At 65.1% G+C, this 49,001-nt stretch carries 48 protein-coding genes and 1 tRNA gene; 21 read left to right on the top strand and 28 right to left on the bottom strand.

Translation table 11 applies throughout. From position 1 onward, the window contains the following. Window positions 1-90: 90 nt before the first annotated feature. The 8 genes from IF803_RS34040 to rpmH all read right to left on the bottom strand — a co-directional run bounded on the left by IF803_RS34040 (window position 91) and on the right by rpmH (window position 6,882). Complete coding sequence (locus tag IF803_RS34040) at window positions 91-783, bottom strand: pyrimidine 5'-nucleotidase (protein ID WP_461195150.1); 693 nt, start codon at window positions 781-783, stop codon at window positions 91-93. A gap of 186 nt (window positions 784-969) precedes the next feature. After that, on the bottom strand, window positions 970-1,956 hold the full coding sequence (locus IF803_RS34045; RefSeq protein ID WP_461195192.1) for a DUF1036 domain-containing protein: 987 nt from the start codon (window positions 1,954-1,956) through the stop codon (window positions 970-972). A 59-nt stretch (window positions 1,957-2,015) separates the two neighbouring features. Further along, window positions 2,016-2,909, bottom strand: a complete 894-nt coding sequence (gene argB, locus IF803_RS34050) for an acetylglutamate kinase (protein WP_016848093.1) — start codon at window positions 2,907-2,909, stop codon at window positions 2,016-2,018. A 224-nt stretch (window positions 2,910-3,133) separates the two neighbouring features. Beyond that, window positions 3,134-3,502: a DUF423 domain-containing protein gene (locus tag IF803_RS34055; protein ID WP_461195152.1), complete on the bottom strand. Its 369-nt coding sequence runs from the start codon at window positions 3,500-3,502 to the stop codon at window positions 3,134-3,136. Further along, a complete protein-coding gene (gene yihA, locus IF803_RS34060) occupies window positions 3,502-4,152 on the bottom strand; it encodes a ribosome biogenesis GTP-binding protein YihA/YsxC (protein WP_028340402.1) in 651 nt (216 codons plus the stop codon). The genes IF803_RS34055 and yihA overlap by 1 nt, the downstream gene beginning before the upstream one ends. Before the next feature lie 253 nt (window positions 4,153-4,405). Continuing rightward, window positions 4,406-6,301, bottom strand: coding sequence for a membrane protein insertase YidC (yidC, locus tag IF803_RS34065; RefSeq protein WP_461195153.1), 1,896 nt, complete (start codon window positions 6,299-6,301; stop codon window positions 4,406-4,408). Window positions 6,302-6,304: 3 nt separating this feature from the next. Further along, window positions 6,305-6,715 carry a ribonuclease P protein component gene (rnpA, locus tag IF803_RS34070; protein WP_168857313.1) on the bottom strand — a complete coding sequence of 137 codons (411 nt, stop codon included), beginning with the start codon at window positions 6,713-6,715 and terminating at the stop codon, window positions 6,305-6,307. 32 nt (window positions 6,716-6,747) lie between these two features. Further along, the gene (rpmH, locus tag IF803_RS34075; RefSeq protein WP_008542748.1) at window positions 6,748-6,882 is read right to left on the bottom strand and encodes a 50S ribosomal protein L34; all 135 of its coding nucleotides are present in this window, start codon (window positions 6,880-6,882) and stop codon (window positions 6,748-6,750) included. A 365-nt stretch (window positions 6,883-7,247) separates the two neighbouring features. Here rpmH and IF803_RS34080 point away from each other — a divergent pair, with 365 nt between their 5' ends. Both IF803_RS34080 and IF803_RS34085 read left to right on the top strand, forming a co-directional pair. Further along, entirely contained in the window at window positions 7,248-8,726 is a 1,479-nt protein-coding gene (locus tag IF803_RS34080) for a sensor histidine kinase (protein ID WP_461195155.1), read from the top strand. Window positions 8,727-8,879: 153 nt separating this feature from the next. Next, window positions 8,880-8,956 (top strand) — tRNA-Arg (locus IF803_RS34085). Between the two features lie 161 nt (window positions 8,957-9,117). Here the strand turns inward: IF803_RS34085 and IF803_RS34090 are convergent. After that, on the bottom strand, window positions 9,118-10,899 hold the full coding sequence (locus IF803_RS34090; protein ID WP_461195156.1) for an adenylate/guanylate cyclase domain-containing protein: 1,782 nt from the start codon (window positions 10,897-10,899) through the stop codon (window positions 9,118-9,120). Between the two features lie 303 nt (window positions 10,900-11,202). On the opposite strand from IF803_RS34090, the gene IF803_RS34095 reads away from it, so the two are divergent. The 3 genes from IF803_RS34095 to IF803_RS34105 are packed head-to-tail and all read left to right on the top strand — an operon-like array spanning window position 11,203 to window position 12,711. Beyond that, complete coding sequence (locus IF803_RS34095; RefSeq protein ID WP_016848119.1) at window positions 11,203-12,012, top strand: sterol desaturase family protein; 810 nt, start codon at window positions 11,203-11,205, stop codon at window positions 12,010-12,012. Continuing rightward, window positions 11,999-12,286 (top strand): DUF5658 family protein, encoded by a 288-nt coding sequence (locus tag IF803_RS34100; RefSeq protein ID WP_244435841.1) that lies wholly within the window; start codon window positions 11,999-12,001, stop codon window positions 12,284-12,286. Before IF803_RS34095 ends, IF803_RS34100 begins: the two co-directional genes overlap by 14 nt. A gap of 50 nt (window positions 12,287-12,336) precedes the next feature. After that, window positions 12,337-12,711, top strand: coding sequence for a hypothetical protein (locus IF803_RS34105; RefSeq protein WP_461195158.1), 375 nt, complete (start codon window positions 12,337-12,339; stop codon window positions 12,709-12,711). Between the two features lie 116 nt (window positions 12,712-12,827). Here IF803_RS34105 and IF803_RS34110 read toward each other — a convergent pair whose 3' ends face one another. From IF803_RS34110 to IF803_RS34135, 6 genes are all read right to left on the bottom strand, one after another. Continuing rightward, a complete protein-coding gene (locus tag IF803_RS34110; RefSeq protein ID WP_461195160.1) occupies window positions 12,828-14,324 on the bottom strand; it encodes a sugar ABC transporter ATP-binding protein in 1,497 nt (498 codons plus the stop codon). Continuing rightward, window positions 14,321-15,418: an SMP-30/gluconolactonase/LRE family protein gene (locus IF803_RS34115; RefSeq protein WP_461195161.1), complete on the bottom strand. Its 1,098-nt coding sequence runs from the start codon at window positions 15,416-15,418 to the stop codon at window positions 14,321-14,323. Before IF803_RS34115 ends, IF803_RS34110 begins: the two co-directional genes overlap by 4 nt. Next, the gene (locus tag IF803_RS34120; protein WP_461195162.1) at window positions 15,415-17,538 is read right to left on the bottom strand and encodes an ABC transporter permease; all 2,124 of its coding nucleotides are present in this window, start codon (window positions 17,536-17,538) and stop codon (window positions 15,415-15,417) included. Before IF803_RS34120 ends, IF803_RS34115 begins: the two co-directional genes overlap by 4 nt. Window positions 17,539-17,613: 75 nt before the next feature. Continuing rightward, window positions 17,614-18,630, bottom strand: coding sequence for a sugar ABC transporter substrate-binding protein (locus tag IF803_RS34125; protein WP_028340412.1), 1,017 nt, complete (start codon window positions 18,628-18,630; stop codon window positions 17,614-17,616). A 42-nt stretch (window positions 18,631-18,672) separates the two neighbouring features. Further along, the gene (locus tag IF803_RS34130; protein ID WP_461195163.1) at window positions 18,673-19,644 is read right to left on the bottom strand and encodes an ABC transporter permease; all 972 of its coding nucleotides are present in this window, start codon (window positions 19,642-19,644) and stop codon (window positions 18,673-18,675) included. Between the two features lie 19 nt (window positions 19,645-19,663). Next, window positions 19,664-20,371, bottom strand: a complete 708-nt coding sequence (locus tag IF803_RS34135) for a TetR/AcrR family transcriptional regulator (protein WP_028340413.1) — start codon at window positions 20,369-20,371, stop codon at window positions 19,664-19,666. A 392-nt stretch (window positions 20,372-20,763) separates the two neighbouring features. On the opposite strand from IF803_RS34135, the gene IF803_RS34140 reads away from it, so the two are divergent. Next, a complete protein-coding gene (locus IF803_RS34140) occupies window positions 20,764-20,940 on the top strand; it encodes an MJ0042-type zinc finger domain-containing protein (protein ID WP_311986722.1) in 177 nt (58 codons plus the stop codon). A 68-nt stretch (window positions 20,941-21,008) separates the two neighbouring features. On the opposite strand, the gene IF803_RS34145 is transcribed toward IF803_RS34140, so the two are convergent. The 5 genes from IF803_RS34145 to IF803_RS34165 all read right to left on the bottom strand — a co-directional run bounded on the left by IF803_RS34145 (window position 21,009) and on the right by IF803_RS34165 (window position 24,229). Beyond that, window positions 21,009-22,271, bottom strand: coding sequence for an MFS transporter (locus IF803_RS34145; protein ID WP_461195164.1), 1,263 nt, complete (start codon window positions 22,269-22,271; stop codon window positions 21,009-21,011). Then, window positions 22,268-22,597, bottom strand: a complete 330-nt coding sequence (locus IF803_RS34150; protein WP_016848133.1) for a hypothetical protein — start codon at window positions 22,595-22,597, stop codon at window positions 22,268-22,270. Before IF803_RS34150 ends, IF803_RS34145 begins: the two co-directional genes overlap by 4 nt. After that, window positions 22,584-23,198, bottom strand: a complete 615-nt coding sequence (locus IF803_RS34155; RefSeq protein WP_461195165.1) for an isochorismatase family protein — start codon at window positions 23,196-23,198, stop codon at window positions 22,584-22,586. Before IF803_RS34155 ends, IF803_RS34150 begins: the two co-directional genes overlap by 14 nt. 41 nt (window positions 23,199-23,239) lie before the next feature. Then, on the bottom strand, window positions 23,240-23,692 hold the full coding sequence (locus tag IF803_RS34160) for a MarR family winged helix-turn-helix transcriptional regulator (RefSeq protein ID WP_461195166.1): 453 nt from the start codon (window positions 23,690-23,692) through the stop codon (window positions 23,240-23,242). Between the two features lie 222 nt (window positions 23,693-23,914). Beyond that, window positions 23,915-24,229, bottom strand: a complete 315-nt coding sequence (locus IF803_RS34165) for a hypothetical protein (RefSeq protein WP_461195167.1) — start codon at window positions 24,227-24,229, stop codon at window positions 23,915-23,917. Between the two features lie 248 nt (window positions 24,230-24,477). Here IF803_RS34165 and IF803_RS34170 point away from each other — a divergent pair, with 248 nt between their 5' ends. The 9 genes from IF803_RS34170 to IF803_RS34210 all read left to right on the top strand — a co-directional run bounded on the left by IF803_RS34170 (window position 24,478) and on the right by IF803_RS34210 (window position 31,016). Continuing rightward, complete coding sequence (locus IF803_RS34170) at window positions 24,478-25,548, top strand: sensor histidine kinase (protein ID WP_461195168.1); 1,071 nt, start codon at window positions 24,478-24,480, stop codon at window positions 25,546-25,548. 49 nt (window positions 25,549-25,597) lie between these two features. After that, window positions 25,598-26,254, top strand: a complete 657-nt coding sequence (locus IF803_RS34175; RefSeq protein WP_411781017.1) for a response regulator transcription factor — start codon at window positions 25,598-25,600, stop codon at window positions 26,252-26,254. 160 nt (window positions 26,255-26,414) lie between these two features. Continuing rightward, window positions 26,415-26,780, top strand: a complete 366-nt coding sequence (locus tag IF803_RS34180) for a hypothetical protein (RefSeq protein ID WP_461195169.1) — start codon at window positions 26,415-26,417, stop codon at window positions 26,778-26,780. 1 nt (window position 26,781) lies between these two features. Beyond that, the gene (locus tag IF803_RS34185) at window positions 26,782-28,533 is read left to right on the top strand and encodes an OmpA family protein (protein WP_461195170.1); all 1,752 of its coding nucleotides are present in this window, start codon (window positions 26,782-26,784) and stop codon (window positions 28,531-28,533) included. Next, the gene (locus IF803_RS34190; RefSeq protein WP_028340422.1) at window positions 28,533-29,033 is read left to right on the top strand and encodes a Rab family GTPase; all 501 of its coding nucleotides are present in this window, start codon (window positions 28,533-28,535) and stop codon (window positions 29,031-29,033) included. The genes IF803_RS34185 and IF803_RS34190 overlap by 1 nt, the downstream gene beginning before the upstream one ends. A 500-nt stretch (window positions 29,034-29,533) precedes the next feature. Further along, complete coding sequence (locus tag IF803_RS34195) at window positions 29,534-29,938, top strand: DUF3597 domain-containing protein (protein ID WP_212054220.1); 405 nt, start codon at window positions 29,534-29,536, stop codon at window positions 29,936-29,938. Between the two features lie 77 nt (window positions 29,939-30,015). Then, window positions 30,016-30,300, top strand: a complete 285-nt coding sequence (locus IF803_RS34200; protein ID WP_461195171.1) for a hypothetical protein — start codon at window positions 30,016-30,018, stop codon at window positions 30,298-30,300. Between the two features lie 78 nt (window positions 30,301-30,378). Beyond that, entirely contained in the window at window positions 30,379-30,798 is a 420-nt protein-coding gene (gene mscL / locus IF803_RS34205; protein ID WP_461195172.1) for a large conductance mechanosensitive channel protein MscL, read from the top strand. Window positions 30,799-30,848: 50 nt separating this feature from the next. Beyond that, the gene (locus tag IF803_RS34210) at window positions 30,849-31,016 is read left to right on the top strand and encodes a hypothetical protein (protein WP_411781011.1); all 168 of its coding nucleotides are present in this window, start codon (window positions 30,849-30,851) and stop codon (window positions 31,014-31,016) included. Between the two features lie 45 nt (window positions 31,017-31,061). Here IF803_RS34210 and IF803_RS34215 read toward each other — a convergent pair whose 3' ends face one another. Together IF803_RS34215 and IF803_RS34220 are read right to left on the bottom strand one after the other, a co-directional pair. After that, the gene (locus IF803_RS34215) at window positions 31,062-31,880 is read right to left on the bottom strand and encodes a class I SAM-dependent methyltransferase (RefSeq protein ID WP_461195173.1); all 819 of its coding nucleotides are present in this window, start codon (window positions 31,878-31,880) and stop codon (window positions 31,062-31,064) included. Then, window positions 31,867-32,331, bottom strand: a complete 465-nt coding sequence (locus IF803_RS34220) for an Rrf2 family transcriptional regulator (protein ID WP_461195174.1) — start codon at window positions 32,329-32,331, stop codon at window positions 31,867-31,869. Before IF803_RS34220 ends, IF803_RS34215 begins: the two co-directional genes overlap by 14 nt. A 340-nt stretch (window positions 32,332-32,671) precedes the next feature. Here IF803_RS34220 and IF803_RS34225 point away from each other — a divergent pair, with 340 nt between their 5' ends. Next, window positions 32,672-34,759 (top strand): tetratricopeptide repeat protein, encoded by a 2,088-nt coding sequence (locus IF803_RS34225; protein WP_461195194.1) that lies wholly within the window; start codon window positions 32,672-32,674, stop codon window positions 34,757-34,759. A 7-nt stretch (window positions 34,760-34,766) separates the two neighbouring features. On the opposite strand, the gene IF803_RS34230 is transcribed toward IF803_RS34225, so the two are convergent. Further along, window positions 34,767-36,497 carry an ATP-dependent Clp protease adaptor ClpS gene (locus IF803_RS34230; protein ID WP_461195175.1) on the bottom strand — a complete coding sequence of 577 codons (1,731 nt, stop codon included), beginning with the start codon at window positions 36,495-36,497 and terminating at the stop codon, window positions 34,767-34,769. A gap of 326 nt (window positions 36,498-36,823) precedes the next feature. On the opposite strand from IF803_RS34230, the gene IF803_RS34235 reads away from it, so the two are divergent. The 3 genes from IF803_RS34235 (at window position 36,824) to IF803_RS34245 (ending at window position 41,277) form a co-directional block, all read left to right on the top strand. Beyond that, window positions 36,824-39,166 carry a mechanosensitive ion channel family protein gene (locus IF803_RS34235; RefSeq protein WP_461195176.1) on the top strand — a complete coding sequence of 781 codons (2,343 nt, stop codon included), beginning with the start codon at window positions 36,824-36,826 and terminating at the stop codon, window positions 39,164-39,166. Between the two features lie 320 nt (window positions 39,167-39,486). Next, window positions 39,487-40,587 (top strand): LLM class flavin-dependent oxidoreductase, encoded by a 1,101-nt coding sequence (locus tag IF803_RS34240; RefSeq protein WP_018269514.1) that lies wholly within the window; start codon window positions 39,487-39,489, stop codon window positions 40,585-40,587. Between the two features lie 135 nt (window positions 40,588-40,722). Continuing rightward, complete coding sequence (locus IF803_RS34245; RefSeq protein ID WP_461195177.1) at window positions 40,723-41,277, top strand: flavin reductase family protein; 555 nt, start codon at window positions 40,723-40,725, stop codon at window positions 41,275-41,277. A 104-nt stretch (window positions 41,278-41,381) separates the two neighbouring features. On the opposite strand, the gene IF803_RS34250 is transcribed toward IF803_RS34245, so the two are convergent. Further along, window positions 41,382-42,269 (bottom strand): LysR family transcriptional regulator, encoded by an 888-nt coding sequence (locus IF803_RS34250; RefSeq protein WP_461195179.1) that lies wholly within the window; start codon window positions 42,267-42,269, stop codon window positions 41,382-41,384. A gap of 73 nt (window positions 42,270-42,342) precedes the next feature. On the opposite strand from IF803_RS34250, the gene IF803_RS34255 reads away from it, so the two are divergent. Continuing rightward, a complete protein-coding gene (locus IF803_RS34255; RefSeq protein ID WP_461195181.1) occupies window positions 42,343-43,116 on the top strand; it encodes an MBL fold metallo-hydrolase in 774 nt (257 codons plus the stop codon). 144 nt (window positions 43,117-43,260) lie between these two features. On the opposite strand, the gene IF803_RS34260 is transcribed toward IF803_RS34255, so the two are convergent. Further along, a complete protein-coding gene (locus tag IF803_RS34260; RefSeq protein ID WP_461195182.1) occupies window positions 43,261-43,737 on the bottom strand; it encodes a hypothetical protein in 477 nt (158 codons plus the stop codon). A 462-nt stretch (window positions 43,738-44,199) separates the two neighbouring features. Between IF803_RS34260 and IF803_RS34265 the strand changes: the two genes are divergently transcribed. After that, a complete protein-coding gene (locus tag IF803_RS34265) occupies window positions 44,200-44,955 on the top strand; it encodes an SDR family oxidoreductase (RefSeq protein WP_461195184.1) in 756 nt (251 codons plus the stop codon). A 9-nt stretch (window positions 44,956-44,964) separates the two neighbouring features. Here IF803_RS34265 and IF803_RS34270 read toward each other — a convergent pair whose 3' ends face one another. From IF803_RS34270 to IF803_RS34280, 3 genes are all read right to left on the bottom strand, one after another. Continuing rightward, entirely contained in the window at window positions 44,965-45,369 is a 405-nt protein-coding gene (locus IF803_RS34270; RefSeq protein WP_461195186.1) for a hypothetical protein, read from the bottom strand. Continuing rightward, window positions 45,369-46,802, bottom strand: coding sequence for a hypothetical protein (locus IF803_RS34275; protein WP_461195188.1), 1,434 nt, complete (start codon window positions 46,800-46,802; stop codon window positions 45,369-45,371). The genes IF803_RS34270 and IF803_RS34275 overlap by 1 nt, the downstream gene beginning before the upstream one ends. A gap of 233 nt (window positions 46,803-47,035) precedes the next feature. Next, entirely contained in the window at window positions 47,036-48,901 is a 1,866-nt protein-coding gene (locus IF803_RS34280) for a sigma-54-dependent Fis family transcriptional regulator (protein ID WP_461195190.1), read from the bottom strand. Between the last annotated feature and the right edge of the window lie 100 nt (window positions 48,902-49,001).

Genomic DNA, 49,001 nt, shown 5'->3' on the forward strand with positions numbered 1-49,001 from the left:
AATGCCATGATGCGAGACCGAAAGCCGTACCTGCAGACCAAACCAACATAACAGTTGCCGGCTTTCGCCGGGACGACATCTGTCGAGAGGCTACGGCTTCAGCCGCTGCAAGAAGCCGGTGAGATCATCCGTGACATGGTCGACATGGGCGGCGTCGCGGCCTTCGAGCTCCCAGGTCTCGCGCACCACCTCTTGGCTGCCGTCGGGCACGACCAGCACGGTGGTCATGCCGAGCTCATGCGGCACCACCAAATTGCGCGCGAGGTCCTCGAACATCGCAGCCCTCGCCGGATCGACGTCGTGCAGCCTGAGGAACTTCTGGTAGGTCTGCGGGGCAGGCTTCGGCTCGAGATCGGCGGCGATGATGTCGAACACGCCGTCGAAATGGTTGCTGATGCCGAGCCGGCCCAGCACCGCGTCGACATGGTCGACCGAGCCGTTGGTCAGGATCAGCTTGCGCCCCGGCAGCTTGGCGATCGCGGCTCCCATCGCCGGATTGGGTTGCAGCGGCGAGTGGTCGATCTTGTGCACATAAGCGAGATAGTCGTCGGCCTGCACGCCGTGCTCGGTCATCATGCCGCGCATCGTGGTGCCGTAGCGCAGATAGTAGTCCTTCTGCAGCCGCCGTGCTTCCTCGGGCGAGATTTTCAGCCAGTTGCTGACGAACTCGCCGATCCGCGCATCGACCTGCTGCCACAGGTTGACGTGATGCGGGTACAGCGTGTTGTCGAGGTCGAACACCCAGGTCTCGACATGGCCGAAGCTGCGGGCAGTCTTAGTCATGGCTTTCTCCGCGTGTCGGCGCGATCGCCCAGTCTTCCGCCGTCGTCCTGGCGAAAGCCAGGACCCATACCGCGGAATCTATCAATGTGGCACGATGCTCGTCGTTCTTCGCCAAACGCAATCCTGTGGTTATGGGTCCTGGCTTTCGCCAGGACGACTGTGGTGTTTGTGGCGCCGTTGCCTTCATCACGGCATCGCAAAGCGCAGCGTCTTGCCGCCGCTGGTCATGTCGACGGTGGTGAAGCCGAGCGCGGCGAGGCCGCGGCTGGCGCAGTCGCCCTGTTCGTTGATTTCGAACTTGCTTTCGCGGGTGCAGAGCTGGACCCCGCCGCCCCAGTTCAGCGGCTTGTCCTTGATGCGGATGGCGCGGTTGTCGTTGTCGACCGCTTCGGCAAACGAATAGATCTGCTTCGGCGTGCCTGTCACGTCCGGATGCAGGCACTTGCCGGGGTCGATGCGATACCAGCCGCGGCTGGTCACCGCCTTGCCGTCGTCGGTTGCAACCGCGGCCATCACCTTGTGCGGCGTGTCGTTGCACCAGGTCAGCCCTGATGGCGACGGCTTCTGCACGGCATCGATCATGGTGGCGAAGAAATTCGGCGACTGCACGACGTCGCTGGCGAGCCCGCGGCTCTTCAGGAATGCCGACAGCGCACTCTGGGTCTTCGGCCCGTCGACGCCGTCGATCGGCGCCGCATCGTAGCCCGCGATCACCAAGAGGCGCTGGATGCCGGCGAGGCGCGCCTGCTCGTCGTCATATTCGCTGTCTTCGGCGAGATAGGCGACCAGGTTGCCGTCGTCGGTCTTCGTCGGCGTGATCTGGGTGAATTGCGCGGGCATCTGGCCGGAGCGGCATTGCCGCGCGGCGGCGATCACGAAATTGTCCTGCGCCACGCAGAGCGTGTCGGTGCCGTTCTGCGGGATCGGCGAAGCGCCGTAGACGCCGAGCGCCCGCGCATTGAGCAGCACGCGGTCGGCGGTGAGCGCGCCCTGCACCACGACCCGGCAGGTCGCGGGATCGATCCGGAACCAGCCGCGTGTCGCGGTCGCGGCCTTGTCGTCGATGCCGATCGCGGCCTCGATCACATAGCTCATGCGGTTGCAGAGCTTGAGGTCGGCATGCGCCGGCGCCGACGAGAACAGGAACGACACCAGCGCGGCCGGCAGCGCCATCGCGAGCCGCGCCGCCGGCGACCGGCGAGGGATCCTCGCCGTGTGTCCCGCGTCTGCCATTACTTATGGATCAGCGTGCCGGTGCCCTGGTTGGTGAAGAGCTCGAGCAGCACCGCGTGCTGCGTCTTGCCGTCGATGATCACGACGCCCTGCACGCCCTGTTCGAGCGCGTAGATGCAGGTCTCGACCTTCGGGATCATGCCGCCGGAAATCGTGCCGTCGGCGATCAGCTTGCGGGCTTCCTTGATCGACAGATCCGGAATCAGCTTCTTGGACTTGTCGAGCACGCCCGGCACGTCGGTCAGCAGCAGCAGCCGCTTGGCCTTCAGCGCGCCCGCGATCGCGCCGGCGAAGGTGTCGGCGTTGATGTTCAGGGTCTGGCCGTCCTGCGAGGTCGCGAGCGGCGCCAGCACCGGGATCAGCTCATAGCCGATCAGCTGATTGAGCAGCGTGAGGTCGACCTTTTCGGGGTCACCGACGAAGCCGAGGTCGATGGCCTTCTCGATGTTGGAATCCGGATCGACCATGGTGCGCGTCGTCTTCGACGCCTTCACCATGTTGCCGTCCTTGCCGGAGAGGCCCACGGCCTTGCCGCCGGCTTCGTTGATATAGCCGACGATCTGCTTGTTGACCGAGCCCGCCAGCACCATCTCGACGATCTCGATGGTTGCGGCGTCGGTGATGCGCAGGCCCGCGGCGAATTCCGACTGGATGCCGAGGCGCTTCAGCATGGTCGCGATCTGCGGCCCGCCACCATGCACGACCACCGGATTGATCGCGGTCTGCTCGAGCAGCACGATGTCGCGCGCGAATGCCTTCGCGGTGTCCTCGGCGCCCATGGCATGGCCGCCATATTTGATGACGATGGTTTCCTCGTCATATTCCTGCATGTGCGGCAGCGCCTCGGACAGGATGCGGGCCTGATCGAGCGGGCTGATGTGCTGGTCGGTCATGGGGCTGGTCTCGTCGTCAGCGGAGGGGTGGCGCGGTTCTATCTGATTGCCGGGCAGGGCGCAAAGCGGTCTTGACCCTCTCCCCTTGTGGGAGAGGGTGGCTTCGATGCGACGGCATCGAAGCCGGGTGAGGGGTCTGTCTCCGCGGATAGAGACCCCTCATCCGGCGCGGATTGCATCCGCGCCACCTTCTCCCACAAGGGGAGAAGGAAGTATGGCGGTCATCACCGCTTCGGCCACACCGCCGCGACCGCCAGTGCCAGCCAGCTCAGGATCAACAGCGTTCCGCCGGCAGGCGCGGCCATCGGAAACAATCCATGGCCGGCATATTGGCGCAGCACGAGGTCGCCCGCGAACAATGACGCCGCGATGACGAACCCGGCCGCCGCCACGACTGCGAGCTTCGCATGGATGATCGCGCGATCCGCGACCGCGATGGCCGCGACGACGGCTGGTGCATGGAACAGCAGCATCGAGGATGCCGCCGCCAGCCGCGTGGCATCAGGCAGATGGGCTGCGGCCGCCGCCAGCATCACGCCGCAGGCGCCCATGATGGCGGCAAGGCCGATCAGGAGGCGGGATGCGCCGCTCATCAGCGCCGTTCCTCGATCAGACGCACCATGGCGGCACGCAGCTCCGGCATGCCGTCGCCGGTGCGCGACGAGGTCACCAGCATTTCGGGGAAGGCGGCTGGATGCTTTGCGAGTGTTGCTGACGTGTCGGCGATGACAGTCTTGAGTTCGCCGGCCTTCACCTGGTCGGCCTTGGTCAGCACGACCTGATAGCTGACCGCGGACTTGTCCAGCGTCTTCAGCACGTCGAGATCGACGTCCTTGATGCCGTGGCGCGCGTCGATCAGCACGTAGACCCGCGCCAGTGTCGCGCGCCCGAGCAGGAATTTGTGGATCAGCGCCGTCCATGACGCCACCTTGGTCTTCGGCGCCGAGGCGTAGCCGTAGCCGGGCATGTCGACCAGGCGGAAGCCCGCCTTCTCCGGCCCCTCGAAGAAGATCAGCTCCTGGGTTCGCCCCGGCGTGTGCGAGGTGCGCGCCAGGTTGCTGCGGCCGGTCAGCGCGTTGATCAGGCTCGACTTGCCGACATTGGAGCGGCCGGCAAAGGCGACCTCGAGGCCGGCCATCGGCGGCAGCGTCTCGATCGAGGGCGAGGCCCAGATGAAGCGCCAGTCGCCGGCGAACAGTTTTCGGCCTTGCTCGATCAGCGCCGCATCGGGTTCGGTGCTCATGCGAAGGATTCCATCTCGTGGCGGCCGGGCAAAGGCCCAAGGCGGGTCCTTGGCGTAGGACGACCCGGCCATCCAGGTCAACGTCTGGAGCCTCGGTTCTGATTGAATCGAAGCTCCAGCTGCTTGTCTTGACGCGTTTTCTTCCCGCGAACCGTCGCCCACTTCGCTCGTAAACGCGCTGGCCGCCCTCCAATACGTCGATGCCCGGCACAAGGCCGGGCATGACATGGTGACGAAGCGCTGTTGCCGGAAGCTACGTCGCCTTCTTTGTCTCAGTCGTCACGCTTTTTTTTTGAAACGTTGACTTCAGATTGTCGAACAGCTCCACCTTCACGCCGTTGCGCCTCATGATGTAGCTCTGCTGCAGCACCGACAGCAGGTTGTTCCAGGCCCAGTAGATCACGAGACCCGCCGGGAAGCCTGCCAGCATGAAGGTGAAGATCAGCGGCATCCAGTCGAAGATCATCTTCTGGGTCGGATCCGGCGGCGCCGGATTGAGCTTCATCTGGACCCACATCGTGATGCCCATGATGATCGGCCAGATGCCCATCACCAGATAGGAGCCGAAATGCGGTCCGAGCAGCGCGATCGGATCGAACGGAATGAGGCCGAACAGCGTGAACAGATTGGTCGGATCGGGCGCCGAGAGGTCCTTGATCCAGCCGAAGAACGGCGCGTGCCGCATTTCGATGGTGATGAACAGCACCTTGTAGAGCGAGAAGAACACCGGGATCTGCAAGGCGACGGGAAGACAGCCCGCGATCGGGTTGATCTTCTCCTTCTTGTAGATCTCCATCATCTCCTGCTGCTGCTTCACGCGGTCGTCAGGATAGCGTTCCTTCAGCGCCTGCAGCTGCGGCTGCACCGACTTCATCTTCGCCATCGAGGCGTAGGACTTGTTGGCAAGCGGGAAGAACAACAGCTTCACGATCACGGTCACCAAGAGGATCGCGATGCCGAAATTGCCGACCAGGCGATAGAACCAGTCGAGCGCCAGGAACATCGGCTTGGTGATGAAGTAGAAATGGCCCCAGTCGATCAGGAGATCGAAATGGTTGAGGCCGAGCTGCTTGTTGTAGCCGCCGAAGCCGACCAGCGGGAAGTTGAGGCCGACCGTGGCGGCCTCCTTCGCGCCGGCGAACAGCCGCCCGTTGGCAACGCCGGTGCCGCCGATCGGAATCGTCTGCGCGCCGAGCATGTAGTCGGTCTGGTAGCGCTTGTCGCCGGTGGTGAAGCGGGCGCTTTCGAGCGTTGCGGTGGTCTCCGGCAATAGTGCCGTGGCCCAGTATTTGTCGGTGATGCCGAGCCAGCCGTCGGTGACCTTCGTGAACACGATGCCGCGCGAATTTCCGCCGGTCGGGGTCTTGGCCTCGTCGATGTTCTTGTAGCTGAATTCCTGCAGGCCGTGTTCGCCGAGATAGCCGATCGGGCCTTCGTGCAGGATCGCGTAGCCGGAGACCGGCGGCTTGCCGCCGCGCGAGATCAGCCCGAACGGATACAGCGTCACCGGCGCGCTGCCTTGATTGATGACCTCGTCCTTGATGCTGAAGAGGTAGCGATCGTCGATCGAGATGGTGCGGCGGAAGGTCAGGCCCTGGCCGTTCTCGTATTTCAGAATCACCGGGGTGCTCGGCGACAGGCTGTTCGATCCCTCCTGCTGCCAGACGGTTTCGGCGTTCGGCGTCTTCACCGATGAGCCGTTGGCGGTCAGCCACAGGAACTCGGCATAATAAGGCTCGGCCGTGCCCGACGGCGAAAGCAGCACGACGGCCGGCGATTTGGGATCGACCGTCTCGCGGAACTGAACCAGCGCCAGGTCGTCGATCCGGGCGCCCTTCAGCGCGATGCTGCCGGTGACGCGCGGGGTCTCGATCTTGATGCGCGGGCCGGAGGCAAGCACCGTTTCGCGGCTCGCTACCGGAGCGTCAGCAGCAGGCGCGCCGGGGGCCGGAGAGGGGGTTGCCGAGGTTCCTGGAGCTGCGCCTGGAGCAGCACCCGGAGTTGCCTGCGGCGCCGGCTTCTGCAACTCCGCCTGGCGCTGCGCGTCGCGCTGCTTCTCCATCTGCGGCACATTGTAGAAGTATTGCCAGGCGATCAGGACGAGGCCGGACAGAATGACGGCAAGGATCGTGTTGCGGTTGTCGGACATCTCTTAGGGTCTCGTCATTCCATTCGGATTGGGCGCGCTTTTGTTACCCGCCTTGTTGGTACCCGTCTTGTTATTACCCGTCTTGGGCGCAGGCCGGTCGAGGCGGCGCAGCGCCGACCGCAGGTCGTCAAGCATGGTCGCAAAGTCGCGGGTCAGCGCGTCACGACGGCCCACTAGCACATAATCATGGTGCGGCCGCATGAATACGGCGTCGACCTGTCTCATCACTTCGCGAAGCCGGCGGCGGATGCGGTTGCGCTCGGTCGCGGTGCCGTTCTTCTTGGTGACGGTATAGCCGACGCGGATCGGGCCCTGATCGTCGCGGCGGCGGCCCTGCAGCACAAAAGCTGTGGTATTCGCCCGTGCGCCATTGGCAACGGCGAGGAAATCCGCCCGCTGCCTCAGCCGATCCATAATGGGTATCTCCGGAGAGGAGACGTCCGGGCTCAGGCGCTCAGGCGCTTGCGGCCACGCGCGCGGCGCGCAGCGAGGACCTTACGGCCGCCGGCCGTGGCGAGACGGGCGCGGAAGCCGTGACGGCGCTTGCGCACCAGTTTGCTGGGTTGATAAGTCCGCTTCACGGGTAATTCTCCGCTGACCGGGCAATTTGCCGTTGTATTGAGATGGAGTCCGGTGATGCTGGGAGGCCCAAACGAGCCGTTGACGGCCCCAAAGAGCCGCCCCCGGGTCAAGAACCGGGCCATCGCGGACAGTTGGCGCGGCTTATAAGGGAGCGCCCTGTTTTCGTCAATGTCACAGGCCGTCGCAAAAAGGCTTCTTCGAAACGTCGCAATTGGGGCGAATATATCTGATTTCGCGGGGTATTTGACGGTATGGAGACGCTTTGGGGCGTTCGGGGAACCGCCCACATTAGCGATCCGTAATTTGACCGGCTTGGGGGCCGGGCCCCATCTTCCGACCCCTAAGCCAAACAAGGCCTTATCTTGTGGCTCTAACTGACGATCAGGCGACCGCGCAGAAGCAGCGGCCCAAGCCGTCCCCTCGGCTCGGGCTGTCGGGCAAGCTTCTGTTGCTGACAATTCCCCTGGTGATGATCGCCGGGCTCCTGATCTACGTCCCGGCCATCGCCAACTTCCGGATGAACCGGCTCAACGACCGCCTCGCCGCCGCCAATACCGCGGCGCTGGTGCTGGATGCCGCCCCGTCCGGCCTGGTGCCGGATTCGCTGGCACGGCAGATCCTGACCAGCATCGGCGCCCGTGCCGTTGCCATCAAATTGGGACAGCAGCGCCGGCTGCTCGCCAGCGCCGACCTGCCGGCCGCGATCGACCATGACGTCGACATGCGGACCATGACGGTGTGGTCGGCGATCGTCGATGCCTTCGAGATCATGCTGGAGCACGGCGACCAGACCATCCGCGTGGTCGGACCCGCGCCGGGCCAGGCGCAGTTCATCGAGGTCGTGATCGACGAGAAGCCGCTGCGGCAGGCGATGTACCGCTTCTCGCGCAACGTCCTGGTCGTCGCGCTGTTGATTGCCGGCCTGACCGCCGGCCTGGTCTATCTGGCGCTGCATTATCTGTTCGTGCGCCCGATGCGGCGGCTGACCGCTAGCCTGGTCGGCTTCCACGAGAATCCGGAGAGTTCGGCGCGAATCATCGTGCCGAGCCAGCGCGGCGACGAGATCGGCGTTGCCGAGCGCGAGCTGTCGGACATGCAGCGCGACCTCGTCTCGATGCTGCATCAGAAGAGCCGGCTCGCCGCGCTCGGGCTCGCCGTCTCCAAGATCAACCATGATTTGCGCAACCTGCTGGCGTCCTCGCAATTGCTGTCGGACCAGCTTGCCAGCGTGCCCGACCCGCGGGTGCAGCGCTTTGCGCCGAAATTGTTGCGCTCGCTGGAGCGCGCCATCGCCTTCTGCCAGTCGACACTCTCCTATGGCCGCGCGCAGGAGGCGGCGCCTGATCGCCGCGTGATCATGGTGGAGCCCGCGGTTGCCGAGGTGCGGGAGTCGGCGGGGCTCGCGACCGATGTCTCGATCACCTGGATCAGCGCGATCGAGCGCGGCCTGACCATCGACGCCGACCCGGACCAGCTGTTCCGCGTGCTGCTCAATCTGGTGCGCAACGCGACGCAGGCGCTGGAAAGCCGGCCGGCCAGCGACGGCGGCGCGCAGCAGATCCGCATCACCGGCCGCCGCGAGGGGACGGTTGCGATCATCGAGGTCTCCGACACCGGTCCGGGCGTCCCGACCAAGGCGCGCGAGCATCTGTTCGAGGCATTCCAGACCTCCGGGCGCCCCGGCGGCAGCGGGCTTGGCCTCGCGATCGCCGCCGAGCTGATCCGCGCTCATGGCGGCCACATCCACCTGGTCGAGGGCACCATCGGCGCCACCTTCCGGATTTCGATCCCGGATCGTCCGGTGGAACTGCTGTCGGTCCGCAGCGAGCGGGCGAGGGCATAGGGGCCCTTCCGGTACTCCAGGGCAGGCTAAAGCCGCGCCGAAATTGGCACTTCCAGACCTTGCCAACTGGAGCCGGAGCCTGTAGCTAGAGCGCTCTTTCGCGACGTTCCGGGGCTCCCGGAGCCATGCGGGCTCAAGCCCTCCCGCGAAAATGCGCCCGTAGCTCAGCTGGATAGAGCATCAGACTACGAATCTGAGGGTCGGACGTTCGAATCGTTCCGGGCGCGCCATTTTCGTTCAAAATCACGAACATTTCCGTTCTCGACCCGGTCGCCTGCGATGATGGTCTGAGTCGAGGCGCCGGATCGCAAGCCGACGTTAAAGGATGGCCAGGACGTGGGGTGAGACCGGGCCGGGAATCGACTGTCGGTATCGGGCCCTTCAAGAGGATCTATTCGGGCATGCCGGACAGTCGCCAGGCCGCTGCGACCTTCTCGACATCCTCGCTGCGCACAAAGGGCGTCGTTCTCTTGTATTCCGCGATCGTCAAGCCCGGGCTCAATCGACGGACCTGATCGCTGCATCTGGCAGCTTCGTCTATCCGGCCCAGCATCGCGAGAGCCGCCATCATCTGACGATGGAGTTGAACAAAGTCAGGCCAACGCCGGACGCCGTCGGACGCCCATACCAAAGCCTCGTCGTATCGTCCTGCCTGGAAGTGTGCACTCGCCAACCCTTGATAGGCGAGGAAAGTTCGTGGATCGAGCGGGCTCAATCGCAATGCAAGGTGCAACTGTTCGATCGCCTCATCATACTCGCCGAGGAAATTCTTGGCTCCGCCGAGCCATAATCGCGCCGTCGCAAGATTAGGGTCCAGATTGACTGCGCGCGAGAGGAGTGCCTCGCCTTCCGCAACCTTCCTCACGACATAGTTCAAGACTTGACCTGCTACAGCGAGCACTCGCGGATCGTCATCGCCCAGCCGCAATGCTTCGCGCGCGATTCGCTCGGCATGCTCCATCTCGACGCATCCGATGCTGACCCAGTCGAAGGCCTTGGCCGCGATGTACCATCCAGCTCGAACTGCGTGCGCAAGTGCAAAGCCCGGATCGAGTTCGGTGGCGCGCACAAAAAGAGGCAAGGCCCGGCGATGCGCCTCTCTTGTAAACAGATAAAAGGACGAGAGGCCGCGAAGGTAGTGGTCATAGGCGGTGAGGTTCGCAGGCGGCTTGCGAACCGCAAGCGCAATCTCCGCCTTTTCGATGCTGGGAAGGATCGCTCCGATTACGCTTGATGCAACCGTGTCTTGCAGAACGAAGATGTCGTTTAGATATCCGTCGAAGCGATCCGCCCAGATATGGGCCTGGTTTGTCACCTCGATCAATTGTCCCGTTATTCTTATTCGGTCGGCCGACCTTCGCACGCTACCCTCGAGGACGTAGCGCACTCCGAGCTCCCGTCCGACACGGCCTATGTCGATGGCTCTTCCCTTGTAAGTAAACGCGGAGTTGCGAGCGACGACAAAAAGAGCGCGACTGCGCGATAGTGCCGTCGTGATCTCCTCAACCATCCCGTCAGCAAAATACTCCTGCTCGGGATCGCCGCTCATGTTCTGAAACGGCAAGACCGCGATCGAAGGTTTGTCAGGAAGAGTGAGCGGCTGCGGATGGGCCGAAGCTGACCTTTCGCCGGATGACGTTTGAGTGCTCAACCGGGATCGCCAAGCCTGAATTGGTTCGGCGATATTCTTCAGAGACTGCAGGCCGATATCCTCAAAGACAATGTCGACCTTGCTTCTGATCTGTCTGTAAGCGTCGTCGGATACGCAGATCCCGCCCGGTTCGGCGATGCTTTCGAGTCGAGCGGCGATGTTGACGGCATCCCCGAAAATATCGCCTCGATCGATGATGATATCGCCGGCATGAATGCCGATGCGAAATTCTATCTTTTGATCCAGGGGCACAGCGATCGTCTGTGCCGCCAACCTGTTTTGAATTTCAACGGCACTGCGTGTCGCGTCGACGACGCTCGCAAACTCGACGAGCAGGCCATCTCCCGTCGTCTTGACGACACGGCCCCGATGGGCGGCTATTGCCGGATTAACGATGGTCCCTATTAGGGTCTTCAGGCAAGTCAGCGTGCCTTCCTCGTCCCGTCCCATCAGCCGGCTGTACCCAGCGACGTCGGCCGCTAGCACTGCAGCCAATCGCCGCTCGATGCGATCGGAGGCCAAGGCATGCCCTCAAAACATTCTCAAAATAATGCCAGCGATCAAAGCACGGCGGGCTCCGCCTGAGCTAGCGAAAACTTGCGAAATGGGTCGAAAGGCGACACCGGTCGGTTTCCTCAGACCAGAAATGGGCGCCAGCGCCGTCTGGATGCAACCTGTCCCGGGGCCCCCACTCGGACCCGCCCCCCGTAAAAACCCTGCTTGCCCCCGCCGGAACGTTGAGAAAAAATAAGCTTTTTTAGCTTATAGGCACACAAATGTTTTTATTCTTATTGTCTGTCCTTTTGAACCGGCGAGTCATCCCTCATGCAGAGTGACATCGCGAATGCCGTATTTTATGCGGCCGTATTCCTGGGCATCGTCTACACCAGTCGCATCCTGGAAAAAAGATGGCCGATCGCGGACGTTCCCTACGGCGAGTTTCGCGATGATTGGCTCGCGGTGATCGTGAGCCTCGGGCTGTCGTCCATGCTCGCTCCGATCGCAGCGATCAGCGCGGGGAAAATCGCCAGCTATACCGGTCTCGGCTGGATCAAGCTGCCGACCGACGGTTACTGGTGGTACGTCTCCCTCGCAATCATCGTGGTCGCATTCGATCTCTACAAGTACGCATACCATCGCCTTCAACATGCGATCCCCTTTCTATGGGCGATGCACTCCTTCCATCACAGCGCGAACGGCGTGACGTTCATTACCGGCGGCCGGCATTTCTGGCTGGAGCGGGTGTTGTCCGACGCGTTTCTTCCGATCATGGCGATCCTGTTCCGCATTCCGCCGGACATGGTGATAGCGGTGGGATTCATCTTCTTCATGCCCGATGCGTGTGCCCATCTCAACGTCCGCATTCCGCTCGGTCGGTATGTGACATGGATCAACAATCCGCAATGGCACCGGATCCATCATTCGGTCCTTCCCGAGCACAGGGACAAAAACTTCGCTGCCTGCTTTCCGCTCCTCGACATTCTGTTCGGTACGGCCTGGATACCGAAGCCGGACGAATATCCTGCAACGGGCCTCGTGCCTGCCGAGCGCGTGGACATCATCAATAGCGTGATCTGGCCAATCCGGCATCTTCGGCATTACTGGCATCGGGAGTCTCGGAATGAATTGGGTTAAGGGTCTCTTGGTGCTCCTCGCCCTGCTGCTGGGTTACGCCGACCTCGTGTCGACGAATGTGATCCTGAGTCTCGGATTGGGTGAGTTGAACCCGTTCATGCATCTGGCGCAGACATGGTTCGGCGTATGGTGGCTGGTGCCCAAGCTTGGCCTGACGTTCGTGGTCACGTGGCTGCTTTGGCGGAGCAACAACGTTTACAACATCGCTCTCGTCGTCGCGTTCTGCTCCACGCCTGTCCTGAACAACCTCGTCATCATCGCGGGCACGAACTGAATCAATCCCTTCGCCGGTTGCCGCAACTGGCGAAATCAGGAGGATCAGTGATGTCGGACAGGTTTGTCGTCGCCTGCATGGTCTGGTGTGCCCTGATCCTGGGAGCTCCGGGGGCGACCGTTCACGCGCAGACACCGTCGAGCTGCAAGGAGCCGCAGACCGGCACCAGTCATGTCCCGATGCTGTCGCCGCCGCTGGCCAATGTGGTGACGGGCACGGGACGGCTGCAATTCTACTCGGCGCCGAACCTGCACTGTCCGATCCGCGGGGTGTTCGTCATTCCAAATGACGCACTGATCGCGTATGCGCAAACCAGTGATGGCTGGTCGTCGGTGATGTACCTCAATCCGGGGACGGGCAACGACGTCTCGGGTTGGGTGAGGTCGGCGAGGCTGAAGGTGACTGGAACCGTCGGACCAAAGTAGCACGCGACCAGGATCGCAGCAGGCAGGCGGCTACCCACACCGCACCTGCTTGAGCGATGCCTGCATGAATGCGCTGCGTGCGGTCAACCGGCCGTGACGCACGTCCGCTGCGGCGATCAATGAATCGCCGCGTACATGATCTTCTCCTCGGTGGCTTCGAGCGCGGAGAATTCCTCGACCACCTTGCCCTGGCGCGAGACCAGGATGCGGTCGGACAGCGCCATGATCTCGGGCAGATAGGACGAGATCACCACCACCGCCTTGCCCTCGTCGGCGAGCTGGTTGATCAGCTCGTGGATCTCGACGATGGCGCCGACGTCGACGCCGCGGGTCGGCTCGTCGAAGATGATCAGCTCCGGCTCCTGCACCAGCGATTTGGCGATCACCACCTTCTGCTGGTTGCCGCCTGACAGCTCGACCACCTTGGCCTCGTCGCCGATGGCGCGAACCTTGAGGCGTTGGGTCCAGGTCTTGCCGACCGAATTGGTCTCGCGCCGCGACAACATCATGCGGCCCCCGGGAAACTTCGACAGCAGGCCGAGATAGATGTTGCGGGCGATCGAGGCGGTTTCGAAGAAGCCCTCGACCTTGCGATCCTCGGTCACATAGGCGATGCCGGCCTTGACCGCCGGCGCCGGAACCCGATAGCGCACCGGCTTGTCGTGCAGCATGATTTCGCCGCCGTGGAAGAAGTCGCGTTTCAACACGCCGGATACGATCTTGAAGGTCTCGGTGCGGCCCGCGCCGACCAGGCCGAACACGCCGGTGATCTGCCCGGCGAATACCGACAGCGAATTGTTCTTCACCATCGGCGCCATCTTGAGGTTTTGAACCGTGAGCACGCGCACCCCCGCCGGCCGGACGCAGGTCTTCCGCGCGCCATAGAGCGTGTTGGAGAGGTCGCGTCCGACCATCGCCTGCACGATCGCAGCGCGATCGAATTTCGCGGCGTCGTCGGTGATGACGTGCTTGCCGTCGCGCAGCACGGTGATGCGATCGGCGAGCAACAGAGCCTCTTCCAGCGCGTGCGAAATGAAGATGATCGAGACGCCGCGCTTCTTGAGGTCACGGACCAGGTCGAAGAAATACTTCTTCTCTTCCGGCGTCAGCGACGCGGTCGGCTCGTCGAAGATGATGACCTTGGCCTTGTGCAGAACCGCGCGCGCGATCTCCACCATCTGCTTCTTGGCGGCACCGAGCCCGCTCACGGTCGCGGTCGGCGTCACGTCGAAATTCAGCGATTGCAGGAATTGCTGGGCGGCGATGTAGATGCCGCGCAGCCGGTTGTAGAATTTCTCCTGCCCGAGAAACAAGTTTTGGGCGACCGTCATGGTCGGCACCAGGCTGTTCTCCTGGAACACCATCGCGATGCCGAGATTGCGCGCCTCGAGCGGCGTCCGCGGCGCGACCTCCGCGCCATCGACACTCATGCCGCCCGAGGTCAAGGTCACGACGCCGGCCATCACCTTGGTCAGCGTCGACTTGCCGGCGCCGTTCTCGCCGACAAGCGCGTGGATCTCGCCACGGCGCAGATCGAAGTCGACGCCCTCGATGGCGGGCACGCCGGCGTAAAGCTTGGTGGCTTTGCGCAGGGAAAGCACGGTGTCGCTCATGAGCCGACCTCCTCGGCGAGCCCGGCGAGGGGCAGTTTCAGCACGCGGCCCGGTCCCTTGGCGATCAGCACAAGGTCGCCGCCCAGCTCGAGCGCCGCGACGACGCCGTGATTGACGCCGTCGACCCGGCTGTGCAGCGAATACTTTGGCTTGCCGTCCTCGCCCAGCCGGATGACGAGGCCATAGGAGCGCGGCGGCGCCCACGGCTTGATCACGCCCATCGTCTTGATGTGTGCGCCCTGCATCGGCTCCTTGAACGAGAACCCCGAGCGCAGCCGCGGCGCCACCCAATAGGCCGGATCGATCTCGGCCATCATGCGACGCCGGTAGGCCGGCTCGCGCAGCACGAACTCGATCAGCTGGGTGCGCGCGGTGAATGCGGTGAGCCAATAGCCGCCGCCCGCGGCCTTCGACAGCCGCGACGGATAGACGGGCAGATGGCCGAGCACGACCTGCGGCGGCCTTCCATTGGAGACGAGGACGAGACGATGCCGCCAGCTCTCGCTGACCAGCACGCCGTCGCCGCGCGCGCAGGCGCCGAAGGCGTAGCCGAGCTTCGACGCCAGCGGCTGCACCGATTTGGTCCTGGGATCGAGCCGGAACACGCGGCCGCTCCGGTTGAGCTCCATCAGGTCGCGCGCCCAATCATCGATGCCGCAGCTCGCCGAGCCGTCGGTTGCGATCAGGGTCCCGTCGCCGGCCTGCGTCAGCGCGTTGATCGCATTGAAGGCGGCGTCGCTGAACGTCACGCTCGGCTCGCCCGACGAGGGATCGGCGTAGAGCCGCACCTCGCGGCCGCCGAGCGCGACCGCGATGCCGCCGCCGGTGAGCGCGCAGAGCGCCGAAATCGGCTGCTCGAAGCGGCGCAGCTCGGCCGCTCCGCCGCCGTCGAGGCGCAGCAGACGCCTGCCGTCGGCGACATAGAGGTTGCGGCCGTCGGTTGCGAGATCCTCGGGCGCCTCGCATTCCAGCAAGGTGGTCGCCGTCTCAAGTTTTTGATTCGGCTTGAGCGCGCCGTCGAACGACGGCACGGTGATGGTGGCCTCGCCGCGGCCGAGAAAGCGGTTGGCGAATTCCCTGACGGCCGCGATCACGACAGCTTCCCCCAGCGCTTGTCATACTGCACGAAGTTCGGGTCCGCGTTCTCCAGCTTGTAGCGGCCGATCCGGTTGTTCATGATGCCGCCGAGATAGAGATAGCCGCGATGCTCGCGCATCGAGGTGATCATCGGATGGTTCTCGCCGCGCAGGTCCCAGAACGATTCGAGGATCTTGCCCTGCTCGTTGAACTTGACCACGCAGCCGGTGTTGATGTTCGGGAACAGCCATTCGTCGACCGGGACGCGCTTGGCCATGCGGCGCCGGAAGCCCGGCATCTTCCAGGCGAGGTCGAGCGAGGGGCTGCGCATGCCGACCAGCGCCAGCCAGTAATTGCCGTCGGAGGCGAGGTTGATGTTGTCGGGGTAGCCCGGCAAATTGTCCATCACCACCTCGACCTGGCCCTTCTTCGGTCCCGCGAACCACAGCCGCTTGATCGAGCAGCCGAAGGTCTCGGCGAACAGGATCGACACCCCGTCGCTGGCGACGCAGATGCCGTTGGGGAATTTGAGGCCCCGCAGCGCCGTATGCGTCGCACCGGTCTTGGTGTCGTAGCAGATGATGCGGCCGTTGCCGCGCGCCTCGAGGCCGTCGATCGGCCATTCGTCCATCTCGTAGCGCACGGTGGCTTCCGAGAAGAAGATCAGGCCGTCGTCGGTGATGTCGAGGTCGTCGGCCAGCCGCAGGCGGCTGTCGTCGTTCACCGAATGCATGCTGCGGTTGGTTTCGTCGGTCGCCTTCCCCACGGTGCCGTCGGGCGTGATGCGGTAAAGGCCCATACCGCCGATGCAGACATAGAGATTGTCCTGCCGGTCGAAGGCCATGCCGAGCGGCTGACCGCCAATATGGGCGAACACCTCCATCCGCTGATAATCGGGCGCGAAGAAGCGCATGATGTCGCCATGGCGCGAGCCGGCGTAGAGATTGTTGTTGCGGTCGAGGATCACATCCTCCGGCGCCTCGATGCGGCCGAGACCGATCAGTTCGACGTCGCGCAGCTTGTCGTTCTGCTCGAACGGGCCGCCCTGGCCGATCTCGGTGGCCGGCGGCGGCGGCAGCGCGTGATAGGTCGGCGCGACATAGACCTTGCTGATGATGCGGGTGCGGTTCTTCTGCCAGCGGATGTCGACCATCGCTGCAACCAGCAGGATGCCCGCCAGCGCCATGCGGTTGATGCCGCCCCGTGCGTTGAGCGTGGTCAGGCCGTTGGTGATCAGGAGCACGATCAGCACGCCGACCAGCGATTTGGCGACCGAGCCCTTGCCGCCGCCGAGCGTGATGCCGCCCAGCACGGTCGCGGTCAGCACGATCACCTCGAGGCCGACGCCGATGTCGCCGCCGACGGTGCCGAGCCGGGCCGCGAAGAACAGCGCGGCGATGCTGGTCAGCACGCCGCTTGCGACATAGCAGAGCGCGATGGTGCGGCGGACCGGAATGCCGGAATTGTAGGCGGAACGGCGCGAGCCGCCGATCGCGGTGATGTGCCAGCCCGGGCGCAGCCGGGTCATGAAGATATGGCCGAAGATCGCGATCGCGATGTAGACCAAAGCGACGCTCGGAATGCCGAACACGTCGCCGCCGCCGATGAAATTCCAGGACGGGATGTCGGGGAAGGCCGCGGCGATCGAATTGGAGTAGCGCTGGATCAACAGATCGAACGCCGAGCGGTAGATGATCAGGGTGATCAGCGTGGTGATGAAGGCGCGTAGCCGCAAATAGCCGATCAGGACGCCGTTGACGGCGCCGAGCAGTGCACCGCAGATGAGGGTGGCGACCACCACCGCGGGAACCGGCCAGTTCAGCACGTCGAGCAGATAGAGCGCGCAGAAATCCGTCAGCGCGAAGATCGAGCCGACCGACAGATCGATGCCGCCGACGATGACGACCAGCGCCATGCCGAGGCCGATGAAGCCGATCTCGCCGGCCTGCCGCGCGGTGTCGGCAAGGCTCGACGGCGACAGGAAGTGATCGATGGAACGGCTGAGCGCGAAGCCGACGATCAAAAGCAGGATCACCGGTATTGCGGTCTCGGTCCAACGCTTGGACAGGATCTCGCCGAGGAGATGATCCGGCCAGTAGCGGTAACGCAGGCTCGTCAGGGTGTCGCGCATCGGCATTCCAGCAGGGCGTTCGATTTGGGAAGATCGACGTCCCGGGCGAAGCGCCCGGGACGTCGAGCGGGAATCGCCGGACTATTTCTTCAGGTCACTGAGATTCCAGCACGCGGTCTGGCTGTCCGCATTCTCTTTGGTGATCGGGATCAGCGTCGTGTATTCCGAACCCTTGATCGAGCCGGCCTTGGCGCCCGACGACAGCAGCCATTTGATCGTGCCGGCCATCTGCGCGGCCTGGGTCGGCACGTCGTAGCTCATGTTGAGATCGAACGCGCCTGACTTCACGAGCTCGCAGGCGCCCTTGCGCTCGCCGCCGCCGGAGGTCGCGACGAACACCTTGCCGGTCAGGCCGGCTTCCTTCACCGCGGCGGCGGTGCCGATGTCCATGCCGTCCCAGAAGCCGACGATGCCGCAAAGATCGGGATTCTGCTTCAGCACGGTCTGGGTGATCGCCTTGGCCTTCGCGGCGTCCCAGTCGGCCGCCTGGCTCGAGACCACCTTGATCTCCGGATGCTTGGCGAGCACGTTCTCGACGCCCTTGAGCGTGTAGGCGCTGGCGGCCGCCGAGAGCGCGCCCTGCACGATGGCGATCTTGTTCGACTTGCCCTGGCAGGCCTTCACCACGGCCTCGGTGTCTCGCTCGCCGATCTCGATCCAGTTGGCGCCGACAAATGCCGAAGAGCGATAGGCCGACCCCATGTTGATCTGGATGACGTAGATGCCTTCGTTCTCGGCGCGCTGCAGCAACTTGGCGTAGGTCTGCACGTCCGGATTGTGGATCACCATCACGGCCGGCTTCTCCGAGATCAGCGAGGTCACCGCCTGCGCGCCGGCATTGGTGTTCCAGTTGGGATCGCGGATCTCGAACTTCACGCCGAAGGGCTCGAGCTCCTTCTTCATGCCGGCGTACCAGCCTTCGGTGAGGTCGAAGTTCATGGCGACCGGGACGTAGGCCACCGTCTTGCCGGCGAGGGCTTCCCTGAACGGCTTCTGGAACGGCTCGTCCAGGCCCTGCTGGGCCAGAGCCGGAGCGGCGATGGCGGCAAGCCCGAGCGCTGCGGCGATCACCTTTGCAGTCCTGACAGCGTATTTCATTGCTTCCTCCTTGGTCGTGATTGAATGTTCCTGTGGCTTGGTTCAGATGTCGCCCTGCTGTGCCGTTTCTTCGTTGCGCGGATTCAGGAATGAATCCGTGATGACGGCGAGCAGCAGGACGACACCCTTGACGAGGTTTTGTCCGGCGTAGGAAATGTCCATGATGGTCATGCCGTTCAGCATGGTGCCGATCAGCAGCGTGCCGATGATGACGTTGAGCACGCCGCCGCGGCCGCCCGACAGGCCGATGCCGCCGAGCACGACGACGAGGATGACGTCGTAGATCAGGGTCGAATTGAAGATGCGGGTCGGCATCGAGTTGACCGATGCCGCCATCACTAGGCCCGCGAAGCAGCCGATCAGCGCCGCGACGACATATTGCAGCACGATGATCGGGCGCGAGGGGATGCCGGTGACGCGGGCGGCGTAGGGATTGTCGCCGATCGCGTAGATATAGGCGCCCCAGCGCGTCTGGCGCAGCAGGAACGCGACCACGGCGCAGGCGATCGCGAACATCACGATCGAGGTCGGAATGCCTGATATGGTGCCCTGTCCGAGCCGCTCGAAGCCCTTCATGCCGTCGCTCCACTGCACGACGTCGAGCTGAAACAGCGCTGCCTGCCCGAGGCCGGCGAGCAGCAGGCCGGTCGCCAGCGTCGCAAACAGCGAAGGGACCTCGGCATAGGCGATCAGCCAGCCATTGACGAGGCCGAAGGCGATCGTGAGCAGTACGGCCGTCGCCAGCGCGGCCGGCAGCGAGTGGCCGTTCTGCACCATCTGCAGCACGAGTCCCGGCGGCACCGCGAGAGCTGCGATCAGCGAGATGTCGATGCCGCGCCCGATCACGACGATCGCCATCGCCAGCCCGAGGATGCCGAGCACCGCAACGTTCTGCAGCAGCGTCAGCATGTTCTCCGGCGTCAGGAAGCCGCGCAGGAAAATCGAGAACGCCAGGAACAGCACGGCAAAGACGGCGAAGACGATCTCCTGTTGATTGAACCGCAATCGCTTCATTGCCTCGTCCTTCCTGCGGCTATGGGTGCGCCGTCTGCCTGGATCTTGTGCGGGAGCCGGTCACGACGCGGCCGGGCCGCGTCCGGCCTGAGACCGCGGCATCGACGAACGCGCCAACGACGTTGATGTAGGTTTCGATCGAGGTGCCGCGTCTGCGGTACTTCGCGCGTTTGACGTACCAGTCCTGCAGCAGCGGCTTGATCAGCGATGCGGTCAGCGTGACCTGGTCGATCGCGAAGACGCCGCTAGCGACACCCTGCTTGAGAACGCCGGCGATGATCTTCTCGGTCATCACCTCCATCTCGATGGCGCGCTGGCGCTCCGCCGGCGGAAACGACTTCGCTTCCATGAAGCAGAACACGAACCAGGGCTGCATCGCCTCGCTCATCCGGACATGGGTCGCGATGATCCAGTGCAGATGCTTGCGCGCATCCTGCTTCACGTCGGCGGGCGGCGAGTTGAGAACCTCCGCCACCGTCTCGGCGACCTCGCCGAGGATCATCGACAGCAGCGTCGGCTTGCTGTCGAAATACGTATAAAGGCCGCCCATGCTGAGGCCCGAGGCCTCCGCGAGCTGGCGCAGCGTGGTGGCGTGAAAACCGTGCTTGTTGGAAAGCGTGAGCGTGGCGCCGATGATGCGCGTGAGATTCGGAACGGCGAGATGGGTTTTCTGGACCCGGATGGAATCCCGATGACGTTCGAGGATGCGCGCGCAAAGCACGTCCATCGCGAACGCATTCGCCGTCCCCGGTCGCTGACGCGCGAGACCCACGTTGCCTCCCTAGCTATGCTCCCGAACCATTTCATTTTGTTGCTGGTCCGGGCTGGGCTTTACGCCCTTGCCTAATTCCTAGCCCACGAAACGGCGCCCGGAAAAGGGGGATGATGAAATTTTCTGAGAGAGCGCTCGCTCGTTTTTTGGTCCGCAGCCGTGTTGCCCGGCCTGGGCGCGTCGTCGTTCCGGCCATCGTCGGGAACTTTTCGCGCTGAAAGCACAGCACAAATTCCCGGTGCTCTGGTCGACCAGCACGCCGGTTAGACGGCCGTCACATTTCCGATCATGGGCGTGTGGGAAACTCGAGAGCGCAACGGCTTGCTGATTCGATGCGAAAATCTGACGTGACGTGCCCCCATTGCCAGGCCGGCTATCGCCGGATCGAATTGACGTCGAAGGGCGGCGTCGCGGGTGAGTTTCGCTGCCTGGTGTGCGATCACATCATCGAGCTGATGGATGGTTCGACCGATGTCGCCTTTCGGCTGACCGTGCAGCCGGGCAAGCCGTCCTACGCCTATTAAGCGTTTTCGGTTCGCGTGACGGACACACATCCAAACACAGGATAGGAGCGCCGGTCGGCGGCGCCAGCTCAACGCTGCTGCGGCAGGTTGACCTCGCTCCTTCGCGCCTCCTGGCTGCGGCGCTCGGCTTCGCCGCCCGATCGGGACAGCATGCCGATTGCGACGATCGCGGCGGCAAAGCCGGCGGCGGCGCCGACGCCGAGCGCCCAGCGCGGGCCGAGGTGATCGGCGACCCAGCCGACGATCGGTGCGCCGATCGGCGTGCCGCCGAGCGCAACGCCGAGCCGCAGCGCCATCACCCGTCCACGCATCGCCGGCTCGGTCGAGAGCTGCATCAGCGCGTTCGAGGTGTTGGTGACGGTCAGCGCGGCGACGCCGATCACGACCAGCGCCGCGGCGAACAGCCAATAGCTCGGCGCCAATGCGGCGAGCGTGCAGCCCAGCCCGAAGATCGCGGCGCCCAGCATCAACGAGCCGAAGCGCGGCTCCTCGCGGCTCGCGGCAAGCAGCGCGCCCGACATCGTTCCGAGCGCCATCATCGACGACAGCAGGCCGAAGCCGCGCGCGTCGGTGTGGAACACGCCAACCGCCATGGTGGAGATGAAGATCGGAAAGTTCAGACCGAAGGTCCCGATCAGGAACAGCATGATCAGCGTCGCCCTGAGATCGGGCCGGGACCACACATAATGAAAGCCCTGCATCACGCTGCCCTTGGTGGGATGGGCGCGTGCATTCGGACGTAACTCGGAGGTGCGCAACAGGGTCAGCGACGTCAGCACCGCCAGGAACGATGCGCCGTTGAACAGGAATGCCCAGCCGGTGCCGACGGAGGCGATGATGAGGCCGGCGACGGCCGGGCCGATCATGCGCGCGGCGTTGAACGAGGTCGAGTTCAGCGCGATCGCATTCGACAAATTGGTATCGCTGACCAGCTCGGCGACGAAGGTCTGCCGCACCGGGGCATCGAGCGCTGCCGCGCAGCCGAACAGGAACGCGAAGGTGTAGACGTGCCAGAGCTGCACCAGCCCGGTGACGGTGAGAATGCCGAGGATGAGTGCGAGCGCGCCCATCGTCGCCTGGGTCGCCATCAATAGCTTGCGCTGGTTGAAGTGATCGGCGGCAAAGCCTGTCCACGGCATCAATAATAGTTGTGGCCCGAATTGCAGCGCCATCACGATGCCGACGGCGGACGCGCTGTGATTTGTCAGCTGGGTGAGAACGAGCCAGTCCTGCGCTGCGCGCTGCATCCAGGTGCCGATGTTGGACACCAGCGCGCCGGCCGCCCAGACGCGGTAGTTGAAGCTCGCGAGCGATCGAAATACGCGTCTCATGTTCTCTGAGGTTCATTCCCGCCGTGAAACCGCCCGAACCGCCGCGCCAGGAACAGGCCGATCAGCAGACCGCCGAGACCGAGCGCTGCGACGTCGCTGGTGGTTCGCAAGCCGAAATCGCCGACGCGGCAGACCAGGAGATATCCGACCGCGAGGTTGAAGAAGCCCCACACGATGTTGACGGTCGATGAGGACAGGCCTTCGCCGGGCGGCTTGGCGAACGGGCTCTGGAACGCTTCGCCCATCATGCCGGCGACGACGTGGGGGATCGCATTGGTGAGAAAAGCGCCGCCGAAGAAATAGGCGACGAGATCAAGCCAGTTCATGCGCGTTGGTCCTTTCAACGAGATCGATGATCGCCTGCGTCGAGCTGGTTTCGCCGAGCCGCGGGAACACGTGCTCGATGCTGTAGGCATGCGCGTGCGGCCGCGCATCGGTCATGGCGTCGATCGCGAGCGTGACGTTGAAGCCCGCTTCATAGGCCTGCCGCGCCGTCGATTCGACGCCGCCGGCGGTGGCGACGCCGGCGATCACGACTTGCGTGACGCTGCGCGCTCTCAGCAGTCTTTCGAGGTCGGTGCTCGCAAATGCGCCCCGCGTGCGCTTGGTCACGACGATGTCGCCGGGCTGCCGGTCGAGCTCCGGAATGAGATCGGTCCATCCGTCGGGAAGTGGGCCGCCAAATGGATTTCCAATTGGATTTCCAATTGAATTTCCATGGCGCGGCGCCTGCTCGGTTCGTCCCGGCGAGCTGCCGTCGACATTCACCAGCGCGACCGGCAGACCGCGCCGTCGGAACGCAGCGCCAAGCGCGGCGGCACGAGCCACGATGTCGCCGATCGGATGGGCGAAGGGCCAGCCCATGAGGCCGCTTTGTAGATCGATGACGATCAATGCGGTGATCGGATCGAGCGTCGTCAGGGCCATGGTCGTTACCTTTCTCGCAAGCGGTCGCGGCGCAGCCGGCCTCAATCCTCGACCAGCCGCTTCAGCAAGCCGACGGCGGCGGCGAGTTCGTCCTGCTCCCGCGCCGACAGCCGCGCGGCGATGGTGCGCGACAGCCAGTCCTGCCGCGCGGCGCGGCCGGTGCGCAGCCGCTCGCGGCAGCTATCGGTGAGCGACATGATGGTTTGCCGGCCGTCGTCCGGATCCGGCGCGCCGCGGACCAGGCCCGCAGCCTCGAGCGCCGATATCGCCGAGCTCATCGACTGCGGACGCATGCCCTCCGATCGCGCCAGGCTGGACACGGTCGCGGGGCCGTCCTTTTCGAGGCGAAGCAGCACCGCGACCTGGGAAGGCGGGAGGTCCTCGCGCTGGCTCTGCTCGCGAAGCCGCCGCTTCAGCGTTCCAATCAACAGGCGAAGATCTTCGGCCAGCGCGGATGTGCGCGCCGAGCCGGGACGGGCCGGTGCAATGCTCATGCCGGATCGGATAGCATATATGAAGATAAACTGTAAAGATTATCTTCGCAGTTTATCTGCATACGTACCCTGCTGCAGCCAACCGGCTGGTCTGACGCTGCTCGCGGCCGGAATCGGCGCGGCACGCGAGAGCGTCCACGCGCGTGCGACGCCGGCCAGGCCTCTGCGGAGAAATGAAATGGATGGTGAGGGCTTCGAGCGCCTCAGCGCAATGGCGCGCGCTTACTCGGGCGCGGCGTCGCTGCTTGCCGCGGCCTCGTGCATCTCGCGCGCGCGCCTGGTCACGGCCGCATAGCGCGCCGTGGCGCTGAGGCTCATCAGGCCGGCGCGCACCAGTCCGAGAATGGCGCGTCGGGAGTGGAACGGTCCGGTCTTGCTCGCGGCATATCCGCGCGGATAGAGCTGCAGGCGGCCGGCGAGCGCTTCCTGCAACGCCATCTTCTGGGTTGCGCTCAGGCGCCGGCGCCGCGCGGGTTTGCTTGCTTCCGCCAACATGCGCAGCTCGATGCCCGACGGTTTCCGTGGTGCGCCCTTCATTGTCAGCTCACATTCCGGCCGACTGGCGCGACCTTCCGCGAGGCCCGGCGCCCGGCCGGCATCGCCATGGACGCCGGCATGTGGCACATCATGGCTTGCGCTGTTGCTCATTCGTGAGACAGAACCGCATTTCGAGCAGCGGCGGCATCTGACGAAGGTCAGGACCGGTTGTGACGAAAGTCATATTCGTTTGCGACCGCTGCCAGCTTACGCCAGAGTGGGCTGCTCGCTGAGCTGATGGGCAACGCATGATCGATCTGAGCGCGGATTTGCTTGCGGCCGCAGAAGCCGACGTCATCGGTCTCGCCGTCATCGGCGCCGATCGAAGCATGCAGCGGAAGATCGGCCGGCTGGTCGAGTGGCTTCCCGCAACTGGCGTCGATTGCTGCGAGTGTGTGTTGCTGGTCGGCATGGAAGCCGAGTTGGCGGCGCTCGCCCAAGGCCAGCGGGACATGATCGCGCTGGCGGGGGTGCGTGGCGCGTCGCCTGACATCACGCAGCCGATGACGGCGGTCGTGCTGTGGAACGGCGCGCAGTCGCATTACTTCGTCATCGCCATGCCGGATTTTGCCGGCCGTCAGGTCGAAACGCTGCTCGGCAGCGAGCGCCGCGCCCGGCGCCTAATGGAGCAGCAGCTCGAGGCGGCGAGCGCTGAGGTGCGCTTTGCCTCGCTGGCGCGGACGCGGCTGCGGCTGGCGCGCGATCTGCACGATACGCTGGTGCACTCGATCGTGGCGCTGCTGACCCAGATCCGGCTGATCCGGCATTATCTGTCGGCCGATCCCGCCCGTGTGGCGGACAGCCTTGCGACCGCTGAAGATGCGGCCGCGAGCGGCCTTTCGCGCGCCCGCGAAGCCATCGATCGCCTGCGCACGCCCGACGACCTGAAGCTTGATCCCGATGTCGAGGGGCTGCTCAGCGACTTCGCCGCACGCAGCGGCGTCAGGGTGTCGATCCAGATCGACGAAGCGGCGCGCCCCGGCTTGCGCGATTGCGGCTTGACGGTTCAGCGCATTCTCAGCGAGGCACTGCGCAATGTTCAGACGCATGCGCAGGCGCGCCGCGTCTCCTTTCACGCTTTCGACGAACCGGCCGCGGTCGGCCGCAAGCTGATTGTCGAGATCCGCGATGACGGCCGCGGCTTCGATCTCGCGGTCCCGACGCCAGGACATTTCGGATTGATTGGAATGGCCGAATTTGCTGAACTTGTCGGCGGCAGCTGTGCGGTGGAGAGCGCGCCCGGGCGGGGAACGCTGGTCCGGATCTCGCTCCCCGTGGCGGTGCCGCCGGCAGCGTCCGCCGGCGTGCTGGCCGATTGAATTCGTTGCCGCGCGTTCAACGCATTTTCGAGAGGATGACGGAAAGCCCGTGAGCACAATTGAGAAGATACGGGTGCTGATCGCCGAGGATCAGACCCTGATCAGGGAAGGTATCGCCACGCTGCTTGCCCAGCAGAACGACGATTTCGAGATCCTTCCCGGCGCAGCCGATGGCGAGCAGGCCATCGAATTCGCGCGGCGCTATCGGCCGGATGTCATCCTGATGGATTTGCAGATGCCGCGGGTCGACGGCATCGCCGCGACCCAGCGGATTCTCCGCGAATTGCCGCAGACCCATATCGTGGTGCTGACGACGTTTGAGACCAACGATCTGATCTTCGAGGCGGTGAGCGCAGGCGCCAAGGCGTATCTCCTGAAGGACGCCAGGATGGAGGAGATCGCCTCGACGATCCGGGCGGTCATCAACGGCCAGTCCGGGCTTTCGCCCAGCGTCGCCGCGCGTATCCTCGACGAGTTCAAGCGGCTGCGCGGTCCGCGCGTCTCGGCGAAGCTGCCGGTTCGTGACGGGCTGACGGCGCGGGAGAATGAAATTCTTACGCTGATCGTCGAGGGCAAGAGCAACACCGAGATCGGCGAGCAGCTGCATTTGGCGGAAGGAACCGTGAAGAACTACGTCAGCACGATTCTGGAGAAATGCCAGGTCAAGAACCGTACAGAACTCGCAATAAAGGCAATAACTTACTAGAAATAATTGGCCGCGATCGCACAACCACGCGGTTGATCCGGCTGAGATTGCTCGCCTTTCTCTGGGCCGCGCCCGCAAAATTGGCTATAGGGTTGTTTCGGATTTGCTTTTTGACACCGCAGGTCCGGATTGCGCGGCTATGAGTAAGTAGGAAATGACCATGAAGGGTATCGAGCGCCAGACCAAAGGTACGGACGGACCGGCGGACGCTCCGGCGGCCGGCAACGGCGCGGACGCCGTGGCGCATGGCATGGCGGCGATCGATCAGGTCCGCGACCTGCTGTTCGGCGGTGCGCAACGTTCGCTCGAGACCAACCTCTCGGGCCTGCGCGAGGAGATGCAGGCATCGCTCAAGCAGATGCAGGCGGACTTCACCAACGAGCTCACCGCGCTTTCTGCGCGGCTCTCCAACCTCGAGCGTGATACCGAGCAGAAGCGGCTCGACTCGCTGAAGGATGTCGGCGCGGCGATCACCCAGCTCGGCTCGGTCATCAGCGGATTGGGATCCGGCCGCACGGGCAAATAGCATGGCAGCTGCTGCCGGCCAGAACCGCGAGATCGAGCAGCTCAAGACATTGCTGTTTCAGCCCGAGGCGACGCGTCTGACGTCGCTGGAGGCCGACCTTGACTCGCTGCAGCGCTATGTCGGCAACGCCGACCGCTTGGAGACGGCAACCGCGGGCATCCTGGTCGAGGCGCTGGAGCGTGCCGAGGTCAACCGGCCGCGCGAGCTCGCCAGCGCGATTGCGCCGGTCGTGGTCTCGGCGATCCGCAGCGAGATTAGGAATTCGCGCGAGCAGATGATCGAGGCGCTCTATCCGATCGTCGGCCGGCTGGTCAGCGCCGCGGTGGCGAATTCGTTCAGGGAGCTGGTTGCCTCGCTCGAGCAGCGCATCAATGCGTTGACCTCGGCGCAATTGTGGGTCGGCCGCGTCAAGTCGCTGGTGACGGGGCGCCCGATCAGCGAATTCGTGCTCGCCGATCAGCCGCCGCAGATCAACCGGCTCCTGATCATCGAACGCGGCAATGGCCGCCTGATCGCGGACTGGAAGCGCGATGCGACCGCCGACGAACGCGCCGACCTGCTCAGCGCGATGGTCGCGGCGATCCTGGAGTTCTCCGTGCAGGCGTTGGCCGGCGAAGGCAATCTGCAAACGCTCGATTTCGGCGGACGGCAGCTCGCGCTGCGCGCCTCGCCGCGCTTCATCCTGGCGGCGGAGTGCCTGGGACCGCTGCGGCCCGCCGACAATGCCCGGATCAACTCGCTGTTCTTCGATGCGATCGAGCGCATCGACCGCGGCGCGGATTGCGACGGGCCGATGCTGGCGTCGCTGGCGGCCGCAATCGAAACCGACGATACGCCACCCAGGATCGTGAGCCGGCGCGGCAAGGTGATCCTTTTCGCCTTGCTCGCGGCAGTGGCCGCGCTGTTGCTCTGGCTTGCCGCGACCTCGGTGACGCGCGGCCTGTTGGAGCGGCGGACCCAGGCGGCGCTGGAACAGCTCGCCGCAAAGCAGCCGTTGCTGGCCTCGTTCCCGCTGCGGCTCGACTTCGATCACGGCAGCCGAAGCGTGGCCGTTTCAGGCATCGAGCCGAGCCAGCTGGAGACCGCGCCGTTGATCGATGCGCTCGCCGCGGCCGCGGCACCGTACAAGATCGCCAACCACATCGGTCTGGTGTCCGCACCGGAGCAAATCGCGGCATCGCAGGCCGGCATCGCGGGCCTGCAGCAGAGCCTGACGCGCCTGCAGGCGAGTCTCGACCAGATGCGCGAGGCGATCAGTGCGCAGGCGAAGTCGGGCGATCAGAAATCTGCCGCCCTGACCGAGCAATATGACAAGCTCGGCGAGCAGTACGCCAAACTGGGCGAGCAATACGCGAAGCTGCAATCCGTCGTCGACGGCCCGGCGGCGCGGCTCGACCGCTTCATCGCCACGACCGCGATCTTCTTCGCGAACAATTCAGACGAAGTCCTCGACAGCGACCAGGCCGAGCAGCAGCTGCGCGAGCTCGCCGGACTGTTGGCGAACAACGATCTCAGGCTGCGCATCGTCGGCTATGCCGATCAGAGCGGCACGGAAGGCACCAACCGGACGCTGGCGCGCAAGCGGGCCGAGCAGGTCCAGCGCCGGCTGACCGCGCTGGGGGTCGATCCGTCGCGGCTGATTTTGGTTTCGCGCGCCGCGACGATGCCGATCACCGACCGGGTCGACGCCACCGTCGGCGGCAATCGCCGCGTGGCGTTCGAGACGGTCTATCGAGGCGAAGTGGCCCGCTGATGCTCACCGCGAAAGTCATGCTGCTTGGCGATATGGGGGTCGGCAAGACGTCGATCCTCTATCGGCTGATCTACAACCGGTTCGAGGGCCAGTACAAATCGACGCTGGGCGTCGAGATCCTGAGCCACGACGTGGTGCCGGCGGACGGCAGCGATCCGATGCGCCTCGTGCTGTGGGACACCGACGGTGATTTCGGCACGCAGATCTTCGACACCGTCTATGTCACCGGCGCATCTGCCGCCATCATCGTGTCCGACGTCACGCGGCCGCAGACGGTGACCCGCATGGTCGAACTGGTCCGCGGCTTCGAGGAGCGCTTCCCCGGCCGGCCGTACCGGGCGCTGCTGAACAAGATCGATTTGCCGGAGGCCGCGGGCAGCGCGGGCGCGATCGCCGAGCTTGCGAAGTCGAGCGTCAAATCGGTCAGCGCCAAGACCGGCGTCGGCATTGCCGAGAGCTTTGTCGAACTTGCCCAGACCATCCGCCGCCGCCAGCTCTAGCTCGAATAGCGATCGCGATGACGCTGCACCCCCTCTCCCCGTTCTTACGGGGTCGAGACGAGCGAAGCTCGCTCTTAGAGGGTTGGGGTGAGGGGCCGTCTCCACAAATACGGTGATAGCGGTGTTTGCGGAAACTCCCCCTCACCCGCAACGCATCTAACGATGCGTTGCGACCTCTCCCCGCACGCGGGGCGAGGTGATCCTGAGCGCTTGGCTAGCTCGCGATACCGAACGCATGTCTGTGTCAGCCGTCCCGACTTCTCGGGGCTGGCGAATCGGGCCGGGACGGCTGACTTCATCGCACGTGGGGCGTACGATGAATGGCTCGCGCGCGGCCGCAGAAAGCCGCACGCTTTTCCCGCCAACAGCACCACGCCATCCCACACTCCGATAGTGACGATGGTCATCTTCCGCTCGGCCAATGGCCTGCCTATCGTCCGCCCCGTCACTGGAAACAGCCACGGGACGAACGGTGTCTCGGGCGCATGGAGCGAGAGATCATGAGCATTTTTGGAAGCATCATGGGTGCAATCTTCGGCCACGGCGCCCAGGCCAAGACCGCTGAGAGCACGACGGCGGCAGCGCCCGGCGCAGCGCCATCGGCGTCGACTTCTGCATCCGCTGCGTCCGGCACCCCGGCGGCACAAACCGTCGACGTCGCCGCGATCGTCGACAAGGCGGCCGCTGCGACCGGCGAGAAGCTCGACTGGCGCAGCTCGATCGTCGACCTGATGAAGGCGCTCGGTCTCGACAGCAGCCTTGCGGCGCGCAAGGAGCTCGCGAAGGAGCTGCACTACACCGGCGACACCAGCAACACCGCCACCATGAATGTCTGGCTGCATCAGCAGGTGATGGCAAAGCTCGCCGCCAATGGCGGCAAGCTGCCGGATGACATCAAGACCTGACGTCCTGCCTCCAGCCGCGCGCGGCGCTCGCGCCCGCGCGGTTCCGAACGATGTGTATTGCGTGAGGAGCAGTTGCGATGACCTCATCTCATCCTGCCATCATGAACCGGCAGCGGCCTGCCATGCTGCGGTTTAGCGCGGCGCTCGCTGCGGGAATTGGATTCGTTGCGCTGGCGCTCGGCATCCATGTCGCCATCGCCCGCGCGGATAATTCCGCCGACGAGGCGCACCCGGCCAATGCGAATGTGCAGCGCGCCGCGCAGAACCTGCCGCCGGCGCGGGTCATCCTGCCGGCTCCATGGGAGCAGGCCGCGCCTGCGCAGCCGGTCGCGGCGCCCGCGAAGCCGGCCGATCGCAGATAGTCTTTCGTCCCCTTGCAGCGGCCGGCGATCCAGTCGCCGCGCCGTGCCATCGCATCCATTTGGAAAACAGGAGATCACATGCTGAAGGAATTCAGGGAATTCGCCATGAAGGGCAACGTCGTCGATCTCGCCGTCGGCGTGATCATCGGCGCGGCATTCGGCGCGATCGTCTCGTCGATGGTGGCCGATGTCATCATGCCGATCATCGGCGCGATCAGCGGCGGGCTCGACTTCTCCAACTATTTCACCGCGCTGTCGAAGTCGGTGACGGCGACCAACCTTGCCGATGCCAAGAAGCAGGGCGCGGTGCTGGCCTGGGGCAACTTCCTGACCCTGACGCTCAACTTCCTGATCGTCGCCTTCGTGCTGTTCATCGTGGTCCGTCTCATGAACCAGCTCAAGCGCGAAGCGCCCGCGGCGCCGGCCGAACCGTCGAAGCCGACCAAAGATCAGGATCTGCTCACCGAGATCCGCGATCTCCTCAAGTCGCGCGCGTAGCAATCGCTGCGAATGCGACTGCGTACAGCCCCCAGCTCTGGAGCCTAGCCATGCCAGATCAGGTCAAGCTGCCTCGAAAATTATCGCAAGAGCCCGGTGGTGCAGAGCCGCTACGGCCGAGCCACCGGCGGGTCATCGAGGAACTCGATCGCTGGGCCAATAGCCCAGGCCTGCAGCCGCCGAGCGATGAAGAAACGCCGGACGACGACAAGCGCTAGCGCCGGCAGGCGACCGCAAACGTAGTCGGATCACGCCAGCTGCGGTCAAGCCCGCCGGGCCGTCGCGATCAGCGCGGTCGACGGAATCGCGAAGCTGTCGCCGACCCGCCTGCGCTCGATCTCGGCGCGGAAGGCGCGCGCGACTGTGGCGCTCTGCTCGGCGTCGAGCCCGCTCCAATGCGGCATGAACTCGAACAATTTGTCGACGTCGCCGGGATTGGCCACATTGAGCTTGAAGTCGTGGGTGACCTCGGCAATCGCCGGATCGGAGAAGCCGGCGGCGATGAGCGCAGTGGCGAGGCGGTCGGGATCGGCGAGCTCGGCGAGGCCCGTGCAGGGCATCGGCGTGACGTTGTCGGGATAGAGCCGCCGGATGATCTGCGAGAGCAAGAGATGCACGGCGGCGCCGTCGGCGCTTTTCCAGACCGCAATCGCCGCCGATCCGCCTGGTCGTGTCACCCGCGCCATCTCGCAGAGACCGGCGCGCCAGTCCGGAAACAGCATCACGCCGAACACCGACACCGCCGCGTCGAAGGCGGCATCCGGCAGGTCGAGCGCCTGGCCGTCCATCTGCCGCGCCTCGATATTTGGAAGCCCATGCGCACGGACCCGCGCCACCATGCCGGCGGAAAAGTCGATCGCGGTGACGTCAGCGCCGGTGCGCGCGGCGGCAAGTGCCGCGGCGCCGGTACCGGTGGCGACGTCGAGCACGTTCGATGACGGGCCGATCGGGAGTGTTGCGACCGCGGCGTCGGCGAACAGCGTCGTGAACGGCTGCGACTGCGCCTCATAGGCGGCGACCATTTTGTCCCAATGCGCGGGATCGTTGTACGGCAGAGGTTTCGCCTGCTCACTTGACTGCATGAATCTGGTCCTCGAGATTTTGCTTGTGTTTGGCGAGCCGACGCTTGAAATCCCTCGCGAGCGCATCGAGCGTCACCGTGCCGAGCCGCTTCAGGAACAGCGCCTCGACCTCGCGAAACGTGTCTCCGAGCGCGTCGTTGACGGCCTGTTCGACCAGGCAGCCGGGATTTTCCGAGCGATGGCCGATCGCGACGATCGTGGGCGCGCCGACCGCGCGATAGATGTCCGCGAGCGTGATGTCGGCGGGATCGCGCGCCAGCGTCCAGCCGCCGCCATGGCCCTTCTCCGAATGCACCAGACCCTGCTCGCGCAGCCCCGCCATCACGCGGCGCACCACCACCGGGTTGGTGGCCATCGCCTGTGCAAGTTGCTCCGACGTGACCGGCTCGCCGGCCCCGATCATGTGGAGCACGCCATGGAGGACGCTGGACAGGCGGCTATCGCGGGTCATGTAACTTCATGTGTTACATGATGCGGCGGCCGTCAAGAGGGCGATGGCGGGCATCGTCTCTCCTGGTCGCCCTCTCACCTCCCCTTGAAAAGGGGAGGTCGCTTTGCTCGTCAGAGCAAAGCGGGTGGGGATCAGCTCTCTCCACTTGCAGCGTCGTCTGCGGCTGACCCCCATCCCGACCTTCCCCCTTTCAGGGGGAAGGAGAAGAGATCGAGGACCTGTACCTGGGCTTTGATTGTTCAACCGGGATTCGCGTGCCGGATTTCGCGGCGCCGCCCGTTTAATCCGCATCGGGGTCGTTGGCAGGGGCGGTATCGTGGGCAGCGTGGCGGTCGATCGGATGTTGCGGGATGCGGTGGCGCATTACGGCGCGGGCCGCGCGGCGGAGGCCGGCACGCTGTGCGGCGACATCCTCACCGCCGATCCCGACCACGTTCCGGCGCTGCATCTGTCCGCCGTCATCGCCTTCGTGACCGATCGTGCCGCGGAAGGCGCGCTGCTGCTGAACCGGGTCTTCAACCTCGATCCGGATCATGCGCCGGCCTTCGCCACGCTCGGGGACGCGCTCGCCGTAAAGGGCGAGCACGAAGGCGCGGCTGCGGCGTTCCGGCGCGGTGTCACGCTGCGGCCGCAGGATGCCGGCCTGCACATCAAGCTCGGCGTTGCGCTGTGCGATCTGTCGCGTTTCGAGGAGGCCGAGACCGCGTTCCGCCGCGCAATCGCACTCGACGGCGGCCTGACGCGGGCGCGGTTCAACCTCGCCGTCGCGCTGGCCGGGCAGCAGCGGCCGGTCGAGGCGGAACAGGCCTATCGCGAGGTGATCGTGCGCGACCCGGTCTATCGGGGCGTCTGGCTCAACCTCGGCAATGTATTGAGCGATCAGAAAAGGCACGAAGCGGCCGCCACGGCCTATCGCCGCGGACTTGCCGCGGATCCCGACAATGCCGGGCTGCATTGCGGCCTTGGCGCGGCGCTTTATCGCAAGGGCTTGCTGGAGGACGCAATCCCGCACTACCGCCGCGCGATCGCACTCGATCCCGGCAACCTCGCGCCGCAGCGCCTGCTGGCCATGGTGTTGCACGAGGCGGGCGAGCGCGAGGAGGCTGTGCGCATCTATCGGCAGGTCTCGGCCCGCGACCCGTCCGATCACGTCATCCTCAACAATCTCGGCGCCTGCCTGTTCGAGCTCGGAGAGGTCGACGACGCCATCGCCTGCGCCGAGCTCGCGCTGGCGCTGAAGCCGGACTACGCCGCCGCGCACACCAATCTCGGGATCATCTTCGAGGCGCAGAACCTGGTCGAGGCCGCGGTCGCCGCGCATCGGCGCGCCATCGAGCTCGAGCCGCTCTATGCCAAGGGCCACGCCAATCTCGCGGTCGCGCTGCGCAATGCCGGCGAGATCGATGCGGCGCTCGTCGCGTCGCGCCGGGCCATCGCGCTCGATCCCGAGCAGCCACTGGCGCACTACAACCACGCGCATTTCCTGCTGATGAACGGCGAGTTCGAGGAGGGCTTCGAGGAGTATCAGTGGCGCCGCAAGACCAGGATGCTCAGCGACGGCGATCCCGTGTTCGACGAGCCGGAATGGCAGGGCGAGCCGCTTGCCGGACGTACGCTGCTGCTGTTTGCCGAATATGGGCTCGGCGATGCCATCAATTTCGTCCGCTATGTGCCGATGCTGGCGGGCAGGGGCGGCCGGATCGTGCTGCAGGTGCAGCCGGCGCTGGTCGCGCTGCTGCGGCCGATGCTGCCCGATGTCGCGGTATTCGCGCGCGGCGAGCCGCTGCCGCCGTTGGATCTGCAACTGCCGCTGCTGAGCCTGCCGCGGATCTTCCGCACCACCGTCGAGACTATTCCTGCCGCGATATCCTATCTGCGGGCGGATGCCGGCAAGCTCGCGCGCTGGCGCGAGGCGCTCGCCGGCGTGACTGCGCTGAAGGTCGGCGTGGTTTGGGCCGGCAATCCCAGGCACAAGGGTGACCGCCAGCGCTCGCTGCCGGCGGACGCGGTGCTGCCGCGGCTTGTCACATCGGGCGTGCAGCTCTACAGCCTGCAGAAGGAGCCGCGGCCGGACGATGCTCCGGTGCTGCGGGGCCTTGGCGCAGGTATCGTCGACCTCGCGCCGATGCTCGGCGATTTCGCCGACACCGCGGCGGCCGTCTGCGCGCTCGATCTCGTCATCGCCGTCGACACCTCGGTGGCGCATCTTGCCGGCGCGTTGGGCCGCCCGGTCTGGATGCTGTGTCCCTATGCGCTCGACTGGCGCTGGCTGCGCGACCGCGCCGACACGCCCTGGTATCCGACCATGCGGCTGTTCCGCCAGGACAAGCCGCAGGCCTGGGACCGCGTGCTGGCCCGCGTGTCGGACGAGCTTGCCCGCGTCGCGGCCGGCAAGGGCGCGCTGCTGCTGCCGGCAGCGGCGAAGTGATCGGCCATCACCCCGCACTCATCCCCTGCGCGCCGCCGAGCAGCTTCACGTTGAGCCGGCCGCCGTCGAACAGCATCTCGTTCAGCGCTCCGTCGATGTCGTCAGCGGTGACATCCTGGCCTCCCTCGCGGGCGATGCTGGCCTGCGCGATGCGGCGCATCAGCTCCTTGATGAAGGCGGCGCTGACGCCGGCGGTGCGCTGCACCGCTTCGTCGACGATCGGCTGCTCCAGCGGCAGGCCTTTGCCGTACAGCCGGATCAGCTTGCCGCGTCCGGTCTCGTCGGGCAGCGGCACCTCGATGGCCTGGTCGATGCGGCCGGGCCGGCCGGCCAGCGCGCCTTCCAGCTCTTCCGGCCGATTGGTGGTCAGCACGAACAGGATGTCGCAGTCCTCCTTCAGGCCGTCCATCTCGTTGAGCAGCTTGTTGAGCAGGGATTCCTCGCACGGTCCGCCCATGTCCTCGCGGTCGCGTGCGATCAGATCGACATCCTCGATCACGACCATGGTCGGCTGCAGCAGCCGGGCAAGACTCATATAGGCGCCCAGAAGGCCGACCTGCTCGGCGGTGATGATCAGCGTTGTGTGGTTTGGCAAGTTGGTGGCGAGATAGCGGATGGTGTGGGTCTTGCCGGTGCCGGGTGGGCCATACAGCAGGATGCCCTTGCGGGTCGACTGGCCGAGCCCGCGCAACAGATCGCGGCTCTCGACAAATCCGAGCACGTTGCGGTCGAGCAGCCGCAGCGTCCGGTCCGGCAGGATCACGTCATCGCGAGCGACCGTCGGCAGGCGATGCACGGTCAAGCCACCCGAACGTCCGCGATAGTTGGCGCCATCCTCCAGCGACAGGATCTTGCCGCGATAGGATCGCGCTGCATGCACGGCGGCTTCCAGTTCGGAGAAGGTGCGCTGCACGAAAGCATTGCCGGTCGCCCCGGCGGGCAACGCAAGCTCGATTCGCAGCGACGGCTCGTGATTGTATTCGCGATGGAACGTCAGCAGCACGGCGTAGCGCAGTTCGCCGGTTCGGCACAGCCATAGTCCGTTGGCAAGGCATTTCACCGGCTCGGCCTCGCCGATATCGACGTCGCGATATTGCGGCGGCGCGATCGCCGGTGCATTCCGGCCAGCCTTCATCAGCGCCGCGAAGTCGAGCGTCTCGTAGCGATATTCCTCATGGATGCCGAAGAAATGGATTGGATCGGTGAGCAGCTTGTCGATCGCGACCTGAACGTCGGCGCGCATGTGGCCCGGAAACTGTCGCGCCCGTGTCACGATCAGGTTGCGCGGAACGCCGGCGAAATGCCAGTCGAGCGCAACGTAAGCGGACCGAAACGTCTCGCCCGGCAATTCTTCCGAGCTGCGGCGTGCAGCGAGCAGGCAGTCGCTGCACAGCGACGCAGTCGTACCGGGGATCAGAATCTCCGTCACGGCCCTCGGGGCTTCGCAGAGATCGCAGGGGCGGCTGGCGTCGGCGGATTCGGTGGTGATCATCAACGGCTGACCGTTCGAGCGGATCAGCCATTTCGCCGAGTTGAAGATTGCCCGTGCGACCGGTCCCGGATAGGGGCCGCACGGAATGGCGCCCTTGGCCTCGATCAAGGCAGCGGAGGCGATGGCTTCCTGCTCGGATTTCCCAAACACCGTGCGCAACAAATCCTGCACGAATTCCAGCGGGGTCTCGTCGTCGTCGTGAATGAAGAGCCGCACCGGACCGTCGTCGCTAAACACGTCGTGCATGAGACCCCCGAAACGCAATTGGGAACAAAAGAACAAAGTAAGAACATCACGGCGGCTCCTGCGCGTCAAGCGAAAGATTCTGCGGTCTCATCCCTGACGTGTAGTGAGCCGATCGGCCGGGAACGCGCACTGGAAGAGTAAACGCGGCTCAACGCCTGTGACGATTGTGTTACGGCAAATGCCAAGACAAATGCCAAGAGATGGCCGTCACAGCGGCAAACTTCCGACACACCATCGGGGCGAAAAGGAGTATCCGACATGGCGCGAGCGCGAGAGCAGATTCCTCCCAAGGGTTTGCGGTCGCGCAGTTATTTTATGAGGCCCTCGTGTCGCACAAACTTCGCCTTGCGCTGCTTCTCGTCTTCACTTTGTTCGTCTCTCCCGCGTTCGCGCAGCCGGCCGCCAAGCCGGCGCCGCCGCAACCCGTTACCAGCGACGCGCTGACGCCCGAGCAGGCCAAGCGCGCGCTCGACACGCTGCAGGACGACAAGAAACGCGGCGAGATCATCAACACGCTGCGCGCCATCGCCAATGCGTCGCCGCAGGCGGCGGCGCAGCCGGCGCCCGAGCAGCCGCAGTCATCGATCCCGCTCACCGCCGACAGCCTCGGTGCGCAGCTGTTGCTGATGGTGTCCGAGCAGGTCGGCGAGATGTCGCGCGAGGTCGCCGACGTCGCGCGCACGCTGACGCATTTCCCGGCGTTCTATTACTGGTTCGTGCGCACCGCCAATGATCCGGTCGCCTATGGCCTCTTGATCGATATCGCCTGGAAGCTGGCGCTGGTGTTCGGCTGCGCGCTGGCCGCCGAATGGGTGGTGTTCCGCCTGATCAAGCGGCCGGTCGCGTTCCTGGAAGCGCGGCTGCCGCAGACCGCGCGCATGCCGGTGCAGACGCTCGCCAGCGTCGATCCGCCGTCGTCGGTTGCCGACGTCACGCCGGCGCCCGAGTTGCAGCGGCGCCGGCTCAGCCTGGCGCGGGCCTGGCAGTCGCTGGTCCGGCTGCCCTTCGTGCTTGGGCGCCTTTTGCTCGAATTGCTGCCGGTCGTCGTGTTCGGCGGCATCGCCACCGCGCTGCTCGGCACCGAGATCGGCGATCAATCGACCACGCGGCTCGTGATCCTGGCCGTCGTCAACGCCTATGTGTTCTCGCGCGTCTTGATCTGCGCGGTGCGCGCGCTGGCGGGGCCGTTCGGCCTGTTCCGCGTCCGTGCCGAGACCGCGGCCTATATCGAGATCTGGGCGCGGCGCATCGTTGCGGTCGGCGTCTCCGGCATCGCCTTCGCCAATGTCGCGCTGCTGCTCGGGCTGCATCGTGCCGGCTATGCTGCGCTGATCCGGCTCGTGATGCTGGTGGTGCATCTCTTCGTCGTCGTCATCATCCTGCAGTGCCGCCGCCAGGTCGCCGACGTCATCCGCGCGCCGGCCGACCGCACCGGGCTTGCGGCGCGGACGCGCAACCGGCTCGCGGCGCTCTGGCATGTGCTGGCGATCGCGCTCGACCTCGCGCTGTGGGCGGTGTGGGCGCTCAACATCCGCAACGGCTATTCGCTGCTGCTGCAATATTTCGTCGGCACCATCGCGGTGCTGCTGGTTACCCGCCTCGTCACCATGGTCGTGCTGAGCCTGATCGATCGCGGCTTCCGCATCAGCCCGGAGCTGATCCAGCGCTTCCCGGGGCTCGAGACCCGCGCCAACCGCTATCTGCCGCTGCTGCGCAAGGTGGTCACGGCGGTGATCGCCTTCATTGGCTTCGTCGCGCTGCTCGAGGTCTGGGGCGTCGACGCCATCGTCTGGTTCTATGGCGGCCAGATCGGAAGCCGCCTGATCTCGGCGCTGGTGACGATCGGCATCGCCGCGCTGGCCGCGGCCGTGATCTGGGAAGTCGCCAACGCGCTGATGGACCGGCAGATCGACACCCTGTCGCGCGACGGGCATTACGCCCGCGCCGCGCGCTTGCGCACCTTCCAGCCGATGCTGCGAACCGCGCTGTTCTGCATGATCGTCGCGGTGGTCGGCCTCACGGCGCTCAGCGAGATCGGCGTCAATGTCGCGCCGCTGCTCGCCGGCGCCGGCATCGTCGGCATCGCGATTGGCTTCGGCTCGCAGAAGCTGGTGCAGGACCTCATCACCGGGCTGTTCCTCTTGATCGAGAACACCGTGCAGGTCGGCGACAACGTCACGGTGTCGGGCCTTTCGGGCGTGGTCGAGAACGTCTCGATCCGTACCATGCGGCTGCGCGCCGGCGACGGCTCGGTGCATGTGGTGCCGTTCAGCGCGGTGACGACGATCACCAACTCCAGCCGCGGCGCCGGCAATGCCGCGGTCAGCGTCAACGTGTCCTACAAGGAGGACACCGACCGCGCCGGCGAGGTGCTGAAGGACATCGTCGCCCAAATGCGCCAGGAGACGGCGTATCGCGCATTCATCCGAGGCGACCTCGAATTGTGGGGCGTCGACAAGGTCGACGGCTCGGTCGTGACCATCGTCGGCCAGATCCGCTGCACCGATAGCGGCCGCTGGGCGGTGCAACGCGAGTTCAACCGCCGCATGAAACGGCGCTTCCAGGAGGAGGGCATCGAGATCGCCTCGATGGGCCAGACCATCCTGATGCAGCTTCCCTCACCCTCCGAGCCCGATACCAACGCCCAGCCGCGCCGCGCGGCGGGGTGATTCCTGACCCTCATCCTGAGGAGCCCGCATAGCGGGCGTCTCGAAGGATGTAGGCTACAGACGGCCTCATGGTTCGAGACGCGCATTCGCGCTCCTCACCATGAGGGGCATTATCCGTCTCACGGTTGCGACACGTCTCGCGACCGTGAGACGGTCGCGGCGCTCCTGAGCCCGAAGACCGGCGCGCAGCCGGCCGAAATCCGGCTGTTCTCACCCATTCCCTGCGACTTCCTCCGCTGGCACAGCGCTTGCTGATCGTCATGCAATGCGCGGCAAGACGCATTGCACGACTGAACCCAACGCGAAGGAAGGAAACGCACATGGAGCTTGGCTACTTCACCATGCCCTCGCACCCGCCGGAGTGCGGATTGAAGGAGGGCCACGACTGGGACCTGCAGACGCTGCGCTGGCTCGACGAGCTCGGCTATCAGGAAGCCTGGATCGGCGAACACCACACCGCGCCGTGGGAGCCGCACCCGTCGCCTGACCTGCTGGTGGCGCAGGCGCTGCTGCAGACCAAGAATCTGCGCATCGGGCCCGGCGGCTTCCTGCTGCCGTATCATCATCCCGCCGAACTCGCGAACCGCGTTGCGATGCTCGATCATCTCTCGAACGGGCGCCTCAACTTCGGCGTCGCGGCCTCGGGCCTGCCGAGCGACTGGGCGATGTTCAATGTCGACGGCATGTCGGGCCAGAACCGCGACATGACCCGCGAGGCGCTCGAGATCATCCTGAAGATGTGGTCCGAGCCGGGACCCTGGACGCACAAGGGCAAATATTGGACGGTGAGCAAGCCGGACACGATGTTCGACTTCCTCAAGCCGCACATCAAGCCGTTGCAGGGCCCGCACCCGCCGATCGGCGTCGCCGGCCTGTCGAAGAACTCGGACACGCTGAAGCTCGCCGGCGAGCGCGGCTTCATCCCGATGAGCCTCAACCTCAACCCGGCCTATGTCGGCAGCCACTGGGATTCGGTCGAGGCGGGCGCGGCCAAGACCGGCCGCAAACCGAGCCGCAAGGACTGGCGGCTGGTGCGCGAGGTGTTCGTGGCGGATACCGACGAGGAGGCGTGGAAGCTGTCGACCGGCGACATGATGGGCCGGATGATGAGCGAGTACTTCCTGCCGCTGCTCGGCCATTTCGGCTTCAAGGACTATCTGAAGCATGCGCCCGACGTGCCCGATAGCGACGTCACCGTCGAATATTGCGCGCGCCGGAATTGGATCGTCGGCTCGCCCGCGACGGTCACCGAGAAGATCGAGAAGATCTACCGGGAGGTCGGCGGCTTCGGCGTCCTCTGTGTGTTCGGCTTCGACTACAAGCACAAGCCGGAAGCCTGGCGGCACTCGCTGGACCTGCTCAAGAACGAGGTGATGCCACGGCTGAAGCATCTCGGCGCCGAGTTCGAGAAGGCTGCATGACAGCTGCGCGGGGTGCGGGGCTTGCCTCGCACCCCGCGTCGCATATCTTGAACGAAGTGTTTTTTACCGAAGCATGATCCGGAGAAGTGCAAAGCGGTTTTCCGGGCAAGATCATGCTCAAACAGGGCTTGCGGCATGACGGTCGACGCACAGAGTTTCAAGCAGGCGATGCGCCATTGCGCGGGCGCTGTGGCGCTGGTGACGGTCGGCTCCGAGACCGGGCAGCGCACGGGCCTGACCGTGACCTCGGCCTGCTCGCTGTCGGACAATCCGCCTTCGGTGCTGGTCTGCGTTAACCGTAACGCCAGCGCGCATCAGCGCATCCGCGAGGAGCGCCATTTCGTCATCAACTTCCTGAACGAGGACCACGCGCTGCTGGCGCTGACCTTCTCCGGCCAGAAGGGCGTCAACGGCGACGACCGTTTTGCGTTTGGGCGCTGGACCACCGGCGCTACCGGCGCCCCGGTGCTGGAGGATGCCGTCGCGGCGTTCGACTGCATGCTGGCGCAGGAGCTCGAGACCAAGACCCATTCGATCTTCATCGGCGAGGTCCAGCACGTCCGCGCCGCGACCACGGTCGATCCGCTGATCTATCTGCGCAGCGGCTTCCAGAGCGTGCGCAATATCCATGATCCGGTCGAACTCGGCGACCTCGACGCACGGCGTGTCAGCTGGAACGAGTTTTCGTAAGGCTTGCGCTTGAGGCCTTCCCCGGCATTTCCTGATGGTCTGCGCGCCGGCCATCTCGCCCGACAGCAATTCGGTTGCCTGAGACCTGCTGCTCCGCAGCGAGCCTAATCCTCGAACAGCCCGCGCTCATTGGCAAAGATGTCCGCGAGATGCCGGGCAACGGTGCCGACGAGAGGGTCATTTCGGTCGCGGCGCCGGGTGACGAGCCAAAGTTCGCGTGGCGGCGGGGCGTGCGCGAGTTTGCAGGCACACAGCTTCCGTTCGGCCCTGCCGATGAAATGCGGAAGCAGGGCTACGCCTGCGCCGGCCTGTGCGGCCGCGGCCTGGGCGGCCTGGTTGCTGGTCCGGAAGGACATGCGCGCATGGGGAAATTTCCGGGACAACCACAGCGCTTCGGGAAGATGGGCATTGGCCTCGTCGAAACCGACGAACACGGGCTCGTCGCCGGCGTCGATCCTGCGGCGGCAATTGGCGGTCGCGTAGAAGCCGAAACCCATCGACACGAGTTGCCTGGCGATGACGTCGCCGTCCTCCGGACGGCCAAATCGCAGGGCGATGTCTGCCTCGCGCCTTTCGAGGCTGACGGTTCGAAAGTCGGTTGCCAGATCGATGTCGAGTCCCGGCTGCTGCCTGGACAGCCTGGCGAGGCGATGGACGAGGAAGTTCTGCGAGAGGCTCGGGGGCGCGTTGATGCGGACAAGCCCGGTCGGCGCGCCCGACGTGCCTCTGTGGCCAAGCCTTGCTGCCGCGACCTCCATATCGTTGGCGGCATCGAGCATGCGCGCGCCTCTCCGGGTGAGGACGTAACCGTCGGGACGCCGTTCGACCAGCCGTTCGCCGATCGCGGTCTCCAGCGACTTCACGCGGCGGGCGACGGTCGCATGGTTCACCGAGAGCGCACGCGCGGCTCCCGACAGGCTGCCGTGGCGGGCAAGCGCGGCGAATAGCCGGACATCCTCCCAATCGATCGCTGTGCGATTTTGATCAGCCATTGAGAAAGAATAGCGAATTCCGCTCAGGACGGGGAGCTGGTTATTTGGGCTGACAATTGCGCGGGAACAGTTCATGGCGGCACCGAATCTCACCTTGACCCTGGTCGGCGGTCCGACCGTGCTCATCGAGTACGACGGGTTTCGTCTGCTGACGGACCCCACCTTCGATCCTCCTGGCGAGTATCAGGGAGCGTACAGCCCGGTGCGGCACAGGAAGACGGACGGGCCGGCCCTTTCGGTCGAACGGATCGGCAAGCTCGACGCAGTCTTGCTCAGTCACGACCACCACTTCGACAATCTCGACAATGCCGGCCGCGCGCTTCTTCCGCACGCTGGCACAACTTACACGACGAATTCCGGCGCGCAGCGTCTCGGCGGGAACGCGTTGGGCCTTGCTCCATTCGAGACCCGCGTCCTCGAGAGCGAACGCAAGAAATTGTTTGTGACCGCCACGCCGGCCCGCCATGGACCGATCGGGGTCGACGCCGGCGACGTGGTTGGATTTGCGCTCGGCGCCGAGCAGCCGGGAGACCTGCTTTACGTCACCGGCGATACGCTTTGGTTCGAAGGCACCGCCGAGGTCGCGAGGCGGTTTTCGCCCAAGCTCGTCGTGCTGTTCACGGGCGCCGCGGAGCCCCGTGGCCGTTTCCATATGACGATGGGCAGCGAGGATGCGCTGGAGGCCGCGCACGCCTTTCCCGACGCAGCACTTGTCGCGGTCCACAACGAAGGTTGGGGCCATCTGCGCGAAAGCCAGGACCAGCTTTTGGACGTCTTCGCCAAGTTCAATCTGGCGGGCCGTCTGATCCGGCTTGAAAAGGGCAAGCCGCTGCCGCGGTCATGGTGAACCGGCCGTGGCAGAGCCTGAACAAGGGCTGACCGCGGCGCCGCGTTTGATGGCGTGGGCCCGGCGCGGCCGTGCGACCGCTGGCCGGGCCAACGCTCATGTGAGGCGTCGCGGTCCTTGCCGCGGTCCCGCGGACGTGCGCTGCTATGACCCCGGCGTTCTCACGACCAGTTTGATGTTCAGAAGATTGACCCCCTTGAACGGGTTCGGCGCGCTTTCGATCGTTCCTGTGCCCGTCGCATTCGCATAGGCGCCCGTGCCCGAAAGGATCGTATATTCGCCGTTTGATTTTCCGTCCTTGATCGCGCCGGTGTAGCGCGCCGTGATCGCGCCTTCCTCGAACGTGTAGGTGCTGTAACCGTAATAGGAGCCCGAGCCCTTCAGCATGTCTCCTGAATGGACGAACTCCTTCACCCCGATATGGCCATCACTGAAGACGGCGACACCAAAGAACTTGCCGGAAACGACCGTCTGCCCTTCGACGTTTGCTGCCTCGATGACTTTGACGTCGACAGGCTTGGTGACGAGCTTGAACTCGAGCACCTTCTCACCCGCTACGGCGGTCGACCCCGCAACGACGATTGCCACGCTGGAAACGAAAAAGGTGATAAAATTCCGCATAGACTCCTCCTGCGTTTGCTGAAATCAAATCAAGGAGTGCACAGCGGGCTACATGTCATGCCCAGCATTTGCGTTGCAGCACGAAAGAGAGCCCGCGGTGATTTCCCGGCAGCGGCCGAAGCTTTCGGTACCCCAGCACGCTGGCTGGAACGCACGCATTAGTTTACGCGACGGTAGAAGGTTCAGCAAGCGTAGCCACCAACGGCTCGTGCGCATCAGATGACGCACCAGATGGCAGGTTCCGCGACATCAGAACAGCCGTGGCGTGCTATAGTGTGGTTGCATGCGAGAGAGCGACCGAGGAGGGCGCGCGAATCACCAATCCTTCTCCCCGCTGCCGTGGTCGGCCGCGCGCGCGGCAACCATCGAAGTTGCGGCGGATCGACATACCCATGACGATTGCCGGCGGTGAATCCGGCAAGCATGTCTCGAGAAACCTCGTCACCGACAAGGAGTATCACCATGAAGATCGTTGTGATCGGCGGTACCGGACTGATCGGCTCAAGGACCGTTGCCATTCTGCGCCAGCGCGGCCATGACGTCGTCGCCGCCTCGCCGAAAAACGGCATCAATGCGATCACCGGCGAGGGGCTGAAGGAGGCGCTGGCCGGCGCGACGGTCGTGATCGACCTCGCCAATTCGCCGTCGTTCGAGGACAAGGCGGTGATGGAATTCTTCGAAACCTCCGGCCGCAACCTGCTGACGGCGGAGAAGCCGGCCGGCGTCAGGCACCATGTCGCGCTGTCGATCGTCGGGACCGACCGCACGCCCGAGAACGGCTACTTCCGCGCCAAGGTGGCGCAGGAGAAGCTGATCGAGGCGTCCGGGATTGCCTACACCATCATCCGCGCGACCCAGTTCATGGAATTCGTCGGCGCGATTGCCGATGCGAGCGCAGCTGGAAACACCGTCAGGCTCTCGCCCGGCCTGTTCCAGCCGATCGCGGCGGAGGACGTTTCCGCGCTCGTCGCCGATATCGCGCTCGAGCCGCCGCGCAACGGCATCGTCGAGATCGCAGGTCCCGACCGCGCGCCGTTCAACGAGATCGTGGCGCGCTACCTGAAGGCAAAAGGCGATCCGCGCGAGGTGGTCAAAGATCCTGACGCGCTCTACTGGGGCGGCCGGGTCGAGCAGCACTCGCTGGTGCCGCTCGGCGAGGCGCGCCTCGGCCGCATCGATCTGAACGAATGGCTGCGCCGCGCGCGGCCGGCGGCGTGACGGTATCAGCTATTTGAGCCACACCAGCAGCGGAACGGGCGCGCGTCCTTCGCAGGACAGCGTGCCCTCGTAATTGCGCATCTTGCGGGCGCTGTAGGTGCAGGGCGCGCCGTCCAGCACCAGTTCGGCCGTGACCTGCGAATCCGCACCCGTGATTTGCAGCTTGATCTCTCCGGCGCGTTCGTCCGGTCCGTCCTGCGTGCAGATGCCCACATGCTTCATCTTGAGCGGTCCGGAAAACTGCCTGGGCGTGCCCGGCGCGCTTTCGGTGAGATGTCCGGTCAGCTCCCATTCGCCGAGCACGCCGGCCTGGCCGAGGATCTCCATCGCGCCAACCGGCAGCACCTGGCAAAGCGATAGCGCAACGACGCCGAGCAGCGCCGCACCACCGTTGCGCCATGTCGTCCGTGGCATCACAGCTTGCTTCCGGTCGTCTGGTGCAATTCGATCAGCTCCGGCCGCGATAGATCCGAGCCCGCGGTGAGCCGGGCAATCTGCACTGCGCATTCCTGCGTCTTGGCCTGATCGCCGGCCGCCTTGGCGCTCTTGATCATGCCGAGATAAGTCGCCAGCCGGTTGGGCTCCTTCTTGAGCACGGCCTCGTAGGCGGCGAGCGCCTCCCTGGCCATGCCGCGATCGAGCAGCATCGCCGCGTAGAGCTCGCGCGCCGGCGCCAGCGGTCCCGGGGTGACGGGATGTTTCTCGGTCTTGTCTTCCGCCTCCGCGGCGGCATTCATCGCGCCGAGCGCCTCGTCGTACTTGCCGTCGGCGTACAGCACCCAGGCGCTCGCGATCTGCTGCTGGATGTCGACGATGTTGGACCAGTAGGCGTCCTTCGTGTCCTTCAACTTGTCGCGCAGCTCGACCAGCTTCGCGACATCGGCCTTGGCGGCGGCGGGGTCACCGGAGCGCGCGGCGCCGACCGCGCGGGCGAAATAGGTGATGGCGTCAGCATAGGCGTATTTGGTCGGATGCACTTCAAGCGCGGCAGCACCCTTCCAGTCGCCGCGTTCGAAGACATAGCGGGCCTGGCTTGCCGCCACCGCGAAGGGGCCTGCGAACCGGTCGAGCTTGAACTGGAGCTTGCCGAGCTCGTCGACCACCGCACGCGCCTCCTTGTCCTGCCCGAGCTGCAGATACGCATAGACCAGATAGTCCATCGCGTGCGCCTGGTCCTGCTGCTCGCCGTCTTCCTTGGCGATGCGCGCGGATTCCTTGTTCGAGGCGATCGACTCCTTCCAGTAGCCGACGCGCGTGAAGATGTGCGACGGCATGTGCTGGGCGTGCGGCGCGTGTTCGGCGATCTTGGCATAGCGCATCGCCGCGGGGAGGCCCTTCGCCGCGAGCGCCGGGTAGTCGTAGAGATGGATCAGATAGTGGGCGATGCCGGGGTGCTCGGGCTGGCGCGTGAAGATCGGTTCGAGCAGCGCCGCGCCCTTCAGCTGGTTGGCGTAGGTCTTGTCGCCCGGCGAGGCCGCGACGTTGAGCGTGATCGCATAGGCGATCTGCGCCTCGTCATCGTCGGCATAGTGCGTCGCGACCTGCTCTTCGGCGGCGAGGAATCGCTGCACGCGGGTGCGGTGATCGACCTTGTCGTAGTCGACATACATCGCCGCGATCGCATCGATGTATTCCCGCTCGCGCGGGGTGCCAGCATTCAGCGCCTGGCCTTTTTTCGCAGCTTCAAGGCCGAGCGGAAGGTTTTCCGGTGGCGGCGGCGCGTGCGGATTGTAGAGATAGCTGAGCGCGATCCCCCAATAGGCGATGGCGCATTGCGGGTCGGCCTCCAGCACCTCCTCGAAGGTGCGTCGCGATGCGCTGTACCAGAACGAATGCTGATACAGCATGGCGCGATCGAACAGCTCCTGCGCTTCAGGCTTGCAGGATGTTACAAAATGGACTTTGCCCAATCGTTGCTCAGGAGAATCCGAGGCGGCAGGCTGCGAAATGGTCGCGGCAATGAGGCCAACGACCACAGCGAGGGGAAACCGTGTCATGGAACCCGCTCCGTGGCGTTGAAGGCGAAAACCGTACGATATCACCTTTCCCGCACCGCCGGAACAGCAGGGGCCGTTCTGGTCTAGCTGTCCAGCGCGATCCCTAACGCCTTGATCTTCCGGTACAACGTCGCGCGGCTGAGCCCGAGCGCCCTGGCAGCGTCCGTCACTCTTCCGTCATTGGCGCGCAATGCATCGACGATCGCGGTGCGCTCGCGCGCTGCGTGATCGGCCTCCGCACCGCGTGCGCCGAACGGTGGCAGATCTAGATCGGCCTCGGTGATGACGCCGTCCTCCGCGGTGGCGCCGGCGAGCCGCAGCACGTGGCGAAGCTGGCGCATGTTGCCGGGGAACGGATAGGCCGTCAGCTGCGCCCAGGCGTCGGCCGCGATGCGGCAGTGCGGCGCTTCCTCGTCGGCGATCTGCGCGATGACGTCCTTGCGGTCGGCGCGCTCGCGCAACGCGGGCAGGCGGATCTCCATGCCGCGCAGCCGGTAATACAGATCGGAGCGGAAGCTGCCGTCCTCGGCCATCCGCGCCAGATCACGGTGCGTGGCGCTGATCAGGCGGATGTCGACGGCGACAGGCTTCAGCGCGCCGAGCGGCCAGACCTCGCGGTTTTCCAGCACGCGGAGCAGCCGGGTTTGCAGCGAAAGCGGCATGTCTCCGATCTCGTCGAGGAACAGCGTGCCGCCAGAGGCCTGCACGATCAGCCCCTTCGATCCCTCGCGCCGCGCGCCGGTGAAGGCGCCGGCCTCGTAGCCGAACAGCTCGGCATCGATCAGGCTCTCCGGCATCGCCGCGCAGTTCAGCGCGACATAGTTGCGGCCGGCGCGATTGCTCGCGGCATGGATGGCGCGCGCGAACACGTCCTTGCCGGCGCCGGTCTCGCCATGCAGCAGGATCGGCAGATCGAGATTGCCGACCGTCATCAGCCGCTTCACGCCCTTGATCAGCACGGGATCGCGGCCCGCCAGCCTGTGCAGGCCGGAAAACTGTCCGGCCGGCTTTTCGCGCGGCGGCGTGGATGGTGGACGCGGCGAACGCGCCCGCATCGGCGGCGCCAGATGGCCGCGTCCCCACGGCGTGCCGTCGGCGCGGCGCAGCGCGACCGGCTCGTCCGCGGCCCGCGTCGCGCGATCGTCCAGTTGAATGAGATGCGACAGGTCGATGCCGTCCTCGATCATCGCGTCGGTCAGGCCGAACGCCGCGCGTGCGGTGCGGCACGCGCCGACCACGCGGCGGTCGTCGTCATAGGCCAGCATGCCGTGCCCGTCGCCGGGCAGCATCGCGATCCAGGAGGCGCGGTAGCGCCGGCGGAAGAACGACTGCTCGATCCGCCGCGTCGCCTCCGTGGTGACGGCGAGCGCCAGTTCATGCGCGCTGCGGCCGAGGTCGCTGCGGCACGAGGTGATGTTGACGGCACCGGCGAGGCGGCCGGCATGATCGAACAGCGGCGACACCGCGCAGGTGAACATGTGCCACTGCTCGCGGAAATGCTCGTCGCCATGCACCAGGATCGGCCGCTGCTCGGCGAGCGCGGTGCCGAGCCCGTTGGTGCCCTCGAACGTCTCGGCGAAGTTCGAGCCGGTGTAGATCTTCCATTCCAGGAACATCCGCGCATAGTCGCCCCCGGGCAGCCGGCTCACCAGCATGGTGGCGTTGGGATCGGCGAGGTTGACGCAGTAGCCGGAGTCGTGGAGCACGCGGGCGAGGTCCTCGAGCTCGGGGATCGCGACCTGGATCAAATCCTCCATCGGCTCGGCGAGGTGTCGGACCTCGGCCTCGGTCAGGGTCTGCGGCGGGCCGCGCCGGGCCGGATCGAGATTGTGACTGACCACGCAGCGCCGCCAGGACGCGGCAATCCGTGTCTCGGTGTCGACGCCGGCCACCTGGTTGGCCGCCGACAAAACACGGGCGACGTGATTTGAGGCCGAAAGATTGGCCATCCAGAGGTCTCCACCCCTAATTTTCCGCGAAGTCTGGCAGTCCGCGGCCGAATGTCAATTGGCCCTGTCTCTTATACACATCTGACGCTGCCGACGAACT

This window comes from Bradyrhizobium sp. UFLA06-06, assembly GCF_054820065.1.

Excerpts from the sequence above, each read along its gene's own strand:
- IF803_RS34040 (WP_461195150.1), bottom strand. The coding sequence starts at position 783 with ATGACTAAGACTGCCCGCAGCTTCGGCCATGTCGAGACCTGGGTGTTC.
- IF803_RS34045 (WP_461195192.1), bottom strand. The coding sequence starts at position 1,956 with ATGGCGCTGCCGGCCGCGCTGGTGTCGTTCCTGTTCTCGTCGGCGCCG.
- argB (WP_016848093.1), bottom strand. The coding sequence starts at position 2,909 with ATGACCGACCAGCACATCAGCCCGCTCGATCAGGCCCGCATCCTGTCC.
- IF803_RS34055 (WP_461195152.1), bottom strand. The coding sequence starts at position 3,502 with ATGAGCGGCGCATCCCGCCTCCTGATCGGCCTTGCCGCCATCATGGGC.
- yihA (WP_028340402.1), bottom strand. The coding sequence starts at position 4,152 with ATGAGCACCGAACCCGATGCGGCGCTGATCGAGCAAGGCCGAAAACTG.
- yidC (WP_461195153.1), bottom strand. The coding sequence starts at position 6,301 with ATGTCCGACAACCGCAACACGATCCTTGCCGTCATTCTGTCCGGCCTC.
- rnpA (WP_168857313.1), bottom strand. The coding sequence starts at position 6,715 with ATGGATCGGCTGAGGCAGCGGGCGGATTTCCTCGCCGTTGCCAATGGC.
- IF803_RS34095 (WP_016848119.1), top strand. The coding sequence starts at position 11,203 with ATGCAGAGTGACATCGCGAATGCCGTATTTTATGCGGCCGTATTCCTG.
- IF803_RS34100 (WP_244435841.1), top strand. The coding sequence starts at position 11,999 with ATGAATTGGGTTAAGGGTCTCTTGGTGCTCCTCGCCCTGCTGCTGGGT.
- IF803_RS34105 (WP_461195158.1), top strand. The coding sequence starts at position 12,337 with ATGTCGGACAGGTTTGTCGTCGCCTGCATGGTCTGGTGTGCCCTGATC.
- IF803_RS34110 (WP_461195160.1), bottom strand. The coding sequence starts at position 14,324 with ATGAGCGACACCGTGCTTTCCCTGCGCAAAGCCACCAAGCTTTACGCC.
- IF803_RS34120 (WP_461195162.1), bottom strand. The coding sequence starts at position 17,538 with ATGCCGATGCGCGACACCCTGACGAGCCTGCGTTACCGCTACTGGCCG.
- IF803_RS34125 (WP_028340412.1), bottom strand. The coding sequence starts at position 18,630 with ATGAAATACGCTGTCAGGACTGCAAAGGTGATCGCCGCAGCGCTCGGG.
- IF803_RS34130 (WP_461195163.1), bottom strand. The coding sequence starts at position 19,644 with ATGAAGCGATTGCGGTTCAATCAACAGGAGATCGTCTTCGCCGTCTTT.
- IF803_RS34135 (WP_028340413.1), bottom strand. The coding sequence starts at position 20,371 with ATGGACGTGCTTTGCGCGCGCATCCTCGAACGTCATCGGGATTCCATC.
- IF803_RS34145 (WP_461195164.1), bottom strand. The coding sequence starts at position 22,271 with ATGAGACGCGTATTTCGATCGCTCGCGAGCTTCAACTACCGCGTCTGG.
- IF803_RS34150 (WP_016848133.1), bottom strand. The coding sequence starts at position 22,597 with ATGAACTGGCTTGATCTCGTCGCCTATTTCTTCGGCGGCGCTTTTCTC.
- IF803_RS34155 (WP_461195165.1), bottom strand. The coding sequence starts at position 23,198 with ATGGCCCTGACGACGCTCGATCCGATCACCGCATTGATCGTCATCGAT.
- IF803_RS34160 (WP_461195166.1), bottom strand. The coding sequence starts at position 23,692 with ATGAGCATTGCACCGGCCCGTCCCGGCTCGGCGCGCACATCCGCGCTG.
- IF803_RS34165 (WP_461195167.1), bottom strand. The coding sequence starts at position 24,229 with ATGAAGGGCGCACCACGGAAACCGTCGGGCATCGAGCTGCGCATGTTG.
- IF803_RS34170 (WP_461195168.1), top strand. The coding sequence starts at position 24,478 with ATGATCGATCTGAGCGCGGATTTGCTTGCGGCCGCAGAAGCCGACGTC.
- IF803_RS34180 (WP_461195169.1), top strand. The coding sequence starts at position 26,415 with ATGAAGGGTATCGAGCGCCAGACCAAAGGTACGGACGGACCGGCGGAC.
- IF803_RS34185 (WP_461195170.1), top strand. The coding sequence starts at position 26,782 with ATGGCAGCTGCTGCCGGCCAGAACCGCGAGATCGAGCAGCTCAAGACA.
- IF803_RS34190 (WP_028340422.1), top strand. The coding sequence starts at position 28,533 with ATGCTCACCGCGAAAGTCATGCTGCTTGGCGATATGGGGGTCGGCAAG.
- IF803_RS34195 (WP_212054220.1), top strand. The coding sequence starts at position 29,534 with ATGAGCATTTTTGGAAGCATCATGGGTGCAATCTTCGGCCACGGCGCC.
- IF803_RS34200 (WP_461195171.1), top strand. The coding sequence starts at position 30,016 with ATGACCTCATCTCATCCTGCCATCATGAACCGGCAGCGGCCTGCCATG.
- mscL (WP_461195172.1), top strand. The coding sequence starts at position 30,379 with ATGCTGAAGGAATTCAGGGAATTCGCCATGAAGGGCAACGTCGTCGAT.
- IF803_RS34210 (WP_411781011.1), top strand. The coding sequence starts at position 30,849 with ATGCCAGATCAGGTCAAGCTGCCTCGAAAATTATCGCAAGAGCCCGGT.
- IF803_RS34215 (WP_461195173.1), bottom strand. The coding sequence starts at position 31,880 with ATGCAGTCAAGTGAGCAGGCGAAACCTCTGCCGTACAACGATCCCGCG.
- IF803_RS34220 (WP_461195174.1), bottom strand. The coding sequence starts at position 32,331 with ATGACCCGCGATAGCCGCCTGTCCAGCGTCCTCCATGGCGTGCTCCAC.
- IF803_RS34225 (WP_461195194.1), top strand. The coding sequence starts at position 32,672 with ATGTTGCGGGATGCGGTGGCGCATTACGGCGCGGGCCGCGCGGCGGAG.
- IF803_RS34230 (WP_461195175.1), bottom strand. The coding sequence starts at position 36,497 with ATGCACGACGTGTTTAGCGACGACGGTCCGGTGCGGCTCTTCATTCAC.
- IF803_RS34240 (WP_018269514.1), top strand. The coding sequence starts at position 39,487 with ATGGAGCTTGGCTACTTCACCATGCCCTCGCACCCGCCGGAGTGCGGA.
- IF803_RS34245 (WP_461195177.1), top strand. The coding sequence starts at position 40,723 with ATGACGGTCGACGCACAGAGTTTCAAGCAGGCGATGCGCCATTGCGCG.
- IF803_RS34250 (WP_461195179.1), bottom strand. The coding sequence starts at position 42,269 with ATGGCTGATCAAAATCGCACAGCGATCGATTGGGAGGATGTCCGGCTA.
- IF803_RS34255 (WP_461195181.1), top strand. The coding sequence starts at position 42,343 with ATGGCGGCACCGAATCTCACCTTGACCCTGGTCGGCGGTCCGACCGTG.
- IF803_RS34260 (WP_461195182.1), bottom strand. The coding sequence starts at position 43,737 with ATGCGGAATTTTATCACCTTTTTCGTTTCCAGCGTGGCAATCGTCGTT.
- IF803_RS34265 (WP_461195184.1), top strand. The coding sequence starts at position 44,200 with ATGAAGATCGTTGTGATCGGCGGTACCGGACTGATCGGCTCAAGGACC.
- IF803_RS34270 (WP_461195186.1), bottom strand. The coding sequence starts at position 45,369 with ATGCCACGGACGACATGGCGCAACGGTGGTGCGGCGCTGCTCGGCGTC.
- IF803_RS34275 (WP_461195188.1), bottom strand. The coding sequence starts at position 46,802 with ATGCTGTATCAGCATTCGTTCTGGTACAGCGCATCGCGACGCACCTTC.
- IF803_RS34280 (WP_461195190.1), bottom strand. The coding sequence starts at position 48,901 with ATGGCCAATCTTTCGGCCTCAAATCACGTCGCCCGTGTTTTGTCGGCG.